This window comes from Enterobacter sp. WCHEn045836 (assembly GCF_003965585.1).
GTDB classification, from domain to species: domain Bacteria; phylum Pseudomonadota; class Gammaproteobacteria; order Enterobacterales; family Enterobacteriaceae; genus Enterobacter; species Enterobacter dissolvens.
The window spans coordinates 57,522-111,863 of sequence record NZ_RXPT01000016.1 but is presented as its reverse complement, the minus strand read 5'-3'; the positions used below and the strand labels follow the sequence as shown (position 1 = coordinate 111,863).

Below are 54,342 nucleotides of genomic sequence, written 5' to 3'. Positions count from 1 at the left end.
GGCATCGGTGAGCACCAGGGTGTGTTTGTCGGCCTCGTGGCTGAAGTAATACGCGATTCCCTCCAGCTCCATCAGGCGGCTGATAAAGTCCAGGCTCGACTCCTGATACTGGACACAGTAGTCCCATACCCGGTAGCTGCCGGTAAGCTTATCTTCCACGTTGACCTGATGCTCGCCCAGCAGGGTTTTCACAATCTGCGGCACCGTCTGGCCCTGGAAGATACGCAGGTTACGGTCACGCTTCATCGGCCACAGGTCCGGCTCTACAGAAAGCTGGTACACCGCATAGCGCGTCCCCGTCAGCTCAACGGCGCTCACCGCCACGCGCGTGACTTTGCCGTTGATGTAGCGCGGGGTAAGCAGATTCTGCGTCGGGATGGTCACCGTGACCGGCTGGCCCAGCAGTTTGCTGCGGTCGATACGCGCATCCGTACCGAGCAGGGTCAGCGTCAGGGCGAACGACTCAGACATCGCCTCGCGGCCGGAGAGTTTCCAGAAGAGCAGCCCCTCGACCGGGAGCTGGACGGTAATTCGGTTGAGCATAATCTGTATTCCGTAATGTTTTATGCTAAATAAATGTATCAACAAAGACGAGATTTTTGACAAGACGTTTTGGGATATGCACAAGTCACCGTCTGCTTAATTTCGATACCGCTTTTGCCTTTTTAGATATTCATTATCCTGCTCATGAGGAAGAATAACTTTTACCCCTTGAGCCATCTGCGAAGCGATGTAGTTTACATTTGACAGATGCCGGGCAAGCTCTTCATCGGTAGTTTCAAATTCTTTTGCAGCCATAGCGCCAAGATTTAACGTATGGAGTTTACTTTTATCTTTATTCTTTCCTGTCAGTATATCCCTGACATACGTCACTTGTTTTTCAGCCACGTTATACAAAGAAAAAGAAGGATGAATTGACTTTCGCTCCTGAATAACATCGAGGGCATTTTCAATATAATCCATCGCTGTATAACTTTGTTTATTCACGCTTCTCCTTTAACTCCCGTACTAGAGAAAGTTGTCCTCTGGTGCTCTGTCAAACAAATCACCCGCCAGCGCAGCAATACGTTCATGTTGTACCAGTTTGTCTTTCCAGTCCTGCGGTATCTCAGAATAACCGTACAATGCACCGGCAAGTTGCCCTGCCGTTGCCGCGACGCTATCGGCATCATCCGCCAGATTGGTGGCAAGAAGGATCGCATCACGGAAATTATCCGTATTCCATACCGCCCACATTGCTGCTTCAAGCGTATCGATTACATAACCGCTGGAACGAATCTGATGACGAGCTTTATGCTTGTACTCACCCGCGTTGATTATCATGACCCGTGCACACAAAGGAAAAACATGGGGTGAAAATGCCTCTTCTTTTTGATGACCATTAATCAGATGATGCAGAATCAGCCCCAAAAATTGACATGCATCGATAGACTCTACCGCCCCGTGAGTTGCTCTGCTCTGTGCCTGCGATTCAAAATAAATCGCCCGGAGTGACTTTCGGCGGAAGATCGACACAGGGGCCTGGCGAACAAGTCCGGCATTCCCCGCGGTATGTTTCTCAGTGTTACCGTACCAGGAAGGCCCAACATGCAGATATTGTTCCAGAGCGAAACGCGTTGTATTGCCAATATCGAAACAACGTCCGTTACTGCTGTTCTCTCCAGTTTGATACCACCTCAGAAGGAACTTTCTAAGGGTATCTGTATTCATTCGATTTTCGGCAAGATAGGTTTCCGCCACACACAAAGCCATGGATGTGTCGTCTGTCCATTCACCCGCGTTTAAGATGAAGGGCCCACCACCCTGCATATCACTAACGTGTTCGCTATCCCGTGATTTAAATTCAAGCGTTGTCCCGACGGCATCGCCAACGGCCAATCCCACTAACGCACCGAGTGCGTTATCGCGCGAAACGACCTCCGTTGTGACGAGCGGCAATGTTTCATCCCAGACGTTATCGGAACTCTTTTGCCGTGACACCTTCCTAAGGTTTAACGGCATAAGATTGCGGTAGCGGTCGGCATAGTGATTAATTACCGCATCTTCGCTGTGTAGATCGACCATTATGAATCCTTGAGGAGGAAAGATATATTGAGGAAATGATATCCATAACTCTCAAAATTCGTCAGGGTATTTTTCCGCCAGTACGCATTGTTTCTGAACATAGTCAGGATCCACTTCATGCGGTAATTTCACTTTAACGCCACGGAGACGCTGATCTAAGATATACCATGCATCCGTCAGTCTCTCGAAAAAGAGCTCATCTGAGTTTTCAAATTCTCTAACCGCATAAAGGCCAAAAGTCATTCTCTTTAATACGGATTTGTCAGCTTTGTTTTTGATAACACTCTTTTTCAGGATGCGTAACTGTTGCACAATCTCATCATAAATATGCAAAATTGGCGCCCTGGGATGCTTGCCATTAAGTTCCGCATATCTTTTTTGCGCCAGTCTGAGGGCCCTTTCGATATAGTCCAGTTCAGTTAAGGTAGATACTTTTTTACCCCATCACCCGCATCCCATTTTTTCATTATAAATATGAGCGAGCCAATTTTTACTATTTCCGACAAAATGAACAGCGTGATATTGAGAGGTATAACACTCATTCCGAGACCGACAATAATCATCGGGAACAAGGTCACCGAACAACTCATGGTGAGCAGGCGTAACACTTCCTGCGCCAGAGCAAACCGGACGGCATATCGGTGAGTTGTGAAAAAAAACCAAGCAGAAAAGAGTAATGAAACCGGCCACAGAAGGTATACGAGGTAAAAAAGACCCGTCAATAAACCGTTTACCCCGCCTGCTATCAGCATGAAGATGATGACACCAAAATTCCCACCGCTAGAATCCCACCATGACTGAAGCAAGTGGTATGGGCCGACAAAATAAAACACAATGCCGATGACATCCATAATGCCCCAGAAATAGAATATTTTATTTTTTGCAGTTATATTCACTCAATCTCTCTTTTGACCGGCTCGGGTGGCCACTTACCACCATGTCGGATAAGTGATTCTTTAATAGCGATAAGGTTTTTATACTCGTCACTGTCTTTTTTCGCTCTTTCAAGAAAACGCTGCAACTGATTTCCTAATGTCCACCCGTTATCAGCACGAATGTCAGGATCAGCCCCATGCTCAAGTAAAAGGAAAACATGATCGTAGGAATGAAAATCGAAAGCATCTATCAGCAGAGTCTCACCCAGGGAATCCGTTATGTCGATATTGCTGCCCCGGTCAAGCATTGCTTTTAGTGTCTCGGTGTTTTTCGCTTCCAGAGTTTGAAAAATAATTGGTTTATTAAAAACGTAATCTTTCGCATTCGGAGATAATCCCCCATCCAGCATCGCCTTTATCCAGTCTCCACTGTCGGCCATAAGTACAAACTCTGCCGGGCTACTTTTTCCATTGGGTCTTGGCTGAAGCGGGTCGGCACCGGCCTTTATCAGTTCGGTCACGATATGTAAGCGCGGTTGCGTTTTCTTATCATAAAGTGTATTCGTCAACGCCCAAAAAAGTAGCGTCATATCATGTTGACCGGGTTTATTGAGATCGGTTTTCGGAAGAAATTTTTTGACTTCATCCATATTGCCGCTTTCAATCGCCCGCGCCAGAATAAGCTGCTGGCCGCTAAAGTAATCCTCGGGATTCAAATCCGAATTTTGTCTACATCCCTGTATCAGAAAAATGAAAACCACTATGAGGCTAGCAATTAACCGTATTTTCACGTCAATTCCATATAATATATTGAACGTATATCTTACTGCTTATCATTGTTTTACTGGCGCAGGTGGCCATTTACCGCCATGTTGAATAAGGAGTTCTTTTATTTCGTTAAGTTTTTTATACTCATCACTACCTTCTTTAGCTCTTTCAAGATAGCGTTGGAGTTGGTTACCCATCGTCCAGCCATTTTTGGCTCTAATTTCTGTATCAGCACCCCGTTTCAGCAGTAGCATTACGTGATCATAAGCATGATAGTTTAAGGCTTCAAACAATAATGTACTGTTTAGTGAATCAGTGATATTAATGTTTGCCCCTCGATCCAGCAGAGCCTCAAGCGTGTCCGTATTTTTTGCTTTGATGGTTTCAAAAATTACAGGCTCATGAAACGTTTTATCTTTAGCGTCAGGCGATAATCCCCCGTCGAGTAAAGCATTGATCCAATCTGCACTGTCCGCATTCAATACAAACTCAGCGGGACTGCTTTTACCCTGCGGCCTCGGTTGCAGGGGATCAGCACCAGACTTAACCAATAAAGTGACGATTTTTAATCGAGAAGGAGTTTTATTGTCATTGATACTGTTACCAAGCGCCCAAAACAGAAGCGTCATGTCTTGCTTACCTGGTTTGTTAAGATCAGTTCGCGGCGCAAGTTTTTCAACACCGTCAATATCGCCACGCTGAATATCTTCAGCCAGAACCAGTTGCTGACCGCTGAAATAATCTTGTGGATTTAGATCCATATCTTGTTTACACCCCTGAATCAGCAATGAAAATAGAATCACGAAAAAGGATACAAAAAGCTTATTCACAAACGACTCCTGATTATCGAAATATCTTCGTCTTTTTGCTGTTCTATACAATTAATGGCTTGTCCAATCCCGTGCCTGTCGAGTGCTCCACCAACCCCACCAGGCAGATCATGAGGAATACCTGCGGCATCAGGTGCCAGTGCTGACAACTCTTCTTTAGCGATTAAGGACGGGACATGTCCTCTCACCATTTTGAAGTCCTCAACAAGATCGACTTCCTGAATTTTAGTCAGCAGCTCTCCTTTGACGCGGTAGGCCTGTATGTTTTCAGCGCTTCCCAACAAACGTCCGCCATATTTTTCTACTGTCCCGCTATTTAACCCTGACGCATTAAATGTCCAGGCCGCTTTTCCACTCGCTATAGACGTTGCCGAGGCCAAACCGCCCCCTAAAGAATGACCAGTAATATCAATCGGCTGGGAAGACATTGCTATTTTTTCACCCAGTTGCACTGCACTGCGGTAATAAGGTGCTTCAAACCCTATTCCTTGCTTAAAGTTATTCGCCCAGTCGGCACCATTTTTTATTGAGGCGAATCCATTTTTATTTCGCAGCGAGTCCAGATGCTCTGAAAGCGATGGCAATCCCGGTTCCCTCGATCCTCTAAAAACCAGCGTCGAATTCATGTCTTTACCGAATACACCCGGATCAGGCTGATATACGCGTGACAGAAAATCAGGTGAGTCAGCTCTATCGAAAAGATCTTTGCTTTTAAGGCCAAACTTTTGCAAAGCACCCGCATCATTACTGATATCCTTCCACCCCTCCGGTACTCCCGGCGTGGCCTCAAGCGGATTCACGGTCTTATACACATTCTCTGCCAGCTTCGCTTTCTCAACCGCGATATTATTCGCCGCCAGCCGCTTAGCCGCGATTTGCGCATCCGGATAGAGGCTATTACTCCCCTTCGCAATCAGATCCTTACGCGCCTGCCAGCGTTCAGCTTTGGTCATATTCTCCAGCTGTGCCGCATAGGTTTTACCGTCTTTGCCCGGCGTCGGCTCATCCGGCATCTGTGCCGCTTTGGATTTGACTACCTGTTTCGGCAGCACCGTTGGCGCAGGGCGGGAGCCATAGGTTCGCACCATGGTTTCGTAGCGGTCGACAATTGTACTCACCGGGTACCAGCCCAGACCGTCCAACGAGGCAGCCTGCAGACGGCCATCAGCATTGATATAAAATATCTCCGTCACTGACGACCAGTTACGATAGCTCTCGTCGATCGCCACCACTCTGCCCATGTCGAGATCCTGCACAATCAGCTTACGGGTATCGCGCCCGGACTGGTAAGGATTCGCGCCAGTGATGGAGTGCAGCAAGTCGTAACGTGTAAACAGCGAGCGCAGCGAATTGTCGGGCACCGACATAATCCACTGCCCGGCAACGGACGGGCGGATAATTTTCGCAAAAAGCGCGGGCGAGACGTTCTCGCTGAAAAGATAGACAAATTTTATGTTGTACATTCGCTCCGTCCTGTTACCAGTCCCTGTTCGCCTTGTTTACGGATTCACCAGCCAGGTGCCAGGCTTCACGATATCCAGCGTCTGGCTACGGGTTCTGCCGTTGCCCTGCAGTTCAATGCTCACCTCACCCGCTGGCAGCTTGAGTGATGCATAACCGTTGTTCGCCGGACGCAGCGCTTTCGGCTCGCCGTTCACTTTCAACGTCTCTCCGTCAAGAATGCGAATGTAGACCAGAGCAATCGGGCTGGCTTCAACCGGTGGCGGCGTCGGTTCCGCTGTCGCAGGCGTTGCCGCTTGTTCGCTCACCTTCGCGGTCTCCGGTTTGACTTCTGGCGCGTTCGATGCGGTTTCTGTCGTGCGGGATGTTTCCGGCGCTTGCGCAGCCTGCTCTGGCGCATCGTGGCCGCCGCTGAACAGCATCGCGCCAGCTACCACCCCGACCAGCACACCCGCGGCAACCATCCCGGGGATCTTGTAACGACGCCAGTCAAACGCCGAAGCCGGTGCCTCTTCTTCCACCGGCACCAGCATGGTGCCCGGTTTTTTAGCAGTCAGCACATCATCGATACCGGCGACCGGCATCTCGATCAATGCCGCGAACTCATCAATAGACTGCGGACGGTCCTCCATGTGCAACGCCAGGGCACGGTCGATGGCCTGCAGCAGCGACAGGGAGTACCCCTGCGGCTGGATTTCCACCAGCGGTTTGCAGGTGTCCTGAATGGAACGCACCACGCTAACCGGCGGCGGTGAACCCACGATCAGGGTGCGCAACACCGCGCCGAGGGCGTAAATATCCGTCCACGGTCCCTGCTCACTTTCATTGTCGTCGGTGTACTGTTCGATAGGCGCAAAGCCCGGACGCAGCATGGTTTCGGTTTCGTCAGAGAGGTTACCGATGGTGCGACGCGCGGAGCCAAAGTCCAGCAGCACCGGCAGGCCGTTATCCTGAATCTGGATGTTATCCAGTGAGATATCGCGGTGCAGATAGCCCTCGTCATGGATGGTCTTGATTGCGCCAAACAGCATCGGCAGCGTACGACGGATCCATGCCTCGTTAATCAGCTCCGGCTTCTCTTCGCGCAGGCGAGAAAGCGTGGTGCCGCTGTAAAACAGCGTCCCCATGTAGGCCGTATCGTTTTGCACCCAGAAGCGCAACACGTGCAGCAGGTTCGGGTGGTTGAAGCGCGCCAGCAGGCGGGCTTCCTGAATGAAGCTGTTCAGCCCCGCCGAAAACGCTTTGCCAAAGCGTTCGCTGCGCAGTACCAGCGTCATGTCGTCGCCGCGCACGGCGAGCGAGGAAGGCATAAATTCTTTGATAGCGATAGTGCGTTCGAGCTGGTGATCCCAGGCGCGATAGACGATGCCGAATCCGCCGCCGCCAATCACCTCTTTAATTTCAAACTCGTTGAAGCGATACCCGACCGGGAGCGCGTTTGGGACAGTCCGATTGTTATCATTATCCGTCATCTTTTACAGTTCTCTTGATGATTATTACGCGGCAAACTGACAGTGAAACTCGCCCTGCTCGCAGGTGACATGCAGACGTCGGTACTGCTCGTCGCTGCGGCTGGCGGTAAGTAATATCTGACTCATCTGAGGCAGCAAGGTGTTGGTCAGGATCGCATCCACCATACGTCCACCTGATTCCACCTCGGTACAGCGCTGAACAATCTGTTCTACAACGCTGTCATCAAACTCGGAAATAATATTGTGATTCTCTTCCAGGCGACGCTGAATGCGTTTGAGCTGCAGGCGAACAATCTGCCCCAGCATCGCGTCGCTCAGCGGATAGTACGGCACCACCAGCAACCGGCCCAGCAGCGCCGGTGGGAACACCTCCAGCAGCGGCTGGCGCAGCGCCCCGCTTAACGCCTCCGGCTCCGGCATCAGTTCCGGATCGGCACACATGGCGCTGATAAGCTCGGTCCCGACGTTAGACGTCAGAATAATAATCGTATTACGGAAATCAATGTGACGGCCTTCGCCGTCCTCCATCCAGCCTTTGTCAAAGACCTGGAAGAAGATCTCATGTACGTCCGGGTGGGCTTTTTCGATTTCGTCCAGCAGCACCACGCTGTAAGGACGGCGACGGACGGCCTCGGTTAACACCCCGCCTTCACCATAACCGACGTATCCCGGCGGTGCACCTTTTAAGGTTGAAACCGTATGCGCTTCCTGGAATTCACTCATATTAATGGTGATGACGTTCTGTTCGCCACCGTACAGCGACTCCGCCAGCGCCAGCGCGGTTTCGGTTTTCCCCACCCCCGACGGACCGCAGAGCATAAACACGCCGACCGGCTTGTTCGGATCGTCGAGTTTCGCCCGGGAGGTTTTCACCCGGCGGGCAATCAGATCCAGACCGTGACGCTGACCAATCACCCGCTGGTTCAGCGTGTCGGCGAGGTTCAGTACCGCGTCAATCTCGTTTTTCACCATCCGGCCCAGCGGGATGCCGGTCCAGTCAGAGACTACTGCCGCCACCACGTTTTCATCCACAGCGGCAAACAGCAGCGGTTCATCCCCCTGTAAGGCGTTCAGCGCCTGCTGCTGCTCTGCCAGTTGGCTGCGCAGCGCTGCGGTATCGTCATCGCCCGCCGCAAACAGTGCGGCACGCAGGCGGATGATCTCCTGCACCAGGCTGCGCTCGTCTTCCCAGCGCCGGGCCAGGGCCTCACGTTTGGCTTCATACGCGTCACGCTCTGCGGTCAGTGCTGTAACGCGCTCAGATTCCCCTGCACCGACGCGCGCTTCGCGCTCCGCTATCTCAATTTCTACGTCCAGCGCCGCAAGATGGCGCAGGCAATCTTCCAGCTGCGCCGGAGGTGCACTCTGGCTCACCGCCACGCGGGCGCAGGCCGTATCCAGCAGCGCAACGGCTTTATCCGGCAGTTGACGGGCGGGAATGTAGCGATGCGAAAGCTTCACGGCTGCGCTAACCGCTTCGTCGAGCAGTAAGACCTGATGATGGGTCTCCAGCGGCGACACGGTGCTGCGCAGCATCAGAACCGCTTTGGCCTCATCGGGTTCATGTACCTGCACCGTCTGGAAGCGACGGGTCAACGCCGGATCTTTCTCGATGTATTTTTTGTATTCCGCCCAGGTGGTGGCGCCAATGGTACGCAGTTGTCCACGCGCCAGCGCCGGCTTCAGCAGGTTAGCGGCGTCGCCGGTGCCCTGCTGACCGCCCGCACCGATCAGGGTGTGGATCTCATCGATAAACAGAATGATTGGCGTGGCGCTGGACTGTACTTCATTGATTAATGCCTGCAGACGGGCTTCAAACTCGCCTTTCATCCCGGCACCGGCCTGCAGCATGCCGATATCCAGCAGCCACAGCTGTATGTTTTGCAGCGGCTCCGGCACATCGCCGTCGGCGATGCGCAGCGCCAGCCCTTCCACCACCGCCGTTTTTCCGACGCCGGCTTCCCCGGTCAGCAGCGGGTTGTTCTGTCGGCGACGCATCAGGATATCGACCATCTGGCGGATCTCTTCATCGCGCCCGACCACCGGGTCAATTTTGCCTTCACGGGCACGGGCGGTCAGGTCCTGACCATACTGGGCCAGCGTGCCCTGGGCAGCAGGCACCGAACCGGCTGGCGCATCCACTGCGGCAGCGGCCTGCTGCGTCTCTTTGCTGTTGGCGCAGATGGTATCGAACTGCTCAATCAGCACCTCGACGTTAAGACGGGTAAACTGCGCCGAGATGCTCTTCAGCACGTTAGCCAGATTCCAGGTTTTCAGAATGCCGATCAGCAGATGGCCGCCGCGGATACGGCTGACGCCAAACTTCAGCGATCCATAGACCCAGGCGCGCTCGACGGCGCTGTCGATATGTTCGGAGAGATCGGAAACGGAACTGGCTCCGCGCGGCAGGGCATCGAGCGCCGCCACGATATCGCGCGTCAGTTGCTGTTCGTCGAGGGCAAAATGACGGATCACCTGTTGCAGATCGCCATCCTGCTGCTGCATCAACTGATGCAGCCAGTGCACCAGCTCGACGTAGGGGTTGCCGCGCAGCTTGCAGAACGCGGTGGCGCTTTCCAGAGAGGTAAATAACAGCGTATCCAGTTTGCCGAAAAGCACGGCACGGCTAATTTCTGACATGTTAGTTTCCATTAACAATGATTCGGTATACGGAAGGATTACCGCTCTGCGCGATACACCAGATCGCCACGCGGGACAGGCTGCGGCTGAAGGCCCAGCCAGGTGTTGTACCCCAATCGCCCGGTGCTGCCGAGCGTGGCGCCCTGCACGGCGTCAGCGCGCAGGATCACCCGTGTTTCCCATTCAAATTCCACCCCTGCGTACTGGCGTACCCAGTCCCGCAGTTCGGTTACCCATGCTTCACCGGGCAAAAACCGGTTGTACGCTTCCGCGCTGAGCGGGCCAATCTCGATACGAAATTTATGCTGCACGTCGCGGACCGCCACGCCCAGAAACGCAGATTCACCCATCCGCGGCACGCGGCGCCCCGCTCCCAGCTGCGCCTGCTCGCGCGGTGAAAGCGGCATCCACTGCGGTACGTTGGCGATCAGTTTGACCGGGGCTTTAAAATAGTTACGCAGGATTTTTTCCAGACCCTCAGGATCCCGTCCGTGGCGGGTCAGGTGTCCGGCGTGGGTAAAGCGGGCGTGGGCGCTCAGGCTGCCTTTGTCCATCTGGCCGGGCTGTCCCATCCCAATCAACGACGCCAGATATCCCTCAAAACGTTTATTGTCGGCGCGGTCGAGGGAGACGGCAGGCTGCGCATCGGCCCAGGCGCGATAAAACAGCAGCGTCAGACGATGATGGAACAGATCGGCAAACGCGCTCAGGCTGGTGTCCTGATGATGATGGATCCGCTCGCGGGCGTACTCGGTCATGTGAACCGGCAGCGGCCCGTTAGGACCAAACAGGCCGAAGCTCAGAATGGAGACCTCGTGCAGCCCGTTGCCTTCACGCTGGCGTACCTGCGCCACCGTCGACGGCGCAAAACTCATCGACGGCTGCTGGCCCAGGCGTAGCGGCTCGAATTTTGGCAGCGGCGCACGCCCCAGCGGGTAGCGTTCCCCGCCCTGAGCATCAATGCGCCTTAACAGCTGGAACAGATCGTAGCGCCATGGCGTCTCGCGAACCCCGCGCCAGAAACTGTCCGGCAGCGGCGTCAGACGATGGACCTTCAGTGGCACGGTGACAACGTCGCTCATACCAGTGCCCTTTTACCCATGCGCGGCGCCCAGTAACCGATCTCGCCGCGCTGCTGACTTTTCAGGGTGAACTCCGTGAAGCTGTTGATCGACACCAGCCGGGCAAACAGCCGCTCCAGCACGCTACCGAAAAGCCAGGGGCTGGCACCGGAAAACGCACGTTCATCCACCGTCAGGGTAATGCCGATGCCGCGGGCGAAGACCACCGGTCCCGGCTCGGGCACGCGGCGGTGAACCGGCTCCAGCACGCAGTGACGAACCCCTTCTACCTGACGCGCAACCGGCGTCTCCGCGAGATTGGCGTACAGCCCTAACAGCTGACGCAGCGCGGCGGCACCGTCTTCGTTTTCGCTGTCCATCAGGCTGAGGTAGTTCATCTGTAGCTGGCTGATCAACCGCCAGGTGCTGAACCCTTCTGCCAGCGCCGGACGCGGCGGCGTCGGCCCCTTGCGCAAGGTCAGAGACTTCACCGGCATGGAGTCGGCCATAATGAACTGTCCCAGCTCCTGCTGCAGCATCAGCGGCAGATCCCGGCTGGTGCACAGCACCTCGGCGGAGATATAGCGCAGGTTCTCCTGCCAGGGCGCATGCTGCTCATCCACCAGCGAGACAAACACCTCCGAGCCGATGTAGCCGGTGCGGGTGCCGTAACGCAGGGCATGTTCTGAAAGCACGCGTTGCTCCCGACGCAGGGAGAAATAGGCACCATAGTTGCCCGCATCCCCGCTCCAGGTGCTCCAGAACGGACGAAACGTCTGGTCGTCGCGCTGACCATCCGCGCTGCCGTATATCTTGTTCACCGCGTAAATTTCGTAATCCAGCGGACGGATGTTATCCACCACCAGATGGTATTCATGCTGGCCTTCGCTCAGCTTCTGACGCGCCGCCACTTTCGGGAACAGGTTGATCACCGGCGTGCAGTGCAGGGCCAGATGGCTGGCATCGACAACGCGCTCCAGCTGTTCATCGGTTTTATCCAGCAGAATAAAGATATCGAAGGATTTTTCGTTTTCGCAGCGCTGGATCAGTTTGCTCAGCCCGCTCAGGCTGATGAAGCGGAAACGGGCCGGAAAAGCAAAGTACTCCTGCAGGAGACGGTAGCCGTCAAAGTTGCGCAGGTCGTCCGGGAGTAGCGACTGATCCGCATCAAACCCTTCCTGACGCAGGGCATCAGACGCCAGCACATCACGCTGCGGATGTTTGCTGACGGTCTGGCAGACCACCCCGACATGGTGCTCCATCACCAGCTCCAGCAGCTTTAACGCCTCGATATCCGGGCCGCTGAGGAAAAACTCCAGGCGGTCAAAATCAAGGTGGCCGAGGTTTTGCGGACCGTCGCAGGCAATGCGGATCCGTAAGGCGCTGCTGATCCCCTGCTGGCCCAGACCCAGCTGCGTCAGGGGCAGGTCGGCAGGTACACCGCCCAGCTCAACCTTGTCGATTTTCAGCGGCAGCAGGTTCACCTCATGCGCCGTGGTGTAGCTGCAGGTCACGCCGGTTTTCTTCAGCGCCAGGCTGTCCATCATTGTGCCGCGCGGCACGATAAAACCGTTGCTCAAATCGCCACGGCTGCTGTCAGGCTGAATTTCAGCAATCGCCATGGACGGAGTGGGCGCGAGATAGTTTGGCGCAATCATCTCCAGCAAGCGCTGGGAGAAGCGCGGAAACTCCGCGTCCATTTTCATCTGCACGCGCGAGGTCAGAAAGGCAAAGCCCTCCATCAGACGTTCGGTGTACGGATCCGCCACTTCGATGCCGCGCATGCCCAGCCGTCCGGCCACTTTGGGATAGCGCTCGGCAAATTCGGCGCCCATCTCACGCAGATAGGCCAACTCACGGTTGTAATATTCGAGCAGTTTACTTTCCACGATCACCCCGCATCTTTCAGTTCAAAGTGGCCGTTTTCCAGATCGACATCGGTGCGAAACAGAAACTCCAGCGGGTACGGCACACACCACAAACGCCCTTTTATCTCGATGGAGAGCACGTTGTGCAGATCCAGCGAGGAGGTGTCCGACACACAGCGGACCTGCAGCCCCTGGGGCAAAATGCGGGGTTCAAAGTTGACAATCGCCTCGGTGAGTTTGCGCTGAATGTCGTGCCATTCGATGTCCGACATACGCTTCCCGGCCAGCGGCGCAACGCCAAAATTCACCACCGAGCGGCTCACGTGCGGCAGCAGGCTCAAATCGCCGGAAGCGTCGTGATTGATGGTGTTAAACAGCCACTGCAGATCCCGCAGCACGTTGCGACGCAGCGCGGCATGGGTGATCAGGTTGCTGTTGGCCGACTCGCGTTTTTTCTCCGGGTCGTTGTCGGTGAGGCGATCGAGCAGCGAGGGCTGCATTTTGTCGCGCGCCCCTACCTTCTCCTGCTTGCTGCGGGCCTGCCAGCCGCTGCGCAGCAGATCGCCTTCGCCAGCAGGATTACTCATGGGCTCCATCCGTTGCAAAAGTGACGAGACTCAGCGACAGCAGCGGGCTTTCGCTTTGCTCGCTGAGCCAGACTTTCTGCCCCAGCCCTTCATACAGCGTGCCGTCATTGTCGAGCGGCAACCACTCGGTGGTGCGCCCGAGTTTAACGGCGTCAGAAGCATTGGCCGCAAAAGGATAACGCGCCGGGATCTGGCACACCTGCTCCGTCCCGTCGGTCAAACGCACCAGCGCATGACGCCAGACCAGATCGGTGACGCTGGCCGGAGCCTGGAAACGGATCTCCGCGATAGCGCTAAACGGCAGCCAGAAGTAACGGCCGTTAACAAGGGTTTCGCACACCGGCCCCAGACGGGCATCGCCGTCCATCAGCCATTCAAAGGCCTGCGTCTCATCATTCTCAAGCGTCAACTGACCCGCGCTCGCCTGCGCCTGTTCAAGGGCTTCCAGACGCAGCGCGTGAGCGCGTTCATCGCTCTCGCTCAGCGCGGCGGCAAGGGTGGTCAGCCATGGCCACTGGGCTTCCGGCATGGCCGGACGCCGTTCTCCCGCCATCACCTGCGCACGCTGCAGTTCTCCCTGCAGGCACTGTTCCAGCAGGGTGACAGTGGGTTTCGCCTGCGGCTTAAGCGCCAGCCAGCTTTTCAGCTGGGTCAGCGCACGCGTCCAGTTACCGCTGAGGGTGAGAAACTGCACAAACGCGGCACGGAGATCGGCATCCGCCGGACGGGCTTTAATCTCGTTTTCAAGACGCACCAGCGCGTCGCTGAGCGACTCCCCCGCCAGATGTTGATAGAGCGTATTCATAGCCATTCCTTAGTTTGCCGCGCGCCAGGCGCCCACTGCCGGGTCACGCAGCTGAGGACGCAGAGTATCAATCAGGACAATATTGAGCGTGGTGCCAGGGGTAACCCAGGCGCTCCAGACCTTCTTCACTGCAGCAATACGCGCCTGCAGTTTTGCATCGTCGCTGGCGGTTTCACGCGAGATCTCCACGGCCACCGTACCGTTGCTTTTCCAGCCGTTCAGGGCGCTGTCGTAAGGCAGGATCATCCAGCTCTGGTCGCTGTTCGGGGTGCTGAAGACCATACGCTCTTTGTTGACGGAGGTGATCAGGGCGTGTTCCGGATCGGCGCTTTGATTCAGCCCCATCACCGGGAAGCCGTGAATGTAGGTCACCGCTATCTCTTTTTGTCCACCGTTACGGGTTTGCGAGATAACCGTGTGGCCGCTCAGCCAGCTGCCGTTGCCGCAGCGGGTCGTGTCGGAATCCGGGATAAAGAGCGCCGGCGCGGAAGCCCCCCCTTCCCAGAAGGTGCGCAGATGGCAGCCGTCCTGGAGGGTAAACTCCTGCCACGGTGTGCGGTCAGCGGCAACTGTATTGGTTTCAGCGTTCTGGTCAGGTGGCAGTAACGCACCGCTGGCAGGGGTCGCGACGGGCTCTGTCTGCTGCTGTTTCACTACCAGCTTCCACTCCTGAGCTTTGCCTGCCGTCCCCTGCGCCAGCGTCGCGCCCGCCGGATCGTTAAGGGTCCAGCTGAGTTTATTCACTTTGCTGCACTGGTGCTCAAGCAGTGAGCCGAGACGCGGGACAAAGTTTTCCAGCACGGAAACGTCTTTATTGCCGTTGGCCACAATGCGCAGCGCAATCTCTGACTTACACCAGCTCTGCGGGGTGTTGTCTTTGATGTTGTCGATCCAGATATCCAGCTTCTGCGCAGGTGACTGCACGATGCGGAAATTTTCAGCCTGAGCGGTGGACGCCACCGCCAGAAGTGCCAAACCCGATAGCCAAAGTTTCATATCGTTCCTTGTGTGTCTAGTCAGTTCCGCAGGGAAGAAATTGTGCTGCGTCAGAGAGCGTATGCAGCAAAGTGGTGTCCTGAGGGTTGCCCATCCATACCGCCAGCGCCGTATAGTTATCCTGAGCATTCCCCTCCTGTTCAGCATTCTTTTGAATGATCTGGTTCATTAAGGTCAGCCACTCCTGTGGGGTGTTGACCATGTGCAGCGACTGTTTCATCTGCTCTTCGCTGACGCCGTGCCAGAAACCGTCGGTGCAGAGTAAAAAGGCATCGCCGTCTTCAACCTGCACCACGTCGCTGTAGCTCGCTTCCGGGCCACCGTTTTCAATGCCCAGCGCCAGATACAGCAGGTTACTGTTGAGGTTATCGGTCTGGTGACCAGCATCTTTCATCTGCTGCACCAGGCTGTGGTCGGTGGTGACATGCCACAGCCAGCCGCGACGAAACAGGTACAGACGGCTGTCGCCGGCGTGCGCCCAGTAGGCCAGACGGTAATCGCGGTCGATAAACAGGCTGACCAGCGTGGTGCCCATCCGGCGATAGTCCTGCACCGCCTGCTGTTCGCTAAGGATGGTGCGATTCGCGGTTTGTACATAGTCGCGAATATGCTGCGCGTTAAGGTGCTTGTCGCCATCAAAGCGGGAGATGATACTGTTGCGGGCCAGTTCAGCGGCCACCTCGCCGCCCGGCAGGCCAGCGATGCCGTCACAAACGACAAAGCAGGCCGAACGTTCCCCTATGGTTTCTCCCGTCTGATCCTGGTTGCTGGCGCGCGTCCCCTGGCGGGAGAGAGAAGCCGTTGCGATATTCATTTTTCTTCCGATCCGCTCTGTGAGTCTTTGTACTGATTGACCTCCATGTCATAGGCATGAAGGAACGCTTCGCCAAACAGGGTGTGGAAGTCATCTTCAATCTCACCGGCCGTCTCGCCATAGCTGCGGACAAAGTAGTCCCACAGCGCGGCTTTGCGGCTGCCCGGCAGCGCCAGACGGGAGGTCATACCGTTCTGCTTCGCCTGCTCTTCCAGCTGTTCCGGGTTAAAGGATTGCAGCATCGCGGCGATGATGGCGCGGATACCGGAGATCATCCCCAGCTGATGCGCCTGCAGATCGATCAGCGCGTCACGCACGGATTTGGTGGGTGGCATAAAGCCCGGCATCGGCGTCCCGAACATCTGAATTAGGACCGTTTTCCCGGTCGGCAGCAGCTTGAACGGGTTGTTGGCATCGTCGAGCACCATGGTCATATCGGCTTTTACGCCGCGCTTGAGGATAGAGCGCGAAGAGAGCAACGCCACGGTGCCCTGCGAGAACATGCCGAGGATCTGGCCCAGCTGACGCATATTTTCACGGTCAAACTGCGGCACCGGCTGCATTTCGCTCAGGCCCATCCCCTCCAGCAGCGCCTCCAGCAGCTCGCCCTGCAGCACCTCGCCTTTTTCACCGTTTTGCGCCGTAGCGCTTGGCGCAGCCGCGTTTTTGACCGGGTCGATACGCAGACGTCCCTTCGGCGTCTGTGCGCTGCTGCGTGCGACGGCCTGCGGCGTAGGCATAGTAAAGCCTGCGTAATCGGTACGTGCCGGCTCTTCCTCTTCCGCACGCGGTGGGTCCTGTGGCTCAGGGGCAAACAGCGGAGAATCCGCCAGCGGATCGTCCTGCGGTACGGCCTCTGGCTCTGGCGCTGGTGCAGATGGCTCAGGTACGATCTCATCCGGATGAGTTAACGGCGCCCCGCCCATCAGCCCAAGCGGATCATCGTTACGCGCGGCTGGCGCGCTGGCCGAACCACCAAACAGGGCCAGCGGATCGAGTTCATCCGTTGCCTCTTCTGCCGGTTCGGGTTTGCTCTCTACCGGCGGCACCAGCGTTGAAGGGGTGACATCGTCAAAGATGCTCTCTTTTTTGAATAACGCTTCATCGCTGAACAACGTGTCGGGATCGACGTTCTTACGCTCAAGCTTCGGCTCGCTGTCGTTGAACATTGCCAGCGGATCTTCAGCGTTACGCTCGGGTGCCGCGGGTTGCGAGAAGGGATCGTGAGACGCCGCAGGCTGCGGTTTCACGCGGTTGCTGGAGATGCTGTCAGAGATAGAGAACTCCTGCATCAGGCTGTCCCAGATTTCCGACGGCACGGCCGTTGGCTCCGCCTTGCCGCGCGGTGCGGCACTGGCTGGCTTTGGCTGTGGAGCAGGTGTCGGCGCCACTGTCGGGCGAGCCTGCTGCTGCATACTGGCGGCCATGCGGCTCACCGGCTGCGTGTCGTGGATAAGTTCCGTCACTTCGATGCGGTAGTCATCAATACCGAGAATATCCCCGTCCTGCAGCTCTACCTGACGCCCCCGCTCCAGCGGGATGTCGTTCAACACCACGCGGGTGACGCTGCCACGGTTGGTCACGCGGCATTCGCCCTGGGCGTCAACGTGAACAATGGCCTGCAGGCGCGAGATGGTGCGGTCATTGTCCGGCAGTACCAGATTGTTATCCGTACCGCGCCCAATAGTGCCCCCGGGGGCATAAAAATCACAACTGCTCTGCGGCGGCTGATGACCGGGTTTCGTAGAAATAATCGTGAATCGCATGGCGTATTCCTGCTGGTATGATTAGCGCTCAAACGCTGCCGCTCTCGGGGGTGAGAACGGCGGCGTTTGGGGCCGATTTCATCTTTACTACTTTGAGGATTTGAGTGGCCGAATAGCGTCACTATTAGCGATCAAGGTGCACTTCAATATCTGATAATGACCTGGCTCGGTACCACCTACCTTCTGTTTCAGTAAAGAAACAATCACCTCATCAGCTTTTTCAAAATTCTCAGCAGGCAGATTGCTTGCTTCCAGCCATGCCGCGGCGCTGGCGTCAGCATCTTCTTTCAGGCTTTTACTGTCCGCAATCTTACCGATGCATCGATTCTGCACCCAGTTTTCGAAGATTTGTTGTTGAGAAAAAGTACTGATATCAGGCAACGTCTGGGCATTTGCGGCGGAGACAACGAAGGCTAAGACAAAGAGCAATGGCTTTTTCATTTCAGGCTCCAGAAGGTTGCGTTAGTAGGGATAAATGAACCATTACCCGGTGAGCCAAGGAAATGACAATCATCCGAACAAATATTTCCGTTCCAGAGTGTTACATGCCCGGTTGCATCAAGCCAGCCATGCCCGGTAAAAATAATAATACCTTGCTTGCCCGCAAATTGTGCTGGGGTTGGAGAAGAAACAGATATGTCAGCTTTTCCCAATACCGTGGGTAAAAAAGCAATCATATCTTTAACACGGAACATATATCGCTTCTTGTCGCTCCCGGTCACAGTTGCATATTTACTATTAGAAGGAACTGGAATGCCACAATAATTTAAAACATAGCTCATACGAATGGGGCAGGCATTTTTAAAAATACCAGCATCTATATTATGCTGAACTTTCCCCCCTAATAATTTGCCAACCTGTTCTACGTTGACGTTCACTTCTTTAAATCGGTTCCAGGCGGCACCAAAAGCAGGACGCATATGAGACATCTTGTTTCTCCTTGAAAAGAAGCTCAGGGAAAAGTGGGCCCTTTCGGACCCACTACTATTATGCTTCTTTGTTTTCTTTGATGTTCCAGCCAGCGCTGCTTTCAGCACCTTTACCACCAGAGGTGGTCTGCTCCCAGTACTGCTGTTTCACTTTCGCAGCCTGGAATGCATAGGTCACACCAACGGTATCGCCGTTGTCTGCACCGGTGTACTGAACAGACGTTACCAGAACGTCTTCCAGCGTGATGCGGGAATATTCCACCTGCTGGCCACCGGCTTTACAGACGGACAGCTCAACTTTGGTCAAGTGTTTACCGCTGGCGCAGTGTTTCAGGATTGCTGTGGTGGATTTGTCGATCAGAGCGTTAACGTGCAGATCGTTAAAGTTAACTTTACCGGCACCGCCGCCACCGCCAACGCTCATATTACCTGGCTGGGAAGCGCCCCAGGAGAAGGAGGTAATATCAGTCCAGCCGGTGTGGTTAGAATCTTTAGATTCGCCCGTAACACCCTCGACCTTCAGAAACATATCAATAGCCATAATATCTACTCTTCGTGGATGAACATTATTGCTTTCGAAAAAGCACTTATATGGCAAACAGGAAAGCATGGGGCTGAATAAAACCGTCCATATTTTACCTCTGCCTCATATCAAATGACCCGTGTCATTTGACAGTCTTACATTCCCCCTGAATGAAAGGAAAGAATGTGAAGTCTTTTACTACTGCGGGTTATCCTGAATCCAGGTACGATCAGGATTTCCGATAATTAATTGAGGGGCAAGTTTATTAAGTTCGTCACTATAATAAAGTCGCAGGCAGTTTAAGGTCACACCTTGTACTGCTGGTTTTCTCTCAGAATGGAAGGCATTAGTTGCGCCCTTGTATTTATTAATGAGAGCGTTAATTTTGTCATTACCATTCTCAATATCGAAAGGCACCCATTCCAGTAATGCATTACTGCTTCGAGCTGCATCCAGAGAAAACTGGCTTTTATCATCAGACACTTGTGCCAGACAGCGAGAAAAAACAACATCTTTAATAACTTGCTTATAAGGCAACTTTTTGACAAATAATACCGGATCGTCAGTTGCATAAACAGAGGCGGAACTGGTAAACAACAATAGACTGGCAATTATTTTTTTCATGGCAACTCCCAAAAATTGGCTTTGGTCGTCGTGTAATTTGTATCCGGCGCATTGAAATAACAGTGATCCGAACAGGTTAAACCATTCCAGAATGTGGCATGACCAGCGGCATCATTCCAGCCCTGTATCTCAAATAGAATTACGCCCTTTTTATTGGCTAATTGCTGAACGGGTATGGAAGGATAACTCACGATCATGTCAGGTTTACCCCACTGGCGCGTCAACCAGGCAATGACATCTTTTACGCGGTAGAAGTACCATTTATTATCAGCACCGGATACAGTGAGATTTGCAATACGCGGAACGGGATGCCCGGTATAGTTCAGAACATAACTCATGCGAACGGCACAACTGTTTGACCAACCGCCCTTATCTTCGGGTATTTCGAAGTTATGCTTAACCTTGCCGCCGATAACGTTCTTAACTTTGCCGATAGAATCATTTGCATCGTAAATACGTGTTGCCGCCGCCCAGGCAGCAACAAACGAAGGTCTCGCTGTCATATTTCCTCTCAAATATCCATGCTATAAAGCCAGCGCCGGGCATGGCTTCCCGGCGGCAATTATCATTACGCGTCTTTCGTCTTCAGCGACGGCAGTTTAGATACCAGACGCAGAGAAACGGTCAGACCTTCCAGCTGGTAGTGCGGACGCAGGAAGAACTTCGCGGCGTAGTAGCCCGGGTTGTCTTCAATCTCCTGCACCTGCACTTCTGCAGCGGCCAGCGGCTTGCGGGACTTGGTCTCCTGAGAGGAGTTGGCCGGGTCACCGTCCACGTAGTTCATGACCCAGTCGTTCAGCCAGCGTTCCATCTCTTCGCGCTCGCGGAAGGAGCCGATTTTGTCACGCACGATGCACTTCAGGTAATGCGCAAAGCGGCAGCAGGCGAACAGGTACGGCAGACGGGAGGCCAGACGCGCGTTGGCGGTGGCATCCGGGTCATGGTACTCCGCCGGTTTTTGCAGCGACTGCGCGCCGATAAAGGCAGCAAAGTCGGAGTTTTTGCGGTGAACCAGCGGCATAAAGCCGTTTTTCGCCAGCTCGGCTTCACGACGGTCGCTGATGGCGATCTCGGTCGGACATTTCATGTCCACGCCGCCGTCATCGCTCGGGAAGGTGTGGCACGGCAGGTTTTCGACCGCCCCGCCGGACTCCACGCCGCGAATCGAGGTGCACCAGCCGTACTCTTTGAAAGAGCGGTTGATGTTAGCGGCCATCGCGTAAGCGGCGTTCGCCCAGGCGTAGCTGTTGTGGTTCGCGCCGTCGGTCTGCTCTTCAAAGTCAAAGCTGTCGACCGGGTTAGTACGAATGCCGTAAGGCAGACGCGACAGGAAGCGCGGCATCACCAGGCCCAGATAGCGGGCATCTTCCGATTCACGCAGTGAACGCCAGGCGGCGTATTCGGTGTTCTGGAAGATTTTGGTCAGATCGCGCGGGTTAGCCAGTTCCTGCCAGGACTCCATCTGCATCACGCCCGGTGCGGTACCGGTGATGAACGGACAGTGGGCCGCAGAGCCGATGCGCGCCATTTCACCCAGCAGTTCAACGTCCTGCGGGCTGTGGTCAAAGTAATAGTCGCCAACGATGCAGCCAAACGGCTCACCACCAAACTGACCGTACTCCTGCTCGTAGATTTTCTTGAAGATCGGGCTCTGATCCCAGCCCACACCCTTATAGCGTTTCAGGGTGCGGCCCAGCTCCTGCTTGGAGATGCTCATAAAGCGGATCTTCAGCATCTCGTCGGTTTCAGTGTTGTTCACCAGGTAGCTCAGACCGCGCCAGGCGCTCTCCAGCTTCTGAAACTCGTCGTGGTGAATGATCTGATTCACCTGCTGAGACAGCTGTTCGTCGATACCGGCGATCAGGTTCTGGATGGTGCGATAGGTGTCGTTGGAGAAAGTAACGGTATTTTCCAGCGCCTGCTGCGCCAGAGTTTTTACCGCGCTCTCAACGGCGGAACGCGCCTGGTCAGTTTTAGGGCGGAACTCTTTGTTCAGCAGCGCGCTGAACTCGTCCTGGCTGAACGCCTGACCTGCCTGCTGCTCGTGTTGTTGAGTCTGGTTGCTCATCGATTACTCCTCGCTACCTTTCGCACTTTCGTCATTTTTCGGCAACTGGCTCAGGGATTTGAGCAGCGTCGGATCCTGCAGAATTTTAGCGATCAGCTCTTCCGCGCCGTTTTTACCGTCCATGTAGGTCAGCAGATTGGAAAGCTGAGTACGCGCTTCCAGCAGCTTGTTCAGCGGTTCAACCTTGCGGGCCACCGCATCCGGCAGGAAGTCGTCCATGCTGTCGAAGGTCAGATCGACGTTGAGCTTGCCTTCGCCGGTCAGGGTGTTGTCCACCTGGAACGCCACGCGCGGCTTAAGCGCCTTCATGCGTTCGTCAAAGTTATCGATGTCGATTTCGAGGAATTTACGCTCATCGACGGCCGGCAGATTTTCCACCGGTTTGCCGACCAGATCGGCCATAACGCCCATCACGAACGGCAGCTGAATTTTACGTTCTGCACCGTAGATCTCTACGTCGTACTCGATCTGCACGCGGGGGGCACGGTTACGTGCGATAAATTTCTGCCCACTGTTACTCATTGCCATGATGTTCTCCATCAAAGATGCGCGGTGAAGGTGAAACGACAAGCTCCGTGCCTGTCGTCATAATGCCTGGACGCGTTATTCGCGGCGTCCAAAGATGTTTTCCAGTTGGTTAACGCCGTCTGGCGCCAGGTCGCGAATAATGTCCATAAAGTTAAGTTCTGACAGCCGCTGCACCCGTTCAATCATCAGCGGTGCAGGGTGGCTCGGTTCGTACTGCGCAAAATACTGTTTCGCTTTCTCCAGCATCAGCTGGGCGTCGGCGCGACTGGTGACCTGCACGCTGCGCCAGTCGGTGACCTGCTGCACGGGTTGTGTTGCCATCGTCTGCGGCTCAGCGTGGTGTTCGGCCTGTGCATCCCGATTGGGCAGCAGCTTGCTGATGTCAGTCACCTGACAGGCGCTCGCGACCAGCCCCACGGTTTTCAGCAACTGCTCCATTTCTGGTACGCCGCTTTCACCAAGGTAACCGCTGAGCAGATCGCGAATGGCCAGCAGCCTTTCATTAATCAGGATGACGGCCTCTGTACCTGGCTGGTCGCCGCGCGCCAGTTCGTCAATCAGTCTTGGGCGGCCGCCGGGATAATCCGGGCATTCGGTTTTGCTGCCATCCAGCAATGCCTGCGCGTCACGCAGCGAAATTTCATCGCCGTTTGAGCGCAGCAACGAGGCGTTACGCAGCGCGACGGTCAGGTCAGATTTATCGCTCAGCGCGGCAAGGGCGTTAATGCGATAGAACGGGTCCGTTTCGCCATACTCCTCCAGCAGTGGATAGAGCGGCTCCCAGTAGCGGGTGATCGCCTCCTGCACCAGCAGCAGGCCGTCCGCGTAGCCCGGCAGCCCACGACGTCGGGTCCAGGCGTGGGTTAACGCCAGCATGACGCGAAGATCTTTGGTGCGCCCCAGCAGGCTGGTGGCGAGCTTTTCTACCGTATTCCAGTCAGCGGGTTCGGCGGGAATGATCGTGTCGCCGAACTGCTGTTCCGCTTTACCCTGGCTTGCCTGTCCCATAGCCTGAAAATCGGCGTCGTACTCAAGGTTGTCACCGCAGGGTTTTTCGGGGCTTATCGGCGCGAGAAATTCTTCGATATTCATGTGATCCCTGCTTATTCAAACATAGGCGGATAAAGACCGTGACGGCCCGGTCGGGCGCCGCCGGCCGGATCGAACAGCAGCGTAAAGAGCTGCCCGGTGAAGTTTCCGCTGTGGACGTGGGTGTAGAGCGGGTAGCCGTCGCATCGGTTGGTCCACCAGTAGCTGGTCTGTCGAAGCGGGTCAAAACACTCCGCCGCCTGAGGCCAGCCCAGCGTGCTCTGGCCGTCTTCGTCATAACCAATCACATCGAGGATGTCGGAACGCTTTTGCGGCTCGACGGGCTGCGGCGCCGGAATAGACATCAGCATCTCATCCAGCTGCGAGGCGGAAAAACTGTTGCGCACCGCATGCAGCCCGAGACGGCCAATCTGCTGATACCAGCTTTCAGCCTGGCTGAGCAGGTTGGTGGACCACTCTGACGGGGCGAAACTGAGCTGAATGCAGATCGGGTACTGTCGGCCCACGCTATCGCGGCCCGGCAGCAGGCAACCCATCTGGATCATCTGGCTGCCCAGCATCGGCGGGACAACAAAGTTCCACACCGGCGCCTTGTTAAACTGGCGTTCGCCGCTGCGCTGCTCTTCCTGTTGCCAGGCCAGCAGGCCGACCTGAAACCAGTGCGACCACTGACGCTGAAGGGTGTCAGGAAAGCGACGCTGCAAAAAATCTCCGGCGCTGGGTAATTTGCCATACCAGCTGTAGCGGTTCATCGCAGGGGTATTCGTCATACGGCTGTCCTTGCGGTTATGGGCATGAGAAACGAGGAAGCTGGAACGGATTGCGAATGCTGTTCGGCGCAAACTCCAGCGTGACCTGATGGCCATCGACGTTGAACGTGGCCTGACGGCTCAGACTACCTGCCCCAGGGCTGGTGCGCGCTTTATCGAAGAAGCGGTTCAGCGCCCAGGCGCCGTTGGTCACCAGCGTCGCGGTGCTGCCGTTGGCCAGCCCCAGCTGCATACGCACCTGGTTGGTGCCGCCCGGTCCTGGCCAGTTCATGATCTGCACCGCCTGTGGGCCGTGGCTGTAACGCAACAGCTGACCGTCGACGTCCAGCGTCAGGTTGAGAATGGTGTTATCCATGCGCACGGTACGCACCGTCACCTTGAAAGACGGCGTCGTTGCACCGTTAGCAAAGAAGGCATCGCGAATGGACTGCGCCTGCTGGAACGGGCGCAGCAGTCCTTCACTTCCCGGTAACGTTTTCCCGTCGATCCCCGGCATAAAGCGCCAGTTCGCCTGAGTGGTATCCACTTTGTTGGTCAGGTTGTCGCGAAAGAAGGTGTCCATCAGCCCGGTACCCGGCGCAAACATGCGTGCCAGATCGTCCGGCGTCACCTCGGTGCTGGCGCTGCGCACCAGCGGGTAGCGACCGGCAATTGCCTGACGGCAGAAACCGCCCACTTCGACGTTAATGCGCTTACGGACGTTTTCCAGATCGCGACGCTGGGTATCACTGCTGGCTCCCACCGCCATGTTGCTGAACATGGTTTGCAGCCCGCCCGGCAGACGCCCGGCGCTGGCCTGCAGACGGCTGATTGCTTCACCGCCCGGGGCTGGCATGCCGCTGTTGGCAGCGTCCTGCACCGCGGTCAGGTAACGATACAGCTCATCCACCTGCTTGAGGAAATCATCAAAGACGATGGTCTTGCCGCCCTTCTCCAGCGGCTGAGCCAGCTCGATCATCGGCGCGTAGTGGTCGGTCACCAGCTGTTCAGGTGCCTGCGTCACCACCGCCCCCTGCGTCGGGGCATTGTCGTTATTGCTGAACAGCGCTTCGAGGGTACGGGTGGCGCGGTTGCTCTGGTCTTGCGCTTTCCCCGCATCCTCCGGCGCTGGCGCGTTGCGCGACAGCGTCAGCACCTGGCTCAGGTTCTGCACCAGACGACGCAGCGGCGAGTTTGCGCCGGAGAGCAGGCGCGCCGTGTTGATGCGCTGCGAGAGATCGGCGCTGTTGTTAAGCTGAATGTCGGCGAGGAAACGATCCCAGTTTGCGATAAAGTCGCGCATGTAGAGCTGACGCACGGCGTTATCGATCTGCTGTTTGTCTTCCCCGGAGGTGGTCGCGCCCAGCACCCAGGCATCGTCTTCGTGCAGCGCCGTGGTCACGCTGTCAATCTGGCCGTTAAAGCTCTTCCAGTAGCCGTCCGGGGTATAGAGCCCCGGCACGCCTTCGCTCACCGGTTTGCCGCTTTTGCGGGAGAACACCAGTTCGCTCTGCGGGCCGCCCAGGTCGGACAGGGAGACCGGCTTCAGGTTCTCGTCATGCTCCAGCAGACGCTTCAGACGCCCATACACGCGGGTGGAGAGCGGCTGCTGGTTGATGAGCGCCCTCTCGCGGGCCACCAACCCTTCATCCTGCGCATACGGCGAGGCCTGAATTTTTGGTTCCAGCAGTTGAGTCAGGTGCCACTCCAGCTGTTGCAACTGCGCCTGCGTCACGTTCTGCGGCAGATTACGCTGCAAATTGAGCATCACCCAGGAGTGCAGGAATTTGCCGTCGTAGTGTTTCGGCTGATACAGCATCTGATAGGCTTTCAGCGCCTCGTAGCTGTATTCCACATCGCTGCCGTTGTCGTTGCGCAGCCAGGTGGTGATATGCATCGCCACGGCGGGCAGCAGCATCTGGTCCAGCGCTTTTTGGTACAGCGACTGAGAAGCATCGCTGACGTCATCCCCGCGATACAGCCCCATACGGCGGGAGACCGGCGGGTCGTTGACATCGAAGGCCTCGCTTTTCGGCAAATCGACCAGGCTGTTCAGCAGCGGCAGGAGCGCGAACAGATCGCGCTGAGGCTGATTCTGTAACGCTTTACTCTGCTGCTCCAGTTGCGGGACTTTAGCGTCCACCTCTTCCAGATAGGCCTTATTCTTCGCATAGCTGGTCAGCCACAGTCCGCCGAGGATCACCAGCAGCGCCAGCAGTGCCGCATAACCGGACCAGATCACCGCGCGGTTGCGCAGTTCCCACCAGCGGTTTTCGCCGGCGATGCCCGCTTCCTGGAAAATGACGTTCTGCAGCAGGTTCTTGATAAAGAAACTCTGCCCTTTCGCTCCCGGGATCGGCGCCTCTTTACTGACCGAATCCCACTTCTCTGCCTCTGCCCCTTCCGGCAGTGACAGGGCGCGGTTCAGTTCACCCATGACGCGATCGAACGGCATGCCTTCCTGGGTGCCGCTGGCGAAGTATATTCCGCGTGGGGAGAACTCGGTCTCAAAGTTAGAGCGGGCAAAGACCGTGCTCAGGTAGTCTGCCAGCAGCGGGCGCAGCGCCGCGAACTCCTGCGGGAAGAGATACGCTTCGGCACGGGTTTTGGCGTCATGCTCTTTCAGCATGGTCTCCGGCAGCCCGGCGTCCAGTCGCTGCTGCAACAGCGAGAACTCCTGATGGAAGTTACCCATCAGGTCGAAATCGGCGTGTTTGGTCTGTTCCCACGGCAGGGTGAAGCCCCAAATCTGGTCGCGCTGCGCTTTGTCGTAGTCAGCAAACCAGGCGCGGAAGCCTTTAAGCAGGTCCGCCTTGGTCACCATCACGTAAACCGGGAAGCGGATACCCAGCTGTTCATGCAGCTCAGACAGCCGCTGGCGCAGGTTGACCGCCTGCTGGCGCGCCGCCTCCGGGGAGAGCGTCAGCAGATCGGAAATGCTGATGGTGATAATGACGCCGTTGATAGGCTGGCGGCGGCGATACTTACGCAGCAGGCCGATAAATTCCAGCCACTCTCCGGCATCCTGAACCTGCTCGCTCTCCTGGGTGGTGTAGCGCCCCGCGGTGTCCAGCAGGACAGCTTCGTTCGTGAACCACCAGTCGCAGTTGCGCGTGCCGCCAATGCCGCGCAGAGCGGTTTTACCGAAGCGATCCGCCAGCGGGAATTGCAGGCCGGAATTGACCAGCGCCGTGGTTTTACCGGCGCCCGGTGCGCCGATAATGACGTACCACGGCAGTTGGTAGAGATATTGCGTACTGAAGCGCTGCGTCCACTGGGCACCGTGTCCCGCTTTGCTGAAGTGGGCTTTCTTCAGCATTTGCGCCGCTTCATCAAAACGTCCAGCGAGGATCTGCTCCTCGCTGTTCAGCCGCTTCTGGGGATCGGCCGCGTCCGGTTTGGTGGTATTTTCATTGAGCTTGTCCATCAGCTTGCGGTTCAGCCAGGCGTTGTACAGCCGCGGCACAATATGCCCCTGCGCCCAGAGCAGATAAACCACCGCAATACTGATGATGCGGTTTTGTTCAGATTCGAGCGGGCGGGTATCCACGATGGATAACAGCGGACCAATCATCCAGATCACCGCCGACAGCGCGGTAACGCCCAGGAAGCTCCACAGAATGCGATTGGTCAGTATGGAAAGAAGAGTCGTCAGCATCCTTAGTTTCCTTGCGGCAATCCGTTCAGCTCAGCCTGCGTATTTTCAGGCGACACCAGCAGAGTTATTTCCACACGGCGGTTACGGGCGCGGTTTTCAGGCGTATTGTTTGGCGCAACAGGATTGATCTCTCCTCGCCCTTCCGCTTTCACGCGGTCAGGCTGCGAGAGGCTTCCCTGCAGCATTTTTTGCACGGACCGGGCACGATCCAAAGAGAGTTCATAGTTGGAGGCGAAGCGCGCGCTGCGAATTGGCACGTTATCGCTGTAGCCCACCACCAGAATTTTGCCGCTGACGTTGTTCATTGCCTGGGCAATCCGGTTGATAACCGGCTCATAGCGGTCACGCACCACGGTAGAAGCAGAAGCGAACAGACCGTCTCCTTTCAGGATCACCACGCTGCGATCCGCTTCGTCCTTCACCGCCACCAGACCGGCATCGATTTCCGGCTTCAGGAAGCCACGCAGGTTGAGCACCGCAGGCAGTTGACGCGCAGGTTGCTGAATGGTGGTTTCAGGCAACTGAGACTGGTAAATCTTCGCCAGTACCGGGTTGGTGTTGTCGCCAAGACGCCAGTTGAGAATGATGTAGAACAGGCAGGCGATAAACCCGGCCAGCGCGACACAGGCCCACAGCGGCACCATCGGCCGCCACAGCTTGCGCAGCACCGGACGATCTTCCGGGTGTGGAGAGAGCGGTGCCGGATAGCTGCCGCGCACGCCGCGGATCATCTGCCACAGCCGCTGCTTGATGGTTTCAAGCTGGGTGCGACCATTATCCAGAACCCGATAGCGGCCTTCGAAACCGAGCAGCAGGCAGTAGTTGATCATCTCCAGCAGGAGGATATGTTCACGCGGGTTCTGCGACAGACGCGCCAGCAGCTGGAAGAACTTTTCGCCGCCCCAGGTTTCGTTATGAAACGTGACCAGCAGACCATTGCTTGACCAGACACCGCTGCTGCCCCAGGGGGTCAGCGCCGCGGCTTCATCCAGCGCCGTACAGAGGCAATAGCGCGCCCCGACGATCACCTCATACGCCAGTCCTGCCTGCTGGCAGCGGACTTCGAAACGGCGAATCTCGTCGATCAGACGCTGGCGCAGCGCCACCTGATCGTCATGAGACACCGAATGACGGATTTGCGGAATCGCGTTGAGCAGCGGATTGGCGGCCGCCACCAGCTGATTGTTGCTACTGGCTCCGGTAAACGCGGCATCACTGCCGGTATCCTGTCGTTCCTGCATATTAAGCGCTCGCTTTATTATTCAGTCGGGCTACGGATGGCCCAAAACTCCATATCAAGACCCGGGAACTCCCCTGCGAGATGCAGGGCGAATGCACCGGACTTATCCATCTCGTGCCACAGCTCACTGCCCTTCTCCAGCTCAAAGTAGCTGTAGCCCGCATGCCATGGGATCTGCGGCGGCGCAACCGGCATGGCGCGCAGCATAATGCCCGGCAGCTGTAACTGAACCAGATCGCGGATTTTCGACACCGGCGCGACTTTCATCTGGGCAGGGAAATGGGTTTGCAGGTGCTCGCCCGGCACGTTGGCTTTGACTGCCAGGACGAAGCCGAACTCGCGCACCATGCTGGTCTCCGGTACCGTGGCGATGTTCAGCCCATGGGAGCGCTCGTTCAGCGGCAGCTGAATGGCCTGATCTTCCATCACCAGCGACAGCCCCTGACGCAGCATCAGCATCAGCTTGCTGAAGCATCCCGCAAGGTCGTCGTGATCGTAAATCGGCAGCACGCTTTCGGCGGTGCGTTGCGAGGTCCAGGTGGCAAGCTCCGTGGCAAACGGCAGCCAGCTGCGCCAGAGTGTTTCCGGGTGCAGCAGCGGGAGCGTTTTTAAATGGGAGACTTCGCCCAGGTGACGGTTAACCAGCGACAGCAGCGTAAATTCGATCAGCTCGGAGGTGTTAAAGCGGCCAGGCTGGCGCAGACGACCACCAATCTGCTGGCTACGTTGCACCAGCAAGCCGTGCAGATCGTTTACCATGCTGTAGAGTTGCGGGCTGTTGCAGGCGTTCAGCATCGGCGGAATGTAGCTGCTATCCAGACGCACATGGTTGTCGTTACGCTTTTCCGCGACGAACGCGATGCCAATCGCCGTCCATTCGGCCGTCAGATCTTTTTCCAGCATCAGGGTCAGACGTAAACGGCCAAACTGCACCGTAGCATCCCCCACCGACATGGCGTTATCGTCTTCCACCTCCTGCTCGAAGGCGATGAAACGCGCCAGTGACGCGGGCTCCTCGCTGAAAATAACCTCTTCACGCTCTCCCCGACGTACCGGCAGCGCGAGCACCACCTTTTCATTGGTGAGATTGTCAGGAATTTTCAGGGGGGCCGGGCCGTTACGCCCGTTGCGAACCTGGAAAAAGGTGCCGTCTGGCAGCACACCGCTGCAGTAGCTCAGGGCAATGCACCCCTGGCGAAGCATCGCTTCGTCCAGTTCAACATCGAGGAAGCCCCAGAGATACGATCGCTGCAGCGCACCCCATTCCCGAACGTGGTTGAGCAGATAACTTTCTGTCCGTTGAAAATGGTGTGGACGCAGGAACATGCCTTCGGTCCAGACGACCTTCTCTGCTTTGCTCATGATGATCGGTTTCCTGTTTTTAAGCGCGTTACTGGCTGATGACCCGGATGCCATTTATGTCGAGAAAGACGTTGGCCTGAAGTTCATCAGATGACCATTTCCAGAACTGGTAGAGATGGTTTTCGCCTGGTACAGGCAGTGGGAGTGAAACACGCCATTTCTTTCCATCCAGCATCTGATACTCGGCCATAACACCGATATAGCGCGCGTCGGGTGAGCTTTGGCCGCTGAGGGTTTTCGAAAGCTGGCCCGGCATCAGGAAGAAAACATCGCTGTTCAGCAGATTCGCGCCAAGCGTGGCTGACGCGTTGTTCTGCAGGGAATAGAAGTCACTGGACATGAAATCCGCATCGGACTTCAACAGCAGCACTCTGACTTTAAGCGGCGCAGAATCATTAATTTGTGGATGAGCCTGAAACTGCAGATTGTAGCGGGAGGGGTCGCTGTGTGAAGACGACGTACAACCACTGACCAGGGCGAAAATCACCGCGTAAAAGACGAACAACAGCTTATGAAAATTTTTATTATTCATAAAAATACGCTCAGAAAAGCCGTTTAGTTCAGGATCCAGGTACCGTTAGCGCTGTCTTTGCAGGCTTTGCTGTTCCCGTCCACGTCGACACAGGTCGCTTTTTTGCGCGTCTTAGGACGAATGGCCTGTTTACGTACGGCTGCTTCATACTGATCGGCTTTGATCACCGCACGCATCGGAACGTAACCAATCAGCTGGTCTTGTCCTTCATCGGCAAGCGCCATCCAGTAGTGTTCAACCTGCCCCAGCACCACGTAGGTTTTTCCGGTTACCAGCGTACTGACAACCTTGCCACCAAAATCAGGGCGGCTCATCAGGGATGCCGGATACATAGCACGGTATGGCTCGTTAACCTGAGTGAACTCAGCAGGAGGCGTGATGGCATGACGGTGGGTTAAGGTGACGCCGTTGACCTGGCTGGTCACGATCGTATCGTCAGTGATCACAGGTTTCTGCGGCGCTTTACAGCCCGCCACCGCCATTACAAACAGAAGTGAAAACAATACGCGCATTTTCATATGCTTTTCCGTAGCGATATTTCGATGATGAGATAAAGGGGATGAAGTTTGACTTAGGTGCTATCGTTAAAATAGCCAGGATATTTTCGGGGCGTTACTATTATTCGGGCATAGCTACCGCACGAGCCCTTCAGAATAAGGCCCAGCGTCTTCCTGACATATTTTGACAAACGGTAAACAAGTTTACATGAGCTTGTCACCAATTCAATATTTCCTTCCTCACAACTGCTGCTTAATGAAGCACCCGACACATTATAGGATTAATCTGAGAAAAAAATCTTACTTACCCTGAATTGTTTTATTATTACCAGAACCTCTAACGCAAACTCATGATTGAAAAGCGAAAAAATCAAAAGAGAACCATTGTCATTAACGCAATACCGCTATTATCGCCACTACCATAATTAGTAGAGTTGCGATTTTTGCGGTGCTCAGATGAATATATCTTTCATGAATTATTTGTTGCATTGATAGCGTATCTTTAATACCCATGACTTTTCCGCCGGGAATTAAGACAATTCATAGAGGATGAAAAAAATTAATTTCACGGCGCAAAATAACTTTGCGCATTTTATCCTTTAGGGGGACGATTAACGCGTTCCCGGAACAATTAACAGTTAAGCATGACTACATCATTATTCCCTGCGGTGTTGTTCAATATATCGCCTTCGCCACGTCAGGTCATAACACCGCCAGGGACGTTCCCCTCCTTTTCGTTTGAAATTTTACTGTCACTACACTGTCGCGTTCACGGTGCTATTGCCATGACATATTATTCACTTGATAAAAATTTGTTATGATTTCTTTAAATTTCTCAGCCGCATACTGCACGACGGGCGGTCTAACAGGGTAACCAGGTATGAATAACAAACGACGTGCCGTTCCCGGCATCCGACATTACGACGGCCCCGCAGGCGGCTGGGGGGCATTAAAAGCGATGGCGATTGCGGTGCGAACCCAGATGGATGCCCTTGATGCCCCCGCCACGCTGCTGCGCACCAACCAGCCCGACGGTTTTGACTGCCCGGGCTGCGCGTGGCCAGATAAAGAGCATAAATCAACGTTCCAGTTCTGCGAGAACGGCGCGAAGGCGGTTACCTGGGAAGCCACCAGCAAACGGGTAACCCCTGAGTTTCTGGCTAATAACAGCGTAACGTCGCTGCTGACAAAATCTGACTTTGAAATTGAGGGGTACGGCCGTCTGACCCATCCCCTGCGCTATGACCGGGCAAGTGACACTTTTCGCCCCGTCGATTGGGAGGAAGCCTTTGAACGCATCGGCGAGGTTCTGCGTGGGCTCGAACCAGACCAGGTGGAGTTCTATACCTCCGGGCGTGCCTCCAACGAAGCGGCCTGGTTGTTCCAGCTGTTTGCCCGCGAGTACGGGACCAATAATTTCCCCGACTGCTCCAACATGTGTCACGAAGCCACCAGCGTCGGTTTACCGCGCTCCATTGGTATCGGGAAAGGTACCGTCTCGCTGGAGGATTTTGACAAGACGGAGCTGGTGATCTCCATCGGGCATAACCCCGGCACCAATCATCCGCGCATGATGGGCACCCTGCACGAACTGGCCCGTCGCGGCGTACCGATTATCGTGTTAAACCCGCTGCGCGAGCGCGCGCTGGAACGGTTTGCCGATCCGCAGAGCGTCATTGAGATGGCGACCTACGGATCCACCGACATCGCCTCAACCTACTTCCAGGTTAAAGCCGGTGGCGATGCCGCCGCGCTAAAAGGCATCGCCAAACACCTGCTGCAGATGGAAACCGAGCGCGGCAATGTGCTCGACCGGGCGTTTATCGCCGAACATACGCAGGGCTTTGAAGACTTTGCGGCAGATATTGCGCAAACAAGCTGGGACGCCATTGAGCGTGAATCCGGGCTGAGCCAGGCGGCGCTGAAAAATGTTGCCGATGCCTACGCGAAATCGAACGCCACTATCATTACTTACGGCATGGGCATTACGCAGCATAATAAAGGGACCTCCAACGTCCGTCTGATCGCCGATGTGCTGTTGCTGCGCGGCAATATAGGTAAGCCCGGTGCCGGGATCTGCCCGCTGCGCGGACACTCTAACGTTCAGGGGAACCGTACTGTCGGCATTAGCGAGAAACCGTCACCGGCATTTTTGAGCCGTCTGAAGGAGGTCTTCGGTTTTGAACCCCCTTCTCACCACGGGCATGACGCGGTGCAGGCCACCCAGGCCATGATCGACGGCCGCGCCAGAGCGCTTATCTGCCTCGGGGGTAACTTCGCGGTGGCAATGCCCGATCACGAGAACGGCTTCCCGGCGATGAGTAAGCTGGATCTGAGCGTGCACGTCGGTACCAAGCTGAACCGTACACACCTGCTGGTGGGGAAAGAGACCTTCATATTTCCCTGCCTTGGCCGCACGGAGCTTGATGTGCAGGCCAGCGGGCGTCAGTCCATTACCGTGGAAGATTCCATGTCGATGGTTCATGCCTCCTCAGGCAAGCTGAAACCCGCCTCTCCCCTGCTTCGCGCCGAACCGGCCATTGTAGCCGGCATGGCGAAAGCGACCCTCAAGGCCACCCGGGTGGACTGGATGCACCTGGTGGCGGATTACGATCGTATTCGCGATTTGATTGAGCAGACCATTCCGGGCTTTGAGGACTATAACGCGCGGATCCGGGTACCCGGTGGCTTCCGTATGCCGCTGCCGCCCACGAAACGTATCTGGCCAACGGCAACGGGCAAAGCGATGTTCTCGGTATTTGAAGGGGTCAATGAGAATGCCAGCGGTGAAGGCGATAACGTCCTGCGTCTGATCACGCTGCGCAGCCACGACCAGTATAACACCACGATTTATGCCCTCGACGACCGTTATCGGGGCGTCTTTGGCCGTCGCGACGTGTTGTTTATGAATGAAGGCGATATGGAACAGTCAGGACTGGAGCACGGCGACCGGGTGGATATCGAAACCGCCCTGCCGGGCAGCACTCAGCGTCTGGAGGATATCACGGTGGTGGCATACGCCATCGCCCCGGGCTCGGTCGGGGCCTACTATCCTGAGGCCAACGTGCTGGTTCCGCTCGACTATCTGGATAAAGAGAGCGGCACGCCATCGTATAAATCGGTGCCCGTCCGCCTCACCCTGCGCTCGAAAGAGATCCGTCCGCTGTAACCCCGGTTAACACAGACCAGGCCTCGCGCGCCACGACGCTAAACCCGCCGATAAACAGCGCATCACACACGCCCCGGTATTCCGGGGCGCTTACCAGCGTGGTTAGCGCATCGCGGATGGCATGAAGCGTTTCGGGTGTGGTACCGGGCGCGGTGATTAGCGGCAGTCCTGGCGTGAGGGGCGTCTGGTCAATCACAGCCAGTCCCGCCAGCAGGTTCGGGTCATGCCGCTGCAACAGCGCATAGGTCACGCAGTCGATCGCCGCGATATCCCCTCCTCCACGTTTTACCTCGATCAGCGACTGGCGATGGCTGCCACTGAAGATAACCTCAGAGAACCAGGCGTTTAACGCACGTGACGGCACGCGGTTGCGCAGCGCATTGTAGCCAGACTGGGAATCGGGCGCGTTACATACCACCCGCCGTCCGCGAAAATCAGTCAGTGAGCGGTGTTTATCCTCATCACGTACCACCAGAAAACTACGGTAGTGGATGCCTTCGCAGCCCGGTACCCGGTAGTGAAAACAGCCGACGACCTGCACCGCCGGCAACTGTGTCATCAGCGGGTAGCCACAGGTCTGGCTCAGGATAAGATTAGGCTGTTGCCAGTGTGCCGGCAGGTCAGACTCCGGCCAGCCGGGGATAAGATCCTCCACAGGCAGACCACGCGCCACCAGCAGACGCTGGACCGCCTGCCACAGTGCGAGGGTATCATGACGATCCACCGCATACATCGGAAACGCCAGTCGGTTACTCATGACCTTCCTCGTGTTGACGCCAGGGATGTACGGTGACGTCCACCGACGTTTTCCAGAACCGTCGCATCCATTCGCCATACCCTCTGACCAGAAACCCGTGGTTACGCTCCCGGTACGCCTGCTGGTTTTGCAGGTAGATCGTCTTCAGCCCGTACCAGGGCACGCCGGGTAAATCGTGATGTATTGAATGGTAGTTGAGATTCAGAAACAGCATTCGCCAGAACAGCCCGGCTTCGTTAATCACCGAACGCGCCAGCGGGTCATCCGCCGCACGATGTTCCAGAAAAGAGCGTACTTTTGTCAGCGCCAGCGCCGGGTAGCTTACCGCCAGCACAAACCAGAGCGGAGAGAAACCGTTGTGCATCATCCAGGTAAAAAGCAGCGCCAGCAACGCCATATGCACAAGCCACATCACCATCGCCCGCAGTTGAAGATGGCGAAACGCCACCACCGCGCTGCCCAGCGTCTGGAGAATATCCAGCAGCGGCGCCAGCAACAGTCGCCCGGTAAAGGTGTTACGGGCGTGGATCAGCCGCTTCTGCCAGGGCGACAATCGCGCCCAGCTCGCCTGCGTAAAGTAGTATGACTCCGGATCATCTACCGGAATGGTCAGATGGTCGTGGCGATGGTGGGCCAGATGAGAATCCCGGTACAGGCCATACGGATACCAGACCGCCAGCGGCAGCGTGCCAAAGAGCTGGTTCAGCCAGGCGAAACGCGTGGGATGGCCGTGGATCAGCTCATGCTGAAGAGACATATACCAGGCGGTAAACCCAATCAGCAGCAGCGTGGCCGGCAGCAGACCGAGGGCCTGCCAGAACACCAGTGTCGAGAACCAGCCGCCATAAATAGTGACTATCAACAGCCATGTGGGCAACTCAGTTCGCCAGAGAAACCCCGAGGCGAGGTGGTGAATATGGTCGCGTTGTTGCGGGTGTAAATAGAGGGAGCTTCGTTTACCCATTCCTTCAGAGCCGTTTCGCCAGAGATAATATGCTGACGATCCGGGATAACGCCTGAAATAACAAAGAACTTAAATCACTTTGCTTTGCCAGAAAGGTGCGTTGGGCCTGTTAACGCCCTTGCCCTCCGCTTGACTTCTTTTGTAATAAAGGTACTTTTCAGGACATGAAGAAGATCCTGATTATTGTTCCTGACGGCGGCATGTTGTTTGAAGCCGCCGGCATCGCCGACATTCTGATGCAGGCCAACCGCCTGCACCCGGGAGGCCTTGCGCAGCCTTGCTATCGCATCATCATCGCCACGACCCAGCCGCACCAGGTGATCCACGGCCAGTCTGGTCTAAATCTGCTGGCAGATTATCGCCTGCCGGAGCTGGATCCCCGTGACCCTCTCGATACCATCATCATTACCGGGCGCGGCATGAACGAGCAGGAAAGTACCGCCGTGGTGGATTGGCTGCATCTTGCCGCACCACATTCGCGGCGGATCGCCTCCATATGCGGAGGTGCGATGCTGCTGGCCCAGACCGGTTTGCTTGACGGGCGTCGGGCGACCACCCACTGGCGACTGCTGGAGACCATGCAAGCGCAGTACCCGTCAATCCACGTCGAAGGTGGCCCGATATACATTCAGGATGGCCCCATCTGGACCTCCGGTGGCGTGAGTTCTGGGTTTGACCTAACCCTGGCGCTGGTGGAAGACGATTATGGCTTCAGCCTCGCGCGCGACGTGGCGCAGGATATGGTGATGTATCTGCGCCGCCCGGGAGGACAACTGCAGTTCAGCCGCTATAACCTGTCGCAGTCCGGCTCCTCCGGACCCATCAGCGAGCTGCAAACCTGGATCCTGCAAAACCTGACGGCCGATCTGTGCGTCGAAAAGCTGGCGGAAAAAGTAGCCATGAGCCCGCGCAATTTCACCCGGGTATTCACCCGCGATACGGGGGCGTCTCCGGCACGCTATGTGACCGAAGCGCGCCTTGCCGCAGCCCGGCAGTTGCTTGAACAGACCGACGATCCGCTATCCGTTATCGCCGAGAAAAGCGGATTTGGCACCAGCATCAACCTGCGCCGCGTATTTGAAAAACAGCTCCACCTCACACCCGGTGAATACCGTCAGCGTTTTCACTGTCGCAAAATGGCGTAATGTGATCGTTTTTTGTCATTTACGCCATTCGGCCTGAAGCCTACAGTGACTCCAGACAACAGAGATAAGGAGTACATTATGGTTAAGGTCGGCATTAACGGTTTCGGCCGTATCGGACGTAATTTCCTGCGCGCGGCGCTGGGCAATCCGGACCTGCAGATTGTGGCGATTAACGATCTGACGGACAGCAAAACCCTCGCCCATTTGCTTAAGCATGATTCCCTGCTCGGCACGCTACCGGCACCCGTTGAAGCGGCGGACGGTGCGCTGCAGGTTGACGGCCAGCGCATTACCGTCTTTAGCGAGCGCGATCCGGCGAATATTCCCTGGCGCGATGTCGGCGTTGACGTGGTGATTGAAGCCACCGGTTTCTTCACCGAACGCGAGAAAGCGCTGGTGCATATCACCCACGGTGGGGCGAAGCGCGTCATCATCTCCGCGCCGGGTAAGAATGACGATCTGACGGTGGTGATGGGCGTTAACCACGAGCAGTACGATCCGGCTAAGCACGTGGTAGTGAGCAACGGGAGTTGCACCACGAACGGCCTGGCCCCGGCCGCACAGGTTTTGCATCAGCAATTTGGTATTGAGCATGGCCTGATGAACACCACGCACGCTTATACCAACAGCCAGGCGCTGCATGACCAGCCGGAAAAAGATCTGCGCGGCGCACGAGCGGCCGCCCTGTCAATTGTGCCGTACTCCAGTGGTGCCGCGAAGGCGCTGGGGAAAGTCATCCCGTCTCTGGACGGCAAGCTGACCGGCTATTCCCTGCGCGTACCGGTTCCGGTGGTCTCGATTGTGGACTTGACGGTGACGCTGAGCCGTGACGTTACGGTACAAGAGGTGAACGATGCGTTCCGCAAAGCCGCCGCCAGCGGGCCATTGAAAGGCATTCTGGGATATAGCGATGAACCGCTGGTCTCCAGCGATTATCAGGGCGACCCGCGCTCTTCGATTATTGACGGTCTCTCCACCCTGGTAATTGGCGGTCGGATGGTGAAAATCCTGGCGTGGTATGACAACGAGTGGGGCTTCTCTAATCGCCTGGTGGATCTGACGGTGCTGATGGATAAGAAAGGGTTGTAAGGTGTAAGCCGGGTGGCGCTTGCGCTTACCCGGCCTACGTATTATGTAACCATCCTCGCAGAATAAATAATACTTGATAAGGTTAATTATATTCATCGTTTCCAAATTCATCACATCAATTATATATAACCACCAATTTATTTAGAAAATAAATTGGTGGTTATTCTTGCCTTCACTTTTTATAAATGCGAGTGCGATCACTGTCCCCAGTCGACAACGTAGCCCATGATAAACTCTGTACACAACAGGGACAGGCTATGTATTACAGTAAATCGATTATCGAAAAAATAGGGTCCGATAAAGAACTTGCATTAAGGTTTGATCGCGCCGTAGCTGGGGTGAGAGATGCTGATGCGCTAAATAAAGTGATCGGATAATGTGGGAATCTATAAAAGAATTTTTGATGAGATTTTTAAAAAGTTTTTTACAAGATATTATGAATGATTTCTTTTGGTATGGCACTGGAATAGTCGCTGTCATTCCAGGTGCTGTCATAGCGAGTTTTATAGAAGATGAAGAAATTGCACTATTGATTTTTTGCATTATTGTATTAGCTGTTTACTTCATTGCATTTCGCTACAAAAACAAAGAATGAATAAATGTCTACACCACACATATATGGTTTACAAATGAAAATAACGCTCCAGTGACAGAAGAATGTTTAATGCCCACAAGATTGGGTTCTACCGAACTAAAATCATTTAACCATTCGGTGTGAATTCCCACCGATTCCAACACAGGAAAACTGACAGGGACACGTCTTCATGTGCCAATTATCTTTGAAAAAGAAATAGGTTGCATCACACCCTATCCCTTTCGTGCCGTCTGTACAGATTAAACCTGCAAAACGGCATTAATTAAAAGATAGAGCGATCGCATAACGCAATCAGCACTCATGACTTCCCTCTCCCGCAGGAGAGGGAAAACAATCACTCCGCCTTAACCTTCACGCCCATAAACACAATCACCATCGCCGTTACCAGCAGGAAACCGCTTCCGGCAAAGACGCCGCTGGCGCCGTTGAGGTCAAATACCGCCCCGCCCACGGCCGCACCGGCGCTGATTGCCAGCTGGATAGAGGCCACCAGCAAACCACCCGCGCTTTCGGCTTCATCCGGCACCGTCGTGGCAAGCCAGGTTGACCAGCCCACCGGAACCAGACCAAACGCAAAGCCCCACATCGCCACCAGTAATCCATCCAGCATCGCCAGATGACCAAACGCCACCATGGTGAGTGCCAGCACGCCCATAACGAACGGAACCAGGGCCAGCGTCAGGCGCAGGTTGCGCGCCAGCAGATGTCCGGCAACGGAGGTGCCGATAAAGTTGGCAATCCCGAAGCCCAGCAGGATCAGCGAGATGCTCTCCACGCTTGCCTGACCCACCGTTTCAAGGAACGGACGCAGGTAAGTGAAGAAGGCAAAATGGCCGCTGAAGATCAGAATGGTCGCCAGCATTCCGCCGATCATTCCCGGACGACGCAGCACGCGGAACAGGGTGCCCAGGCTGCCGCTGCTCTCCGGCTTCATTGACGGCAGTACCCAGAGCTGCCACAGCAGCGCCAGCATGCTCGGCAGAATGCAGAGGATAAAGACATTACGCCAGCCGATCAGGCTGCCAAGATAGCTGCCCAACGGAGCCGCAACCACCGTGGCGATCGACACGCTGGAGAAGATCACCGCCAGCGCTTTCGGCACTTTATCAGCAGGCACCAGACGCATCGCCGTGGCGGTCGACATCGCCCAGAATCCCCCGATGGCAATCCCTAACAGCAGGCGTCCCATCAGCAGAACGTGCAACGTCGGCGCAAAAGCCACCAGCAGGCTGGAGATGATTTGCAGCACCGAGAAAAACATGAGTACCCAGCGACGGTCGATACTTTTGGTCGCCGGGGTGATCAGCAATCCGGTGACCAGCGCGACCAGCGCGGTGGCGGTTACCGCCTGTCCGGCCATCCCCTCTGTTACGCCCAGGCTTGCGGCCATGGGCGTTAACAAACTGGCGGGCAGGAACTCCGCCGTGATCAAACCAAACACCCCCAGCCCCAGTGAATAGACGGCCCGCCAGGCGGGTTTTGCAGGCGTAACAGCCTCTCTCGCCGCGACACATGAACTCATCTGTTGATCTCCCGTTATGAAAATGTGACAACTGTCGCAAAAGGATAGAGGGTTCACCGTGGACGATCTATGACATATAATCTCCACTTATTGATTATTCGTCCGGAGTTTTGCCATGACCGCTCAGTCCCCCGATCTGATCAGCGAGCTGTTACGCGGAATGCGCCTGTCGGGCGTGAAATACCGCCGCATTGAAGCCAGCGCACCCTTTGGCGTGGCGTTCCACCAGGCGCCTGGCAAAGCACAGTTTCATTTTGTCAGCCGCGGCAATGCCCTGCTGCGTATGGAGAGTGGCGCAACATTCACCTTAAACGGCGGTGATGCCCTGTTTATACCAAACGGTAATGCGCACGCCCTGCTCTCGGACGAACAGGCCACCATCACCCCGGTCAGCGCGTTTCCCAGTGAACCTATCTGCAGCTCGGTCTGCGCCATCACCTGCGAGCCGTGTCCGGACAGCGAGAACACCGTCATTTTCAGCGGATGCATGGATTTTGAGCTGGGCGGGATGCAACCGCTCATCAAAGCGATGCCGGAGGTGATGATGGTGAGCCGGTTGATGTCCACCTGGCCGGAGATCCACCCGCTGCTGGCGGCGATGGAGCGCGAATCCATGACGCGTCAGGCCGGATTCGCCGGGATCCTCGCGCGGCTGGCAGACGTGGTGGCGGCGCTAATCGTGCGGGGCTGGGTTGAAGGAGGCTGCGGAAAAGCCACCGGCTGGGTGCAGGTACTGCGCGACCCGCGTCTGAGCCGGGCCATTTACGCCATGCACCAGCAGCCGGGTCTGAACTGGAGCGTGGCGGATCTGGCAAAAGAGGCTGGCACCTCCCGCTCGGTGTTTGCGGAACGTTTTCTCGCCGCGACGGGCACCACCCCGGCGAAATACCTCAGCGAGTTGAGGATGCGCCTGGCCATTCAGTACATTCGCCATGAAAATCAGCCTATTGAAACGGTCGCGCTGCGCCTGGGTTACGGATCCCTTGCGGCGTTTAGCCGGGCATTCAAGCGAATTATCGGCCATGCGCCGGGCACGCTGCGGGAGACCAGCCAGACCCCGGAAGAGGCCTGACTGGCGCAGGACATCAGAAGTAGTATTTGAAGCGCACGCGCCCGCCGTAGCGATCGTCGTTGCGGTCATCGCCGTCATTCGGATGGGCTTCAACCCAGGAGGCGTACGCGCCAAGATAGATATTGAAATTCTTCATCTTCATGACGTTCGGGATCAGGTACGACGCATGAATGGTGTGAATATCATAATCGCCGGGATCGGTCACCCAGCAGTCGCCATCACAGTCCGCATTAAAGTTGGCGGTGTTGAAATTATCGATCTGGTTATGCGCGTAGATATAGCCCAGCTCGACATTGCGCCATAAGGCATTCACGCCCGCGGTGAAATCCGTCTCGTCGTTGGCATCCATGTAGGCGGTATTCAGGTTGGCAACGATACCGTCATCCGGATCTGTTTTTTGCCCGTTCCAGGTCATGGTAAAGCCATAGCCGGTGCGGTCAGACTGGTCGACCCATCTTCCGGACGCATCGTGGTAGCCGTAGGCGTTGTTGACGAGGTTGCTCTCCATCGCGATAGCGGTCGAGAAGTTTCCTTCCTGCCAGGCAATCACCGGGCGGACGTAGGCGACGTTTTTATCGTTATCCAGGTCCACGCCATGATACTGCTGGTCAACAAACAGCGAGCTGCCATCTTCCAGCAGCGTGTTAACCTCAAGATACCAGTTGCCCAGGGTTTTACTCAGCAGGAAGTTACCTCCGCTGTCGCTACGACCGCGCCCCTCTTTCATCATATAGATATAGCCGTAACCATCGCTGTAGAGATCGTTGGCGGTGTTGCCGGAATATTCTACGAAGGTATCCTGGTTCAGCGGGAACATATCGTAGGCTTCAAAACGGCCAACTTTTACCTTCCAGTCGTTTTCCGTGCCAAAGAAGAAGACCGCGTCATCCAGGTTCATTTTGCCCGTTAAGTCCGCCAGCGGCTGTACGGAGAAACCGGCAAAATTGCCGTTTTCCATTCGCTTATAGCCGTCAAACCCCAGCAGCAGACGCCCGTTAATATCCCAGCGTTCATGGTTGCCGGGTGCCCAGTCTTTATTGGCTGTCGTTTTCATGGAGGTTAAACTGCCGGTCTTGCTGGCCGCATCCATATTAAATTCGACGTCACCATAAAATTTAATATCACCGTAGCCGGATAACGTGAGCTTCGGTGCCGTTTGCGCTGTCGCAGGCTCTGTGGATCCAACCACAACAGGATTTGCGGCCACCACGGTTTGCTGCTGTTGTTCCAGAACCTGAATTTGTGCTTCTGCCTTTGCCGCCCTTGTTTCAGCCTTTTCGAGGCGCGCCTCCAGTTGCGCCAGTTTATCTTCCAGACGTTGCGTATCATTTGCTGCCATTGCTGCGGTAGAACAAAACGCACTGACGAGCAGTGCAAGGTATTTCACTTTCATCGACTCCATCCTCGTGAGTTAATCATTATTTCCTGACGGACACAGAGAACCTCACCGATAATTCAAATGAATTATCGGCTTACTGCTTCAACTATTAAGAGTTAGCGAATTCGCCTTTATTTAAATCACTCACCACGCCATTCATGACGTTTTCGGTTAATTTATAAAACTTGATTGAAAAAGCGGTGAGTAAATAAAAGAGTGAAGGGATTAACGTAAACAGCAGAATGACACCCTGAACCGCGGATTCCGACTGTACCGTACTGTTCGACTGGTAATTAAACCAGGCCAGCACCCAGCCCAGAATCGCCCCCCCGACGGCGACACCTAATTTGATCACGAAAATATTGGCCGCAACATTCATACCTGTAATACGACGCTGAGTTTTCCATTCACCGTAATTATTTGCATCAGTAATCATTGACCACTGCAACGCGCCGTTACCGCCCTGAACAATCTGAATGAGCACATGGGCAATCAGTGGAATGACCCAGAACTCCAGCGGCAGCCAGAAGCAGGCCACGCCTAATACCGCATTGAGAATATTGATCCAGAACGAGAGTTTAACCTTACAAAAACGGGTACCGAACGGTTGCGCCAGAACCGAACCAAACATCGAGGCCAGCATCCCGCCCAGCATAAAGTACGAGATAATGTCGGCCCCCTTGTTGAGCACGGTATTGACGTAATAGACCACCGCGCCACCACGGATCACCACCGCCACCAGCATCATAAAGTTGTAGATCGAGAGAATGCGCCACTGATCGTTACGAAAGAGGATTTTAACGTCCCGGGCGATGTTCAGATTCTCCTCTTTGATCGGCTGGACACGCTCTTTGGTAGTGACAAAACAAATGATAAACATCACGCAGCCGATTGCACCAAACAGCGCCATCGCCACCTGAATGCCGGTCGCCCTGTCGCCGGGGTAGAGATAGTCCGCGAGGGGAAGAATAAGCGCGGTACCAAGCGCGCCACCAATCGGGGTGATGGCAAAGCGCCAGGACTGCAAAGAGAGGTTTTCCCGTGGATCGGACGTTAGCGCAGCGCCCAGGGAGCAATAGGGGATATTAATGGCGGTATACATCAGAGTCATAAATATATACGCCCCGACGGCATAATAAATTTTGCCTGTTTCGGTAAAATCCGGAATGGAATAAACTAATACGCAACTCACCGCAAAAGGAACGCATATCGCCAGCAGCCAGGGACGAAAACGTCCCCAGCGCGTGGATGTTGCATCGGCAATCGCTCCCATAACGGGGTCGGTAATGGCATCTAATAAACGGACCAAAAGAAACATGGTTCCCATTACGGCCGGGGGTAAGCCATAAATATCGGTATAGTAATACGCCAGAATGGCAACCGATGAGTCAAATACAATATGGCTCGCGGCATCTCCCAGGCTGTAGCCTATTTTTTCCCGGACCGGAATTTTTTCACTCACTGACATCATGTTACTCCTTATTGATGAAACCGGTTTCTGCTCTGGCAATAATTTCGCCTGAGCGCAACGACGCGATCCATTATGTTTTTTCACCATGAAGTTATGTTTTTTGCTTTATGTGATCGGGATAATTAAAAGAAAGCCTTTATCCGAAAAATTATGCGTAACGGATCGCAATTTATTTTCTCGCCTACAGCCATTCACAATATCAATATTTCAGCAGCGCCACCGGGGCATTAAACGCAACGGTAAATTGTCTGGATTTGTGCAAAGTGCGATGTTCGACACGCGAAGCGCGGAATATTCGACTAAGGTTTTCTGGTGATTGATTACAGCGTGACCGCTGCTCAGCGAAATAAGGAGAAGCACCGATGATAACCCCTCAAAAGCTGCGCCCTCGCCTCTTACCTCTGGTTCTGGGCAGTGCGTTGCTCGCGGTTGCCGCGACAGGCAACGCAGAAGAAATGCACTCTGGCCAGACGAATTCACCGGATATCTTGCTCGGCCCTCTCTTTAGCGATGTCCAGAGCGCCAAACTTTTCCCCGATCAAAAAACCTTTGCCGATGCGGTACCGAAAAGCGATCCCCTGACGATCCTGGCCGACTACCGCATGCAGCGTCGTCAGTCCGGGTTTGATTTACGCCATTTCGTGGATATGAACTTCACGCTTCCCGCGGAAGGGGAAAAATATGTTCCTCCTGCCGGGCAGAGCCTGCGTGAGCATATTGACGGGCTGTGGCCCGTGCTTACCCGCACCACCGATAAAGCCAGTAACAAGTGGGATTCGCTCCTGCCGTTACCTAAACCCTACGTCGTGCCGGGCGGACGTTTCCGCGAGGTCTACTACTGGGACAGCTATTTCACCATGTTGGGGCTGGCGGAAAGTGACCACTGGGACAAAATCAGCGATATGGTGGACAACTTCGCCTACGAGCTGGATACGTGGGGACATATTCCGAACGGCAACCGCAGTTACTACCTGAGCCGCTCCCAGCCGCCGTTTTTCTCGCTGATGGTTGAACTGCTGGCGACGCACGACAGCGAGGCGCTGAAGAAATACCGTCCACAAATGGAAAAGGAGTACGCCTACTGGATGGAGGGCGCCGATGCGCTGCAGGCCGGACAAGCCAACAAACGGGTGGTGAAGCTGGAGGATGGCTCACTGCTCAACCGCTACTGGGATGATCGCGATACGCCACGTCCGGAGTCATGGCTTGACGATATCACCACGGCCAAAAGCAACCCTAACCGTCCGGCGACGGAGATCTACCGCGATTTACGCTCTGCGGCGGCCTCAGGCTGGGACTTTAGCTCCCGCTGGATGGACGATCCGCAAAAGCTGGGCACCATCCGCACCACCAGCATTGTGCCGGTGGATCTGAACGCCCTGATGTTCAAGATGGAAAAACTGCTCGCCCGGGCAAGCCAGGAGAGCGGCGATGCCGCCAGCGCGAGCAAATATGAGGCACTGGCCACGGCACGCCAGCAGGCGATGGAGAAGTATCTGTGGAACGAAAAAGAGGGGTGGTATGCGGATTACGATCTGAAGAGCAAGAAGGTGCGTAATCAGCTTACGGCTGCGGCCCTCTTCCCGCTGTATGTGAAGGCGGCGGCACAGGATCGCGCCGATAAAGTGGCTGCTGCGACGTCCTCACGCCTGCTGAAACCGGGTGGCATAACGACCACCACCGTCAACAGCGGCCAGCAGTGGGATGCCCCCAATGGCTGGGCGCCGCTGCAGTGGGTAGCGACAGAAGGGTTGCAGAATTATGGCCAGAATAAGGTGGCGATGGATGTCACCTGGCGTTTCCTGAAAAACGTTCAGCACACCTACGATCGCGAGCAGAAACTGGTGGAAAAATATGACGTCTCCTCCACCGGTACGGGCGGCGGCGGTGGTGAGTATCCGCTGCAGGATGGATTCGGCTGGAGCAACGGCGTGACGCTGAAGATGCTGGACCTGGTCTGTCCGAAAGAGAAACCGTGTGACAGCGTGCCGGAGCATCAACCTGCGGCGAATGATGAGGCTGCGCCGGTGAAAAGTACGGCGCAGTAGGTGAGCAATGCCGGGTGGCGCTAACGCCTGCCCGGCCTGCATTCCCTGCGGGAGAGGGAAAGGATAATCAGAAGCTGTAGCTCGCCCCCAACTGATACGTGCGGTCACGCCCAATCCAGCAGTTCGTGGCGTCGTAGCAGGTCAGCGTCTCTTTATTGGTGATGTTTTGCGCGCTGGCTTTGAGGGTTAACCCCTCCAGCGACGGCAGGATTTCACCCATACGATAAGAAGCAGCCAGATCGTACTGCATAGTGCCACCCAGTTTGCCCGCATCGTTGTTCGGTGAAATTTCCATCGGACCGGTGTAGCGTGCCCCCGCTCCCAGCATCAGCCCCCTCAGCGGCGTGTTGTCAAAGGTGTAATCTCCCCACAGGTTGAACGCATTTTCCGGCACCTGCGTTGGTCGTTTGCCCTGGTATTTATCATCTTCGGTATTGATCAGATGGGTATAGGCATAGTTGGCAATCAGGGTCACGTTATCCGTCGGACGGCTGACGACCGAGAGCTCGGCACCTTTGGATTCCACTTCGCCGGTCTGGCTGTAATTCAGGAAGCCCGGATCGGAGGTGACGACATTTTTCTGACGGATATTAAACACCGAGGCGGTAAAGGTTGTGGCGTACTCTGCCAGCAGGTATTTCACCCCGCCTTCAACCTGTTTGCTGGTTGTTGGTTTAACGTCTTTGGCCGCGAGCGTGCCCTGCGGCGACACCGGAGCAAACCCTTCGGAGTAGCTGATGAACGGTGACAGCCCATTCTCAAACGCGTAAAGCGCGCCCAGGCGTTTGGTCACGCGGTCCTGCGAGACCCAGGCTTTATCGCCGTTCTGCAGATAATTGGTGGTCACCGAGCGGTAATCGTCATAGCGCAGGCTGGCCAGCAGATTTAAGCCGCCAAATTCCACCTGATCCTGCAGGTAATAGCCGTTTTGTTGGTAGCTCAGACGATTTTTCTGCCCCGTATACAACCCGAGATCGCGTTCATTGATTTGCGAATAGTCAGGATTTCGCATATCAATGCCGGGCGTTGTCGAGGCATAACGGTAGTAGAAGTGAGAGTTCAGCTTTTGATAGTCAAACCCGGCCAACAGGTGATGTTTCCATTCCCCCAGCGCCACGGTTTTGGTTACCTGGTTATCAATGTTGAAACTCTTCAGATCCTCATCCGTGGTGTAAGCAAAACGGTTAAGCTGGTAGACCTCACTCCCCGTCCCCGTGGCGTAAACGCTGCGCTGATGGGTGTCGACATCAAAGTACCGTGCCTTCTGGTTAAAGCCCCAGCCGCTGTCAAACTCATGTTCAAAGCTGTAACCCAGCATCCACTGACGCTGTTTAAAACCGCTCCATTCATCCCCGGCATAATCACGGCGATCGGCATACTTCGAGCGCAGGTAAGCAAGCGGCAACGGGTTGGATGGTGACAGGCTCGGGGAGTTTTGCGCCAGCGCATCAATGATGAGACGCGTTTTGTTGTCCGGCTGCCACGTAACCGACGGAGCGACCAGGTAGTTTTCATACCGCGTGGTATGGGGTTGATCGTCATTTTCAGTGGCTTTACCCAGCAGACGGTAGTTCCAGTCGCTGTCGGCGATTTGTCCGGTCGAGTCGAGATAGCCCTCTTTCAGATTGCGGTTACCGGTGTTGAAGCCAAACTCGGTGCGGGCAGCTTTTTGCGGCTTTTTGCTTTGAATGTTCACCAGCCCACCCGGGGAGCCGCCGCCGTAGAGCACAGAAGATGGGCCTTTAAGTATATCGACGCTCTCAATGAGCAGCGGATCGATGCGCGCTTTGGTGTTTCCGGTGACGTTATACGGCAGCTGCAGGCCGTTGTAGAACTCCTGGTCGACCGTAAAGCCACGAATTTTATACTCGCTCATGTACGTGGTGTTTCCACGCAGCTCTGTCGAAACGCCCGGAACATAGCGCAGGATTTCGTTCACGGAACTGGCATGGCGTTGCTCAATTTGCTGCGCAGAGACGGTATCGATCACCTGCGGCGTTTTACTTTCGGCCACCGCCGATTTGGTTGCGCTGTTTGTCCATGCGGGGAGAACGCTGCCCTGCTCAGAGCCGGTGACAAGAATGGTGGATTCTTCCGCAAATGCCTGTGCCTGTAATGCCAGCGTCACGGCTCCTGCCAACGCGCATACTGCAAAACGTGAGGTGTTCATAGTGTCGTCTTGTGGTTATATGTAACTAGGAACGACAATTATTATCATTTCGATTAGCAAATCAATATCACGACAAAAAAAACGGCCCTTTTGCGAGAGCCGTTTTGGGTTATCTATGCCCGTCTGAGTAACCTGAATATGCCCAGAACAACAATGGCGCCCACCACAGCCACAAGGAAACTGTGCAGGTCGAATCCACTGATGCTGCCGCCAAAGCCAAACATCGTCGCCAGCCAGCCGCCGACAACCGCACCAACAACACCGAGCACACAGGTCAATATAAAGCCGCCGCCATCATTTCCCGGCATGATGAGTTTAGCGATAGCCCCGGCAATAAGACCAAAGATGATCCACGCGATAATACCCATAGCGATGCCCTCTTGCAGGTTTAACGCATGCGCAGAAAACCTTCCGCGCAGGTAACTTAAGTATAGGTCATCACGGTAAAACCGATTTCATCTCACCGACTTAACTTCTCTGTACTGCGAAAAAAACTCACCGGTTTGTATTAAGTTTCGTTTCACGCTGCCGATAACGCAAAGACAGTCTGTCATTTATCAAGGAGCCATCCGGCGTGAGTAATTACAGTGAGCAGTTCCTGAAGCAAAATCCGCTGGCTGTATTAGGGGTATTGCGTGACCTGCAAAAAGGCGAGGTGCCGCTGCGCATCAGCTGGTCAAACAATCAGTTCATCAGCAAGATCCTGGATGCGTCTGCAGAGAGGCTGGTCATCGACCTGGGCAGTCAGGAGCATGAAAACCGCGCCGCGCTGCGGGCGGAGAAAATCTCGGTGATGGCAGAAACGCACGGCGCAAAAGTGGAATTTGTCCTGCCGCGCCTGGAGCTGAGCGAATTCGGCGGCCTTCCGGCGTTTGTCACCCCGCTGCCGGCCAACCTCTGGTTTGTTCAGCGCCGTGAATATTTTCGTATCAGTGCCCCGCTGCACCCTGCCTATTTTGGTAAGGCCAAAATGCCGGACAAAAAAGAGATCCGCTTTCGCCTGTTTGACCTCTCCCTGGGCGGCATGGGTGCGCTGATGGATACGCCAAAGCCTGACGGACTGGTAGAAGGCATGCGATTTACCCAAATCGAACTGGATATGGGAGGCTGGGGGCGTTTTTACTTTGATGCGCAGCTGATTGCCATCAGCGAGCGTAAGGTGGTCGACAGCAAAAATGAAACGATCGTCACGCCACGTCTGAGCTTCCGCTTCCTGAACGTCGGGCCGGGCGCAGAGCGCGAACTGCAACGGATTATCTATTCTCTTGAGCGAGAAGCGCGGGAGCGGGCGAATAAAGTGTTGTGACAGACGCCGGGCAGCACGCTGGCCGCCCGACAACGGCATTACATGGCATCCATCGCTTTCTGTACTTTCCAGATATAACGCGGAGCCTGTGGTGCCGGATGATTTTTCACTACGTGTTCAAAGAACTCGTCTTTGTCCATGCCGTTAATCTCTTCTATCGCCTCTTTACGGTCCGATGAGAACGTCCTGAGCAGCGCACCCGCGCCGTTCACGTAAGAGACCACCAGCGCATACTGCATCACTTCAGGATCCTCGATTCCCTTCAGCACGCCGTGTTCCAGAATACTCAAATAAGCCGTGCCCATGGAGATGTTACGTTCCGGGTTTTTCAGCTCGCTGGTTGACGGCTGACCGCTCCAGCCCATATAGCGATAGACCTCTCTGCCGGCAGTTGAGGCCTTAAGCTGCATTAACCCCACGGCATTGGATTTGCTGACAAGCGTTGGGTTACCGCCGGATTCCACGGCAATGATCGCCGTGATCAGCCGCGGGCTGACACCCCAGGCTTTGCCCGCCTGTTCGCTGATCGGCATCCACTGCATGGCCCGTTTCACAGGTACTTCCGGGTTCCATGCCGGGTTTTGATAGTCATGTTTTGAACTACAGCCAGCCAGCAACACAATCAAAAAAGCAAACCATCTCAATTTCACGTCATCTATCCTTATAGCCGGTCATCGCCCTTGAAGCAGGCAACGTATAAGCGGCATGATATAGACAATTAGATTCTCATTCAGCAAGGAATTGCCATGTCTCAGTTTCATCTTATCGCGCCGTCCGGGTACTGCATCAACCAGGAGGCGGCACAGCGGGGCGTTGAGCGCTTACTGGAACTCGGCTACCCGGTAGAAAATCAGACAATTATCCCCCGCCGCCAGCAGCGATTTGCCGGTACGGAAGCGCAAAGGCTGAATGATATCAACAGCCTGGTGAACCTGCAGGGTGAGAACAACATCGTGCTGGCGGTGCGCGGCGGCTATGGTGCGAGCCGGTTGCTGGAGAGTATTGACTGGCAAGGGCTGGCAAAGCGTCAGCAGCAGGATCCGCTGCTGATCTGCGGCCACAGCGACTTTACCGTAATCCAGCTCGGGCTGCTCGCGCTGCATAACGTGGTGACCTTCAGCGGCCCGATGCTGGCCGGTAATTTCGGGGCACCCGAGCTTGACCCATTTACGGTGGAACACTTCTGGCGCGCTCTGAAAAACCCGACCTACAGCGTTGAGTGGCAGGGCAACGGGCCGCACTGGTCGTGTGAAGGACAACTCTGGGGCGGAAATCTGGCAATGCTGGTGTCGCTCATCGGAACGCCATGGCTGCCGCAAATTGACGACGGCATTCTGGTGCTGGAAGATATCAATGAACATCCGTTCCGCGTCGAGCGCATGTTATTGCAGCTGTATTACGCCGGTATTCTGGAACGTCAGTCCGCGGTTATTCTTGGCAGTTTTACCGGTGCCGCGCCGAATGACTATGACGCAGGATACTCGCTGGAAACGATGGTCGATTTCATCCGCTCACGCCTTGATATTCCTGTTATTACCGGGCTGGACTTCGGCCACGAGCAGCAAACCGTCACCCTGGCGTTAGGCGCGCAGGCCACCCTGAAGCATGATGAAACGGGCAGTCGGTTAACGATTGGGGGTCATCCGGTCATAAAGGCATAAAAAAGCCGTTAATCCCCCTCAATAAACCGCTGTTTGCGTCGTTAATATGTTAGGGTTTTAGTAACAGCATTAACATTGAGGTGGGAGTAAGACAACATTGGATGCCACAGCGATAATCAGTCTTTTCATTCTGGGTTCTGTGCTCGTAACCTGTAGTATTTTATTAAGTTCATTTTCATCGCGTCTCGGCATACCTATTCTTGTTATTTTCCTTGCCATCGGCATGCTGGCGGGTGTCGATGGTATCGGCGGTATCCCTTTCGATAACTACCCCTTCGCTTACATGATCAGTAACCTTGCGCTGGCGGTGATCCTGCTCGACGGCGGGATGCGCACTCAGGCGAGCTCATTTCGCGTCGCGCTGGGGCCCGCCCTGTCGCTGGCGACGGTCGGGGTGTTAATTACCTCCGGTCTGACCGGTATGATGGCGGCGTGGCTGTTCCATCTCGATCTGATGGAAGGTTTACTGATTGGCGCGATTGTCGGCTCAACCGACGCGGCGGCGGTGTTTTCCCTGCTGGGAGGCAAAGGGTTGAACGAACGCGTCGGCTCCACGCTTGAGATTGAATCCGGCAGTAACGATCCGATGGCGGTATTTCTCACCATCACGCTGATAGAGATGATCCAGCAGCATGAAACGGGCTTAAGCTGGATGTTTGCCCTGCATATCCTGCAGCAGTTCGGCCTGGGGATTGCGCTCGGCCTTGCCGGGGGCTATCTGCTTCAGCAGACGATCAACCGGATATCGCTGCCTTCCGGACTTTACCCGCTGCTGGCTCTCAGCGGAGGCATTCTGATTTTTGCTGTCACCACCGCGCTGAACGGCAGCGGGATCCTCGCGGTTTATCTCTGCGGCTTCCTGCTGGGCAATCGCCCTATTCGTAACCGTCACGCCATTTTGCAGAACTTCGACGGACTGGCCTGGCTGGCGCAAATCGGGATGTTCCTCGTGCTGGGTCTGCTGGTGACGCCGTCAGACCTGCTGCCGATTGCCGTTCCGGCGCTGATTTTATCGGCATGGATGATCTTCTTCGCCCGTCCCCTGTCGGTGTTTGCCGGTCTGCTGCCGTTTCGCGGCTTCAACCTGCGCGAACGCGTCTTTATCAGCTGGGTGGGGCTGCGCGGCGCGGTACCGATTATCCTTGCCGTCTTCCCGATGATGGCCGGGCTGGACAACGCGCGGCTGTTCTTTAATGTCGCCTTCTTCGTGGTGCTGATCTCGCTGCTGTTCCAGGGAACCTCGCTCGGGTGGGCGGCGAAAAAAGCCAAAGTGGTGGTTCCTCCCGTGGGCTGGCCGGTGTCCCGCGTGGGGCTGGATATTCACCCGGAAAACCCGTGGGAACAGTTTGTCTACCAGCTCAGCGCCGATAAATGGTGCGTGGGGGCGTCGCTGCGTGATTTGCATATGCCAGCCGATACGCGTATTGCCGCCCTGTTCCGCGATAATGTCCTGCTGCACCCTACCGGCAGCACCCGGCTACGCGAAGGCGATATTCTGTGTGTGATTGGCCGCGAGCGCGACCTGCCCGCCCTGGGTAAACTGTTCAGCCAGTCGCCTCCGGTGGCGCTGGATCAGCGTTTCTTCGGCGATTTTATTCTGGAAGCCAGCGCCAGGTTTGCGGATGTGGCGCTGATTTATGGGCTGGACGAAGGTGCTGAAGGCGACGATAACCAGCAAACGCTGGGCGAAATCATCCAGCAGCGCCTTGGTGCGGCCCCGGTTGTGGGTGACCAGGTGGAGTTTGCCGGGATGATCTGGACCGTAGCAGAAAAAGAAGATAACGCGGTGCGGAAAGTCGGTTTGCGGCCGATGGAAGAGGACGTGGAGTAGTGGTTTTGCCGGGTAAGCGTTAGCGCCACCCGGCAGATACGTACGTTACACCGTCACAACCGGCACTCTTGGTGCCAGCGCGCACATCAGTTCATACCCTACCGTCCCCGCCGCGGCAGCAACGTCATCAATTTTGACTTCGTTACCCCACAGCTCGACCGGGGAACCAATGCCTGCCTGCGGACATGGCGTGAGGTCAACGGCCAGCATATCCATGGAGACAGTACCCACCGTTCCCGTGCGCACCCCGTCTACCCAGACTGGCGTGCCGCTCGGCGCAATGCGCGGGTAGCCGTCAGCATAACCGCCCGCCACAATACCAATCCGTTGCTCGCCCGTCGCCCGGTAACGGCTGCCGTAGCCCACCGTGTCGCCGGCCTTCAGCGTCTGCACACCG

Annotated in this window: 49 protein-coding genes (1 of these 49 cut by a window edge); 9 read left to right on the top strand and 40 right to left on the bottom strand. The window is 55.6% G+C overall.

Features of this window, described 5'->3' with window-relative positions; translation table 11 throughout:
- From EKN38_RS19920 to EKN38_RS19770, 31 genes are all read right to left on the bottom strand, one after another.
- The coding region (locus EKN38_RS19920; RefSeq protein ID WP_126522562.1) for a type VI secretion system Vgr family protein at positions 1–543 on the bottom strand (543 nt) is incomplete at its 3' end.
- Between the two features lie 96 nt (positions 544–639).
- Positions 640–987: an immunity protein Tsi6 family protein gene (locus EKN38_RS19915; RefSeq protein ID WP_014832308.1), complete on the bottom strand. Its 348-nt coding sequence runs from the start codon at positions 985–987 to the stop codon at positions 640–642.
- 21 nt (positions 988–1,008) lie between these two features.
- Positions 1,009–2,064, bottom strand: coding sequence for an ADP-ribosylarginine hydrolase Tri1 (tri1, locus tag EKN38_RS19910; protein WP_014832309.1), 1,056 nt, complete (start codon positions 2,062–2,064; stop codon positions 1,009–1,011).
- 51 nt (positions 2,065–2,115) lie between these two features.
- Entirely contained in the window at positions 2,116–2,478 is a 363-nt protein-coding gene (locus tag EKN38_RS19905; protein ID WP_043951656.1) for an immunity protein Tsi6 family protein, read from the bottom strand.
- Between the two features lie 5 nt (positions 2,479–2,483).
- Complete coding sequence (locus EKN38_RS19900; protein WP_014832311.1) at positions 2,484–2,960, bottom strand: hypothetical protein; 477 nt, start codon at positions 2,958–2,960, stop codon at positions 2,484–2,486.
- Positions 2,957–3,730: an ankyrin repeat domain-containing protein gene (locus EKN38_RS19895; RefSeq protein WP_126522559.1), complete on the bottom strand. Its 774-nt coding sequence runs from the start codon at positions 3,728–3,730 to the stop codon at positions 2,957–2,959. The genes EKN38_RS19900 and EKN38_RS19895 overlap by 4 nt, the downstream gene beginning before the upstream one ends.
- A 42-nt stretch (positions 3,731–3,772) precedes the next feature.
- Positions 3,773–4,537, bottom strand: a complete 765-nt coding sequence (locus EKN38_RS19890; protein ID WP_014832312.1) for an ankyrin repeat domain-containing protein — start codon at positions 4,535–4,537, stop codon at positions 3,773–3,775.
- Positions 4,534–6,000 carry a hypothetical protein gene (locus tag EKN38_RS19885; RefSeq protein WP_014832313.1) on the bottom strand — a complete coding sequence of 489 codons (1,467 nt, stop codon included), beginning with the start codon at positions 5,998–6,000 and terminating at the stop codon, positions 4,534–4,536. The genes EKN38_RS19890 and EKN38_RS19885 overlap by 4 nt, the downstream gene beginning before the upstream one ends.
- Before the next feature lie 36 nt (positions 6,001–6,036).
- Positions 6,037–7,470 (bottom strand): serine/threonine protein kinase, encoded by a 1,434-nt coding sequence (locus EKN38_RS19880; protein ID WP_047360865.1) that lies wholly within the window; start codon positions 7,468–7,470, stop codon positions 6,037–6,039.
- Between the two features lie 24 nt (positions 7,471–7,494).
- The gene (gene tssH / locus EKN38_RS19875) at positions 7,495–10,110 is read right to left on the bottom strand and encodes a type VI secretion system ATPase TssH (protein ID WP_014832315.1); all 2,616 of its coding nucleotides are present in this window, start codon (positions 10,108–10,110) and stop codon (positions 7,495–7,497) included.
- A gap of 38 nt (positions 10,111–10,148) precedes the next feature.
- Positions 10,149–11,192, bottom strand: a complete 1,044-nt coding sequence (tssG, locus tag EKN38_RS19870) for a type VI secretion system baseplate subunit TssG (RefSeq protein ID WP_014832316.1) — start codon at positions 11,190–11,192, stop codon at positions 10,149–10,151.
- Entirely contained in the window at positions 11,189–13,060 is a 1,872-nt protein-coding gene (tssF, locus tag EKN38_RS19865; protein WP_014832317.1) for a type VI secretion system baseplate subunit TssF, read from the bottom strand. The genes tssG and tssF overlap by 4 nt, the downstream gene beginning before the upstream one ends.
- A 2-nt stretch (positions 13,061–13,062) precedes the next feature.
- Complete coding sequence (tssE, locus tag EKN38_RS19860) at positions 13,063–13,626, bottom strand: type VI secretion system baseplate subunit TssE (protein ID WP_014832318.1); 564 nt, start codon at positions 13,624–13,626, stop codon at positions 13,063–13,065.
- The gene (locus EKN38_RS19855) at positions 13,619–14,431 is read right to left on the bottom strand and encodes a type VI secretion system accessory protein TagJ (protein WP_014832319.1); all 813 of its coding nucleotides are present in this window, start codon (positions 14,429–14,431) and stop codon (positions 13,619–13,621) included. Before EKN38_RS19855 ends, tssE begins: the two co-directional genes overlap by 8 nt.
- A 9-nt stretch (positions 14,432–14,440) precedes the next feature.
- Positions 14,441–15,427, bottom strand: a complete 987-nt coding sequence (locus tag EKN38_RS19850; RefSeq protein ID WP_014832320.1) for a hypothetical protein — start codon at positions 15,425–15,427, stop codon at positions 14,441–14,443.
- A gap of 16 nt (positions 15,428–15,443) precedes the next feature.
- On the bottom strand, positions 15,444–16,241 hold the full coding sequence (locus EKN38_RS19845) for a PP2C family protein-serine/threonine phosphatase (RefSeq protein WP_013096185.1): 798 nt from the start codon (positions 16,239–16,241) through the stop codon (positions 15,444–15,446).
- Positions 16,238–18,007: a type VI secretion system-associated FHA domain protein TagH gene (gene tagH / locus EKN38_RS19840; protein WP_014832321.1), complete on the bottom strand. Its 1,770-nt coding sequence runs from the start codon at positions 18,005–18,007 to the stop codon at positions 16,238–16,240. The genes EKN38_RS19845 and tagH overlap by 4 nt, the downstream gene beginning before the upstream one ends.
- Before the next feature lie 87 nt (positions 18,008–18,094).
- Complete coding sequence (locus EKN38_RS19835; RefSeq protein ID WP_014832322.1) at positions 18,095–18,448, bottom strand: T6SS amidase immunity protein Tai4 family protein; 354 nt, start codon at positions 18,446–18,448, stop codon at positions 18,095–18,097.
- The gene (locus tag EKN38_RS19830; protein WP_013096182.1) at positions 18,445–18,936 is read right to left on the bottom strand and encodes a type VI secretion system amidase effector protein Tae4; all 492 of its coding nucleotides are present in this window, start codon (positions 18,934–18,936) and stop codon (positions 18,445–18,447) included. Before EKN38_RS19830 ends, EKN38_RS19835 begins: the two co-directional genes overlap by 4 nt.
- A 58-nt stretch (positions 18,937–18,994) precedes the next feature.
- Positions 18,995–19,477, bottom strand: a complete 483-nt coding sequence (locus EKN38_RS19825; RefSeq protein WP_008502640.1) for an Hcp family type VI secretion system effector — start codon at positions 19,475–19,477, stop codon at positions 18,995–18,997.
- A 180-nt stretch (positions 19,478–19,657) separates the two neighbouring features.
- Entirely contained in the window at positions 19,658–20,083 is a 426-nt protein-coding gene (locus EKN38_RS19820) for a T6SS amidase immunity protein Tai4 family protein (RefSeq protein WP_014832324.1), read from the bottom strand.
- On the bottom strand, positions 20,080–20,586 hold the full coding sequence (locus EKN38_RS19815) for a type VI secretion system amidase effector protein Tae4 (protein ID WP_014832325.1): 507 nt from the start codon (positions 20,584–20,586) through the stop codon (positions 20,080–20,082). The genes EKN38_RS19820 and EKN38_RS19815 overlap by 4 nt, the downstream gene beginning before the upstream one ends.
- A 65-nt stretch (positions 20,587–20,651) precedes the next feature.
- Positions 20,652–22,151, bottom strand: coding sequence for a type VI secretion system contractile sheath large subunit (gene tssC, locus EKN38_RS19810; RefSeq protein ID WP_014832326.1), 1,500 nt, complete (start codon positions 22,149–22,151; stop codon positions 20,652–20,654).
- Between the two features lie 3 nt (positions 22,152–22,154).
- Positions 22,155–22,679 carry a type VI secretion system contractile sheath small subunit gene (tssB, locus tag EKN38_RS19805; RefSeq protein ID WP_008502644.1) on the bottom strand — a complete coding sequence of 175 codons (525 nt, stop codon included), beginning with the start codon at positions 22,677–22,679 and terminating at the stop codon, positions 22,155–22,157.
- Positions 22,680–22,754: 75 nt separating this feature from the next.
- Positions 22,755–23,771 (bottom strand): type VI secretion system protein TssA, encoded by a 1,017-nt coding sequence (tssA, locus tag EKN38_RS19800; RefSeq protein ID WP_014832327.1) that lies wholly within the window; start codon positions 23,769–23,771, stop codon positions 22,755–22,757.
- 11 nt (positions 23,772–23,782) lie between these two features.
- Positions 23,783–24,499: a type VI secretion system-associated protein TagF gene (tagF, locus tag EKN38_RS19795; RefSeq protein ID WP_013096179.1), complete on the bottom strand. Its 717-nt coding sequence runs from the start codon at positions 24,497–24,499 to the stop codon at positions 23,783–23,785.
- 16 nt (positions 24,500–24,515) lie between these two features.
- Positions 24,516–28,136, bottom strand: coding sequence for a type VI secretion system membrane subunit TssM (tssM, locus tag EKN38_RS19790; protein ID WP_126522556.1), 3,621 nt, complete (start codon positions 28,134–28,136; stop codon positions 24,516–24,518).
- 2 nt (positions 28,137–28,138) lie between these two features.
- Entirely contained in the window at positions 28,139–29,377 is a 1,239-nt protein-coding gene (locus tag EKN38_RS19785) for a DotU family type VI secretion system protein (RefSeq protein ID WP_013096177.1), read from the bottom strand.
- Between the two features lie 17 nt (positions 29,378–29,394).
- Positions 29,395–30,738: a type VI secretion system baseplate subunit TssK gene (gene tssK, locus EKN38_RS19780; protein ID WP_014832329.1), complete on the bottom strand. Its 1,344-nt coding sequence runs from the start codon at positions 30,736–30,738 to the stop codon at positions 29,395–29,397.
- 28 nt (positions 30,739–30,766) lie between these two features.
- Positions 30,767–31,270, bottom strand: a complete 504-nt coding sequence (gene tssJ / locus EKN38_RS19775; protein ID WP_047360874.1) for a type VI secretion system lipoprotein TssJ — start codon at positions 31,268–31,270, stop codon at positions 30,767–30,769.
- A gap of 23 nt (positions 31,271–31,293) precedes the next feature.
- A complete protein-coding gene (locus EKN38_RS19770) occupies positions 31,294–31,788 on the bottom strand; it encodes a hypothetical protein (protein ID WP_014832331.1) in 495 nt (164 codons plus the stop codon).
- A gap of 859 nt (positions 31,789–32,647) precedes the next feature.
- On the opposite strand from EKN38_RS19770, the gene EKN38_RS19765 reads away from it, so the two are divergent.
- Entirely contained in the window at positions 32,648–34,936 is a 2,289-nt protein-coding gene (locus EKN38_RS19765) for an FdhF/YdeP family oxidoreductase (RefSeq protein ID WP_126522554.1), read from the top strand.
- On the opposite strand, the gene EKN38_RS19760 is transcribed toward EKN38_RS19765, so the two are convergent.
- Positions 34,902–35,693 (bottom strand): phosphate/phosphite/phosphonate ABC transporter substrate-binding protein, encoded by a 792-nt coding sequence (locus EKN38_RS19760; RefSeq protein WP_047360876.1) that lies wholly within the window; start codon positions 35,691–35,693, stop codon positions 34,902–34,904. The two genes, EKN38_RS19765 and EKN38_RS19760, sit on opposite strands and share 35 nt — an antisense overlap.
- Positions 35,686–36,657: a fatty acid desaturase gene (locus tag EKN38_RS19755; protein WP_043951657.1), complete on the bottom strand. Its 972-nt coding sequence runs from the start codon at positions 36,655–36,657 to the stop codon at positions 35,686–35,688. The genes EKN38_RS19760 and EKN38_RS19755 overlap by 8 nt, the downstream gene beginning before the upstream one ends.
- A gap of 164 nt (positions 36,658–36,821) precedes the next feature.
- Between EKN38_RS19755 and EKN38_RS19750 the strand changes: the two genes are divergently transcribed.
- From EKN38_RS19750 to EKN38_RS19740, 3 genes are all read left to right on the top strand, one after another.
- Positions 36,822–37,802 (top strand): GlxA family transcriptional regulator, encoded by a 981-nt coding sequence (locus EKN38_RS19750; protein ID WP_014832335.1) that lies wholly within the window; start codon positions 36,822–36,824, stop codon positions 37,800–37,802.
- 78 nt (positions 37,803–37,880) lie between these two features.
- Positions 37,881–38,891: a type I glyceraldehyde-3-phosphate dehydrogenase gene (gene gap, locus EKN38_RS19745; protein WP_014832336.1), complete on the top strand. Its 1,011-nt coding sequence runs from the start codon at positions 37,881–37,883 to the stop codon at positions 38,889–38,891.
- A gap of 376 nt (positions 38,892–39,267) precedes the next feature.
- Positions 39,268–39,486, top strand: coding sequence for a hypothetical protein (locus EKN38_RS19740; RefSeq protein WP_014832337.1), 219 nt, complete (start codon positions 39,268–39,270; stop codon positions 39,484–39,486).
- Positions 39,487–39,820: 334 nt separating this feature from the next.
- On the opposite strand, the gene EKN38_RS19735 is transcribed toward EKN38_RS19740, so the two are convergent.
- Positions 39,821–41,008 (bottom strand): MFS transporter, encoded by a 1,188-nt coding sequence (locus tag EKN38_RS19735; protein WP_014832338.1) that lies wholly within the window; start codon positions 41,006–41,008, stop codon positions 39,821–39,823.
- A gap of 115 nt (positions 41,009–41,123) precedes the next feature.
- Here EKN38_RS19735 and EKN38_RS19730 point away from each other — a divergent pair, with 115 nt between their 5' ends.
- A complete protein-coding gene (locus tag EKN38_RS19730; RefSeq protein WP_014832339.1) occupies positions 41,124–42,080 on the top strand; it encodes an AraC family transcriptional regulator in 957 nt (318 codons plus the stop codon).
- A 13-nt stretch (positions 42,081–42,093) separates the two neighbouring features.
- On the opposite strand, the gene EKN38_RS19725 is transcribed toward EKN38_RS19730, so the two are convergent.
- Positions 42,094–43,473, bottom strand: a complete 1,380-nt coding sequence (locus EKN38_RS19725; protein WP_014832340.1) for a carbohydrate porin — start codon at positions 43,471–43,473, stop codon at positions 42,094–42,096.
- A 94-nt stretch (positions 43,474–43,567) separates the two neighbouring features.
- On the bottom strand, positions 43,568–44,926 hold the full coding sequence (locus EKN38_RS19720) for a glycoside-pentoside-hexuronide (GPH):cation symporter (RefSeq protein ID WP_014832341.1): 1,359 nt from the start codon (positions 44,924–44,926) through the stop codon (positions 43,568–43,570).
- Between the two features lie 365 nt (positions 44,927–45,291).
- Here EKN38_RS19720 and EKN38_RS19715 point away from each other — a divergent pair, with 365 nt between their 5' ends.
- On the top strand, positions 45,292–46,977 hold the full coding sequence (locus EKN38_RS19715; RefSeq protein WP_014832342.1) for an alpha,alpha-trehalase: 1,686 nt from the start codon (positions 45,292–45,294) through the stop codon (positions 46,975–46,977).
- Between the two features lie 67 nt (positions 46,978–47,044).
- Here the strand turns inward: EKN38_RS19715 and EKN38_RS19710 are convergent, their stop codons facing one another.
- Both EKN38_RS19710 and EKN38_RS19705 read right to left on the bottom strand, forming a co-directional pair.
- Positions 47,045–49,147 (bottom strand): TonB-dependent siderophore receptor, encoded by a 2,103-nt coding sequence (locus tag EKN38_RS19710; protein WP_126522552.1) that lies wholly within the window; start codon positions 49,145–49,147, stop codon positions 47,045–47,047.
- Between the two features lie 113 nt (positions 49,148–49,260).
- Positions 49,261–49,515 (bottom strand): GlsB/YeaQ/YmgE family stress response membrane protein, encoded by a 255-nt coding sequence (locus EKN38_RS19705; protein ID WP_010432765.1) that lies wholly within the window; start codon positions 49,513–49,515, stop codon positions 49,261–49,263.
- A gap of 206 nt (positions 49,516–49,721) precedes the next feature.
- On the opposite strand from EKN38_RS19705, the gene EKN38_RS19700 reads away from it, so the two are divergent.
- On the top strand, positions 49,722–50,453 hold the full coding sequence (locus EKN38_RS19700; RefSeq protein WP_014832344.1) for a flagellar brake protein: 732 nt from the start codon (positions 49,722–49,724) through the stop codon (positions 50,451–50,453).
- Positions 50,454–50,491: 38 nt separating this feature from the next.
- Here the strand turns inward: EKN38_RS19700 and emtA are convergent, their stop codons facing one another.
- On the bottom strand, positions 50,492–51,103 hold the full coding sequence (gene emtA, locus EKN38_RS19695; protein WP_014832345.1) for a membrane-bound lytic murein transglycosylase EmtA: 612 nt from the start codon (positions 51,101–51,103) through the stop codon (positions 50,492–50,494).
- 96 nt (positions 51,104–51,199) lie between these two features.
- On the opposite strand from emtA, the gene ldcA reads away from it, so the two are divergent.
- Together ldcA and EKN38_RS19685 are read left to right on the top strand one after the other, a co-directional pair.
- Entirely contained in the window at positions 51,200–52,114 is a 915-nt protein-coding gene (gene ldcA / locus EKN38_RS19690; RefSeq protein ID WP_014832346.1) for a muramoyltetrapeptide carboxypeptidase, read from the top strand.
- A gap of 97 nt (positions 52,115–52,211) precedes the next feature.
- The gene (locus EKN38_RS19685; protein ID WP_014832347.1) at positions 52,212–53,945 is read left to right on the top strand and encodes a potassium/proton antiporter; all 1,734 of its coding nucleotides are present in this window, start codon (positions 52,212–52,214) and stop codon (positions 53,943–53,945) included.
- A gap of 45 nt (positions 53,946–53,990) precedes the next feature.
- Here the strand turns inward: EKN38_RS19685 and dadX are convergent, their stop codons facing one another.
- A protein-coding gene (gene dadX, locus EKN38_RS19680; protein ID WP_013096156.1) for a catabolic alanine racemase DadX crosses the window boundary here: on the bottom strand, positions 53,991–54,342 show its 3' portion. It continues 719 nt past the right edge of the window; only the last 352 of its 1,071 coding nucleotides appear in the window; its start codon lies beyond the right edge, outside the window; the stop codon is at positions 53,991–53,993.

Excerpts from the sequence above, each read along its gene's own strand:
- tri1 (WP_014832309.1), bottom strand. The coding sequence starts at position 2,064 with ATGGTCGATCTACACAGCGAAGATGCGGTAATTAATCACTATGCCGAC.
- EKN38_RS19885 (WP_014832313.1), bottom strand. The coding sequence starts at position 6,000 with ATGTACAACATAAAATTTGTCTATCTTTTCAGCGAGAACGTCTCGCCC.
- EKN38_RS19880 (WP_047360865.1), bottom strand. The coding sequence starts at position 7,470 with ATGACGGATAATGATAACAATCGGACTGTCCCAAACGCGCTCCCGGTC.
- tssH (WP_014832315.1), bottom strand. The coding sequence starts at position 10,110 with ATGTCAGAAATTAGCCGTGCCGTGCTTTTCGGCAAACTGGATACGCTG.
- tssG (WP_014832316.1), bottom strand. The coding sequence starts at position 11,192 with ATGAGCGACGTTGTCACCGTGCCACTGAAGGTCCATCGTCTGACGCCG.
- tssE (WP_014832318.1), bottom strand. The coding sequence starts at position 13,626 with ATGAGTAATCCTGCTGGCGAAGGCGATCTGCTGCGCAGCGGCTGGCAG.
- EKN38_RS19855 (WP_014832319.1), bottom strand. The coding sequence starts at position 14,431 with ATGAATACGCTCTATCAACATCTGGCGGGGGAGTCGCTCAGCGACGCG.
- EKN38_RS19850 (WP_014832320.1), bottom strand. The coding sequence starts at position 15,427 with ATGAAACTTTGGCTATCGGGTTTGGCACTTCTGGCGGTGGCGTCCACC.
- EKN38_RS19845 (WP_013096185.1), bottom strand. The coding sequence starts at position 16,241 with ATGAATATCGCAACGGCTTCTCTCTCCCGCCAGGGGACGCGCGCCAGC.
- tagH (WP_014832321.1), bottom strand. The coding sequence starts at position 18,007 with ATGCGATTCACGATTATTTCTACGAAACCCGGTCATCAGCCGCCGCAG.
- EKN38_RS19835 (WP_014832322.1), bottom strand. The coding sequence starts at position 18,448 with ATGAAAAAGCCATTGCTCTTTGTCTTAGCCTTCGTTGTCTCCGCCGCA.
- EKN38_RS19830 (WP_013096182.1), bottom strand. The coding sequence starts at position 18,936 with ATGTCTCATATGCGTCCTGCTTTTGGTGCCGCCTGGAACCGATTTAAA.
- EKN38_RS19825 (WP_008502640.1), bottom strand. The coding sequence starts at position 19,477 with ATGGCTATTGATATGTTTCTGAAGGTCGAGGGTGTTACGGGCGAATCT.
- EKN38_RS19820 (WP_014832324.1), bottom strand. The coding sequence starts at position 20,083 with ATGAAAAAAATAATTGCCAGTCTATTGTTGTTTACCAGTTCCGCCTCT.
- EKN38_RS19815 (WP_014832325.1), bottom strand. The coding sequence starts at position 20,586 with ATGACAGCGAGACCTTCGTTTGTTGCTGCCTGGGCGGCGGCAACACGT.
- tssC (WP_014832326.1), bottom strand. The coding sequence starts at position 22,151 with ATGAGCAACCAGACTCAACAACACGAGCAGCAGGCAGGTCAGGCGTTC.
- tssB (WP_008502644.1), bottom strand. The coding sequence starts at position 22,679 with ATGGCAATGAGTAACAGTGGGCAGAAATTTATCGCACGTAACCGTGCC.
- tssA (WP_014832327.1), bottom strand. The coding sequence starts at position 23,771 with ATGAATATCGAAGAATTTCTCGCGCCGATAAGCCCCGAAAAACCCTGC.
- tagF (WP_013096179.1), bottom strand. The coding sequence starts at position 24,499 with ATGACGAATACCCCTGCGATGAACCGCTACAGCTGGTATGGCAAATTA.
- tssM (WP_126522556.1), bottom strand. The coding sequence starts at position 28,136 with ATGCTGACGACTCTTCTTTCCATACTGACCAATCGCATTCTGTGGAGC.
- EKN38_RS19785 (WP_013096177.1), bottom strand. The coding sequence starts at position 29,377 with ATGCAGGAACGACAGGATACCGGCAGTGATGCCGCGTTTACCGGAGCC.
- tssK (WP_014832329.1), bottom strand. The coding sequence starts at position 30,738 with ATGAGCAAAGCAGAGAAGGTCGTCTGGACCGAAGGCATGTTCCTGCGT.
- tssJ (WP_047360874.1), bottom strand. The coding sequence starts at position 31,270 with ATGAATAATAAAAATTTTCATAAGCTGTTGTTCGTCTTTTACGCGGTG.
- EKN38_RS19770 (WP_014832331.1), bottom strand. The coding sequence starts at position 31,788 with ATGAAAATGCGCGTATTGTTTTCACTTCTGTTTGTAATGGCGGTGGCG.
- EKN38_RS19765 (WP_126522554.1), top strand. The coding sequence starts at position 32,648 with ATGAATAACAAACGACGTGCCGTTCCCGGCATCCGACATTACGACGGC.
- EKN38_RS19760 (WP_047360876.1), bottom strand. The coding sequence starts at position 35,693 with ATGAGTAACCGACTGGCGTTTCCGATGTATGCGGTGGATCGTCATGAT.
- EKN38_RS19755 (WP_043951657.1), bottom strand. The coding sequence starts at position 36,657 with ATGGGTAAACGAAGCTCCCTCTATTTACACCCGCAACAACGCGACCAT.
- EKN38_RS19750 (WP_014832335.1), top strand. The coding sequence starts at position 36,822 with ATGAAGAAGATCCTGATTATTGTTCCTGACGGCGGCATGTTGTTTGAA.
- gap (WP_014832336.1), top strand. The coding sequence starts at position 37,881 with ATGGTTAAGGTCGGCATTAACGGTTTCGGCCGTATCGGACGTAATTTC.
- EKN38_RS19740 (WP_014832337.1), top strand. The coding sequence starts at position 39,268 with ATGTGGGAATCTATAAAAGAATTTTTGATGAGATTTTTAAAAAGTTTT.
- EKN38_RS19735 (WP_014832338.1), bottom strand. The coding sequence starts at position 41,008 with ATGAGTTCATGTGTCGCGGCGAGAGAGGCTGTTACGCCTGCAAAACCC.
- EKN38_RS19730 (WP_014832339.1), top strand. The coding sequence starts at position 41,124 with ATGACCGCTCAGTCCCCCGATCTGATCAGCGAGCTGTTACGCGGAATG.
- EKN38_RS19725 (WP_014832340.1), bottom strand. The coding sequence starts at position 43,473 with ATGAAAGTGAAATACCTTGCACTGCTCGTCAGTGCGTTTTGTTCTACC.
- EKN38_RS19720 (WP_014832341.1), bottom strand. The coding sequence starts at position 44,926 with ATGTCAGTGAGTGAAAAAATTCCGGTCCGGGAAAAAATAGGCTACAGC.
- EKN38_RS19715 (WP_014832342.1), top strand. The coding sequence starts at position 45,292 with ATGATAACCCCTCAAAAGCTGCGCCCTCGCCTCTTACCTCTGGTTCTG.
- EKN38_RS19710 (WP_126522552.1), bottom strand. The coding sequence starts at position 49,147 with ATGAACACCTCACGTTTTGCAGTATGCGCGTTGGCAGGAGCCGTGACG.
- EKN38_RS19705 (WP_010432765.1), bottom strand. The coding sequence starts at position 49,515 with ATGGGTATTATCGCGTGGATCATCTTTGGTCTTATTGCCGGGGCTATC.
- ldcA (WP_014832346.1), top strand. The coding sequence starts at position 51,200 with ATGTCTCAGTTTCATCTTATCGCGCCGTCCGGGTACTGCATCAACCAG.